Genomic DNA, 55,570 nt, shown 5'->3' with positions numbered 1-55,570 from the left:
CTCGGCCGCCAAGGCTGGCATGCACGGCTTCACCATGGCCCTGGCCCAGGAACTGGCCAACAAGGGCGTGACCGTGAACACGGTGAGCCCGGGCTACATCGGCACCGACATGGTCAAGGCCATCCGCCCTGACGTGCTCGACAAGATCGTGGGCACCATTCCCGTCAAGCGCCTGGGCGAGCCCAGCGAAATCGCCTCCATCATCGCCTGGCTGGCGTCGGACGAAGGGGGTTACTCCACCGGCGCTGACTTCTCGGTCAACGGTGGCCTGCACATGGGCTGATGCACATGGGCTGAAGAAAGCCTTGCTTTCAGTCGACCCCGCCCCCTGGCGGGGTTTTTTTTCGTCTTTTTTGAACAATCACGCCGACGAACGGGAACCATGAGGGGATGATCGATTCCGATGGGGAGGCTTTACAGCCCATTTACCGCGCCGCCAGGATGTCTGCCACGGCGGCATCCTGCCCACCACCACCCCAATGAGGACCTTCTGCCCATGCCCCACAGTGTTTCCCTGATCAGCACGATTGCCGTGGGCCTGGGCCTGTCCCTGATCCTGGGCTTCGTCGCCGTGCGCCTGCGCCTGCCTGCCCTGGTGGGTTACCTGGTCACGGGCATGATCGTGGGGCCCTTCACCCCGGGCTTCGTGGCTGATGCCGAAATCGCTTCGCAGCTCGCCGAGATCGGCATCATGCTGCTGATGTTCGGCGTGGGCCTGCATTTCTCCTTTGCCGACCTGATGGCGGTGCGCCGCCTGGCCCTGCCTGGGGCCGTGGTCCAGATGACGGTGGCCACCTTGATGGGCATGGGGCTGGCCTGGGCCTGGGGCTGGGCCTTGGGGCCGGCCCTGATGCTGGGGCTGGCCTTGTCGGTGGCCAGCACGGTGGTCTTGCTGCGAGCCCTGGAGTCCTTTGGGCTGACCGATTCCTTCACCGGGCGGGTGGCGATCGGCTGGCTGGTGGTGGAAGACCTGGCCATGGTGCTGGTGCTGGTGCTGCTGCCGCCCCTGGCGGGCGTGCTGGGCGGGCCGGCCCAGGCGGAAGCCGCCGCCGGCAGTGCCTCCTTGCTGGGCACCTTGGGGCTCACGTTGCTGCGCGTCGGTGCTTTTGTGGCGGTGATGCTGGTGCTGGGGCGCCGCCTCTTCCCCTGGTTGCTCAAGCAGGTGCACCGCACCGGCTCGCGCGAGCTCTTCACGCTGTGCGTGGTGGCGGGTGCCGTCAGCATTGCCTATGCCTCCGCGGCGCTGTTCGGCGTGTCGTTTGCGCTGGGCGCCTTTTTTGCCGGCATGGTGATGCGCGAGTCCGAGTTCAGCCACCAGGCCGCGGAAGAATCCCTGCCGCTGCGGGATGCCTTTGCCGTGTTGTTCTTTGTCTCGGTCGGCATGTTGTTTGACCCCCAGGTGCTGATCGACCGCCCGCTGCAGGTGCTGGGGGTGGTGTTGGTGATCATGCTGGGCAAGACGGTGGCCGCCGCCTTGCTGGTGGTGGCCCTGGGTCAAACCTTGAGCACGGCTTTGCGCATCGCGGCCAGCCTGGCGCAGATCGGTGAGTTCTCGTTCATCCTGGTGGGCCTGGGGCGCACGCTGGGCCTGCTGCCCGCCGAGGGCCAGAGCCTGGTGGTGGCGGGGGCGTTGATCTCGATTGCACTGAACCCGCTGTTGTTCGGTGCTTCCGGGCCGTTGTGCGCCTGGCTGTGTCGGCATTCGGCCCTGGCGCGTCGGTTGGAGTCGGCCGGCTAGCCACCTCCACAGGTTCGTCGCGCAGCCTCTTCTTCCAACGCGACCCGGCTCGCTGGCCGGCGGGTTCTTTGTGAGTAGATGCTTACCCCTGAAACCCTTTGTGGCATGCCTTTGCGCCTTTGTGACACCGCGGCGTCTGTTGTGGAATCCCACAATGCCGACGTGTTTCACGGGCTATACAATCGCGCCCACTTCCGAGCAGGCCGGGGCGTTCCTCGGGCTTTTTTGATATGACCGCAAACCAAAACAAACTTCAAACCAGCGCAGTCACCAGCCCCGCCAAGCGGCCGCTGTACAAGTCTCTTTATGTGCAAGTTCTGGTCGCTGTGACCATCGGGGTCTTGCTGGGGCACTTCAACCCCGGCTTGGGCGCCGACATGAAGCCCCTGGGTGACGGCTTCATCAAGCTCATCAAGATGATCATCGCCCCCATCATCTTCTGCACCGTGGTGGTGGGCATTGCCGGCATGGAAGACATGAAGAAGGTCGGCAAGACCGGTGGCCTGGCGCTGATGTATTTCGAGATCGTCAGTTCGCTGGCCCTGGTGGTCGGTCTGGTTGTCGTGAACGTGCTGGCCCCGGGTGAGGGCATGCACGTCGACCCCAGCACGCTCGACACCAAGGGCATCGCGGCCTACACCGGCCCGGGCAAGATGCAGGGCACGGTCGACTTCCTGCTCAACGTGATCCCCAATTCGGTGGTGGATGCGTTTGCCAAGGGCGAGATCCTGCAGGTGCTGCTGTTTGCGGTGCTGTTCGGCTTTGCCCTGCACAAGTTCGGCGGTCGCGGCACCCTGGTGTTCGACTTCATCGAAAAGACCTCGCATGTGCTGTTCGACATCGTGGGCATCATCATGAAGGTGGCTCCGATCGGCGCCTTTGGCGCCATGGCCTTCACCATCGGCAAGTACGGCATCGGTTCGCTGTTCAGCCTGGGCAAGCTGATGGGCTCGTTCTACCTGACCTGCCTGATCTTCATCTTCCTGGTGCTGGGCACCATCGCCCGCGTGCACGGCTTCAGCGTCTGGAAGTTCATCAAGTACATCAAGGAAGAACTGCTGATCGTGCTGGGCACCTCGTCCTCCGAGTCGGTGCTGCCTCGCATGATGGAAAAGATGGAAAACCTCGGTGCCCGCAAGTCGGTGGTGGGCCTGGTCATCCCCACGGGCTACTCGTTCAACCTGGACGGCACCTCGATCTACCTCACCATGGCCGCCGTCTTCATCGCGCAGGCCACCGACACCCCCATGACCCTGGTGCAGCAGCTGACCCTGCTGGCCGTGCTGCTGCTGACCTCCAAGGGCGCCGCCGGTGTGACCGGCAGCGGCTTCATCGTGCTGGCGGCCACGCTGTCGGCCGTAGGCCATGTGCCGGTGGCCGGCCTGGCGCTGATCCTGGGCATCGACCGTTTCATGTCCGAGGCCCGTGCCCTGACCAACCTGGTGGGCAACGGTGTGGCGACCCTGGTGGTGGCCCGCTGGACCGGCGACCTCGACATGCAGCGCCTGCAGGCCGGCCTGAACAACGAGACCTGGCAGGAGGCCGACGCCCCCGAGGTCTTGCTCGATCAGAAGCAGGAAAAGTTCGGCGGCCATTGAGCGCCAGCTCTCAGCTCTGAAAAGCCAGCCTGCGGGCTGGCTTTTTTGTGGGCGCCGCAACCCCATGTCCGTGTCCATTAGCATCCCCACCATGTGTGCCCACTACCAGGCCCTGCGCGACCCTGCCGCGTGGCGCAAGAACTTTGATGTGACCCTGCCCGACGGCGGGCGTGAGGATGTCTGGCCCAGCTACCCGGCGGCCTTCATCCGCCATCCCCAGCCCCTGCAGGCCAGTGGGCCGTCGCCAGACCCGGCACAGGCTGAGGCAAGGGCCGAAGCCCTGATCGGGCGTTTCGGCCTGGTGCCCCACTGGGCCAAGGACGAGACGGTGGGGCGCCACACCTACAACGCGCGCAGCGAGACCGTGGCCAGCAAGCCCAGCTTTCGCGATGCCTGGCGCCTGGGGCGCCGTTGTGTGGTGCCGGCCGAGGCCATCTACGAGCCCGATTGGCGCAGCGGGCGGGGCGTACCCACCCGCATCCGGCGCAGCGACGGGCAGCCGCTGGCCCTGGCGGGGGTGTGGACGGGCTGGCGCAGCCCGACGGGCGAGGTGCTGCGCAGCTTCAGCCTGTTGACCGTGAATGCCGATCACCACGCCTTCATGCGCCAGTTCCACAAGCCCGATGAAGAAAAACGCATGGTGGTGGTGTTGCCGCCACACGCCCTGCAGCGCTGGCTGCAGGCCCCGCTGGCCGAGGCCACGGCATGGATTCAGGCCTGCGCGGCCGATGTGCTGTGCGTGGACGAATCCAGCCAGCCCCCGGCTCCGTCAGGCGGGCAGGGCGGCACGGACGAGGGGCTCAGCCTGCAACTGCCCCTGGCCTAAGCTCAGCCGTCCGCGCTGCACAAAGCGGCTGTAGTCCATTTCGGGCAGCAACAGCCCGCCGGTGGTCCAGACGATGTGCGTGGCGCGGGGCAGGTGGGCCCGCAGGCCGCGCTCGGCCAGCCAGGCCTGGCCGGTTGGCGAGCCCAGCAGTTGCCCCGGCCCGCTGAAGCCCGCGGCCGCCGAGGGCTCGATGCGCAGATCGGCATGGTCCAGGGCCAGCACCAGGTGTTCGAACAAGGTCGCATCCGCCACGGTGAACACGCCCGACAGGCGCTGGCGCATCAAGCCGGCGGCCAGCAGCGAGGCCCGGGGCACGGCCAGGCCATCGGCCTCGGTCTGGTTGCTCAGGCCGGCGTCGTACACCGAGGGGTGGGTGCCGGGGGGCGCCATCATCTGCAGCAGGAAGCAGGGCGACTGCACCGGTTCGGCAAAGAAGCAATGCACATGGGGGCCCAGCAGCTCGCGCAGCCCGAAGGCGATGCCCGCCGGGGCGCCGCCCACGCCACAGGGCAGGTAGACGAACAAGGGGTGTTCGGCATCGACCCGGCGCCCCTGCTGCTGCAGTTGATCACGCAGGTGCAGGGCGGCGGCGCTGTAGCCCAGCAACAGCGACTCCGAGCGTTCGTCGTCCACAAAATGGCACATTGGGTTGCCGGCGGCCTGGGCCCGCCCGGCGGCCACGGCTTTTTCATAGTCGCCCAGGTGCTCCACCACCTCGACCCCGCGCTGGCGCAGGCGGTCTTTCTTCCAGGCCTTGGCATCGGCCGACATGTGCACCACAGCCTTGAAGCCCAGGGCCGAGGCCATCACGCCGATGCTCAGGCCCAGGTTGCCAGTGCTGCCCACGGCCACCTGGTGCTGCGCGAACAGGGCGCGTGCCGCACTCTGCCCCAGCACCCGGTAATCGCTGCCGGCCTCGATCAGGCCGGCTTGCAGCGCCAGCGCCTCGGCATGCTGCAAGACCTCGTGAAAGCCCCCGCGGGCCTTGATCGAGCCCGCCACCGGCAGGTTGTGGTCTGTCTTGACCCACAAGGCCCCCAGCTCAGGCGAGAGGCCCAGCGCGCTTTGCAGGCGGGGGGCTGGCAACAGGGCGGATTCGATGGCGCCGTCGCTGCCTCGCAGCTCCGGAAACAGGTCGCCCAGCAGGCCGGCAAAGCGCTGCAGACGCGCGGCAGCGGCCTGGGTGTCGGCCAGGCCCAGGCCTGGCGGGCCATCGGCCGGCGGGCTGCCGGGGCTGGGGCTGGGGCTTGGGGTGGGCAGTTCGGGGTTGAGCCACAGGGTGGGCCGGGCCTGACGGATCGGGCCCTCAAGGGTCGCGGGGGAAGCTGGCAAGGTCATGAAGGGGCGCTGGCCACACGGGGTGGCCCTGCCTGAAAAGCCGCGCCGCAACAGCGGCCCGGCGGGGGAGAAATCGGTTTCAAACCCGGCATTCTTCACCCGCCGGCCGTTCGACGCAAGCAGCACCAGCCTGGGGCAGCCTGAGCCGAAACGGTGAGGGTGGGCCAGGCCGCGCCAGCCGGCGCTTTGCGCCCGTTGGGGCCCGTCAAGGTGCATGGGCGGGCACCAGGGCAGGGCGTGAGCTGGGCAGCGCTGCCGGGGCATTCGGCTGGCATGCTGTTTGCAATGGAACATCCGCCTCGGTTATCAAAACCTGTATAGACAGCATATTGGTGCAAATCCCGATGAGGGGCACCGAGTTGGTGATGGACACTGCGGCAAGCGCCGACGGCATGGTCTGGCTGGCGTTTGCGTTCATGTGACGTGCCTTGTTGTATAGACAGGAGGGGTGTTCAGAGGGTCTGAGCACTCGGCGCGGCGCCAGGGGCGCCTTGTGCAAACGGGGTTTCAATCCTTACAGGAGCATCAAAAATGGGTCGTTCAATGTTCAAGGTGGCATCGTTGATGGCTGCCGCAGGGCTGGTGGCAGCGGTGGCCGCACCGGTGCAGGCACAGGAAACCAAGATCGCCCTGGGCATGTCGGGCTGGACGGGCTTTGCGCCCCTGACCCTGGCGGACAAGGCCGGCATCTTCAAGCAGCACGGCCTGGAGGTCGATCTGAAGATGATTCCCCAGAAGGACCGGCATCTGGCCCTGGCTTCCAAGGCCATCCAGTGTGCGGCCACCACGGTCGAGACCCATGTGGCCTGGAACGCCAACGGCGTGCCCATCGTGCAGATCTTCCAGATGGACAAGTCTTATGGCGCCGACGGCCTGGCCGTGCGCAACGACATCAAGGGCTTTGCCGAACTCAAGGGCAAGACCATCGGCGTCGATGCCCCGGGCACCGCCCCGTACTTCGGCCTGGCCTGGATGCTGAGCAAGAACGGCATGAGCCTGAAAGACGTCAAGGTCACCACGCTGGCGCCGCAGGCCGCGGCCCAGGCCTTCGTGGCCGGGCAGAACGATGCCGCCATGACCTACGAACCCTATCTCTCGACCGTGCGCTCCAACCCCACGGCCGGCAAGATCCTGGCCACCACGCTCGACTACCCGATGGTGATGGACACCGTGGGCTGCGACCCGGCGTGGCTCAAGGCCAACCCCAAGGCCGCCCAGGCCCTGACCGACTCGTACTTTGCCGCGCTGGAGATGATCAAGAACGACCCGGCCAAGTCGAACGACATCATGGGCTCGGCCGTCAAGCAGACGGGTGAGCAATTCGCCAAGTCGTCGGCCTATCTGCGCTGGCAGGACAAGGCGGCCAACCAGAAGTTCTTTGCCGGCGAGCTGACCAGCTTCATGAAGGATGCCACCACCATCCTGCTGGAGGCCGGCATCATCCGCAAGGCGCCCGAGAACCTGGCCGTCACCTTTGACGCGAGCTTCATCAAATAAGCCATGAGCCGTTCGCAAGCCATGCCTTCCGCCCTGGCCAGCCCCACGGCCACGGCGCCCCGCCGGCGCAGCCACTGGGCGCCGCTCGAACCCGTCAGCCTGCGCGCGCGCTGGCTGCTGGGGCTGGGCTTCTTTGTGGTGTTCGTGCTCGTGTGGGCCGGCTTCACCCTGGGCGGTTTTGTCTCGCCCACCTTTTTGGCCAGCCCGGTCACGATGGCCCAGGAGGCCTGGCTGCTCTTCACCGAGTACGGCTTCCACAAGGACATCGGCATGACGGTGTGGCGCGTGCTGGGCGGCTTTGTGCTGGCCGCGGTGATTGCCGTGCCGCTGGGCATCGCCATGGGCGCCTACAAGGGGGTCGAGGCCTTTTTCGAGCCCTTTGTCTCGTTCTGTCGCTACCTGCCGGCCTCGGCCTTCATCCCGCTGCTGATCCTGTGGGCCGGCATCGGCGAGCTGCAGAAGGTGCTGGTGATCTTCATCGGCTCGTTCTTCCAGATCGTGCTGATGGTGGCCGTGATCGTGGGCGGGGCCCGGAAAGACCTGGTCGAAGCCGCCTACACCCTGGGCGCCAGTGGACGAGGTATCGTGCGGCGCGTGCTGATCCCGGGGGCGGCCCCCGAGATCGCCGAAACCCTGCGCCTGGTGCTGGGCTGGGCCTGGACTTATGTCATCGTGGCCGAGCTGATCGGCTCCTCGTCGGGCATCGGGCACATGATCACCGACAGCCAGGCCTTGCTCAACACCGGGCAGATCATCTTCGGCATCATCGTCATCGGCCTGATCGGCCTGGTGTCCGACTTCGCTTTCAAGGCCCTGAACCGGCGCCTGTTTGTGTGGAGCTTCTTCAAATGAGCCAGTTGTCCATCCAGGGCGTCTCGCGCGTCTTCGAGTCCAGCCGCGGCCAGCGCACCCAGGCCTTGCTGCCGGTCGATTTCGAGGTGCGCGACAACGACTTCGTCACCATCCTGGGCCCCTCGGGCTGCGGCAAGAGCACCTTGCTGCGCATCGTGGCCGGCCTGGACCACCCCAGCACCGGCCGCGTGCTGCTTGACGGCCAGCCCGTGCAGGGCCCGGGTGCCGACCGGGGCATGGTGTTCCAGAGCTACACGCTGTTCCCGTGGCTGACCATCGAGCAGAACGTGCGCTTCGGCCTGCGCGAGCGCGGCATGAGCGAGGCAGCGCAGAAGGAGCGTGCCGATTTCTTCATCGCCCGCGTCGGCCTGCGCGGCTTCGAGCAGCATTTTCCCAAGCAGCTCTCGGGCGGCATGCAGCAGCGCACCGCGATTGCCCGCGCCCTGGCCAACGACCCCAAGATCCTGCTGCTCGACGAGCCCTTCGGTGCCCTCGACAACCAGACCCGGGTGCTGATGCAGGAGCTGCTGCTGGGCATCTGGGAGGCCTCGCGCAAGACCGTGCTCTTTGTCACCCACGACATCGACGAGGCCATCTTCATGGCCAACCGGGTGGCCGTGTTCAGCGCCCGGCCCGGGCGCATCAAGACCGAGCTGGCGGTGGATTTCCCGCACCCGCGCCACTACACGATCAAGACCAGCCCCGAGTTCATGGCCCTCAAGGCCCGCCTGACCGAAGAGATCCGGGCCGAGTCCATGGCCGCGGCCGAGCACTGAGGCTCAGCGCCCACGGTCCTGGCCCACTACGATAGCGCCCCATGTCACCCACGCCCGCCAGCCGCCGCAAGGCTTCGTCCCATCTGCCGTCCCCCTCGGTGGCCGCCGTGCCGCTGACTGCGTCCACCTCGCCCATGCCGCCGGCGCTGGCGCTGTACCAGCAGATCAAGGACCACATCTCGCGCAAGATCCAGGACGGCTCCTGGCCGCCGGGCCACCGCCTGCCGTCCGAGCACGAGCTGGTGGCCCAGTTCGGCATCTCGCGCATGACCGTCAACCGCGCCTTGCGCGAGCTGACCGAGCAGGGCAGGGTGGTGCGTGTAGCCGGGGTGGGCAGTTTCGTGGCCGAGGAAAAGCCCCAATCCACGCTGCTGCAGATCGCCAACCTGGCCAGCGAGATCCGCCAGCGTGGTCACGACTACCGCTGCGAGGTGCTGGTGGTGGAGCGCATCTCCGCCTCGCTGGAGGTGGCAGCCTCCCTTGACCTGCGCCTGGGCGATTCGGTCTTTCACTCGGTTTGCGTGCACCTGGAAGACGGCGTGCCCGTGCAGCTGGAAGACCGCTACGTCAACCCCCGCGTGGTGCCCGACTTCGGCGCGCAGGATTTCAGCCTGCAGCAGCCCTCCGAGTACCTGGTGCGCAACGTGCCCTTCGACCAGGTCGAGCACGTGGTGGACGCCGTGCTGCCCACGGCTGAGCAGGCCGAGCGCCTGGCCATGGTGCCGACCCAGCCCTGCCTGCTGCTGACCCGCCGCACCTGGACGCGCGGCGTGCCGGTGACGGTGGTGCGCTGCCTGCACCCGGCCTCGCGCTACCGCCTGGGCAGCCGTTTCAGGGCCGACGGCAACCCCGTCTTCGGCTGAGCCGGTTGCGCTTTGCAGACGGCCTTGTTTTCGTTTATGGCAACTTGTATAGACAGGATGGTCAACATGACATCAAACACAGCACCCACCCCGGCACCCACCTCTGCATCCACCGCCGCCGAGCTGCTGCTGGAGCCCGGCCAGGTGAGCCTGGCCCAGTGGCGCCGCATCGCGGCCGGCGGCCTGACGCTGCGCCTGCACGAATCGGCGCGCGCCGGCCTGCTGGCGGCCCAGCGCTGTGTGCAGCGCATCGTCGATGAAGACCAGGTGGTCTACGGCATCAACACCGGCTTTGGCAAGCTGGCCAGCACGCGCATTGCCCACGAACGCCTGGCCGAGCTGCAGCGCAACCTGGTGCTGTCGCACAGCGTGGGCACGGGTGAGCCCCTGCCTGCGCCGGTGGTGCGCATGGTGCTGGCCTCCAAGGCGGTCAGCCTGGCGCGGGGGCACTCCGGCGTGCGGCCCGAACTGGTGGACGCGCTGCTGGCGCTGGCCAATGCCGATCTGTTGCCGGTGATCCCGGCCAAGGGCTCGGTGGGCGCCTCGGGCGACCTGGCCCCGCTGGCCCACCTGGCCTGCGTGCTGATCGGTGAGGGCGAGGTGCTGCTGCCCGAGGGCGGGCGCCTGGGCGGTGCCCAGGCCCTGGCGCGCATCGGCCTGCAACCCTTTGTGCTGGGCCCCAAAGAGGGTCTGGCGCTGCTCAACGGCACCCAGGTGTCCACGGCGCTGGCCTTGGCCGGCCTGTTTGGCGCCGAAGAGGTGTTGGCCGCCGGCCTGGCGGCGGGGGCCCTGTCGCTGGAGGCCATCAAGGGCTCGGTCAAGCCGCTGGATGCGCGCATCCATGCCGCCCGGGGTCAGCCCGGGCAGATCGCGGTGGCTGCGGCCCTGCGCGAGTTGCTGGAGGGCAGCGACATCGTGCATTCGCACGAGCACTGCGGCCGGGTGCAAGACCCGTATTCGATCCGCTGCGTGCCCCAGGTGATGGGCGCCTGCCTGGACAACCTGCAACATGCCGCCCGCGTGCTGCAGACCGAGGCCAATGCCGCCTCGGACAACCCGCTGGTGTTCGACAACGGCGATGTGATCTCGGGCGGCAACTTCCACGCCGAGCCGGTGGCCTTTGCGGCCGACATCATCGCGCTGGCGGTGGCCGAGATCGGCGCCATCTCGGAGCGCCGCATGGCCTTGCTGCTGGACACCGGCCTGTCGGGCCTGCCGGCCTTTCTGATCCGCGACAGCGGCGTCAATTCGGGCTTCATGATCGCCCAGGTCACGGCCGCGGCGCTGGCCTCGGAAAACAAGTCGCTGGCCCACCCGGCCAGTGTCGACAGCCTGCCCACCTCGGCCAACCAGGAAGACCATGTCTCCATGGCCACCTTCGGCGCGCGCCGTCTGGCCGAGATGGTGAACAACACCGCGGTGGTGGTGGGCATCGAGGCCATGGCCGCCGCCCAGGGGCTGGATTTCCAGCGCCCGCTGAAGAGCTCGCCCGCGGTGGAGGGCCTGATGGCCGGCATCCGCCAGCGCGTGGCCTTTCTGGAGCAAGACCGCTTTCTGGCCCCCGACATCGAAGCCATGCGCGGGTGGGCCCGCCAGACCGATTGGCCGGCCTGCCTGAAGCGCGTCTGGCCCAGCGAGCAGGCCACCGCCCTCTGAGCCGATCCCATCCTTCTTTCTGTGCACCGTCTTTTCTGGAGTGTTGACCATGAATGCCAATGACAAACTCATCGCCGCCACCGCAGCCCCGGCCGCCGACCCCCGCCACGACCCCAGCCGGGTGATCCGCGCCCCGCGCGGCACCGAGAAAAGCTGCAAGAGCTGGCTCACCGAGGCGGCCTACCGCATGATCCAGAACAACCTGGACGCCGAGGTGGCCGAGCGCCCGCAAGACCTGGTGGTCTATGGCGGCATCGGCCGGGCCGCCCGCGACTGGGCCTGTTACGACGCCATCCTGGAGAGCCTGCGCCAGCTCAACGACGACGAGAGCCTGCTGATCCAGTCGGGCAAGCCCGTGGGCGTGTTCAAGACCCACGAGAACGCCCCGCGGGTGTTGCTGGCCAACTCCAACCTGGTGCCCAAATGGGCCAACTGGGAGCACTTCAGCGAGCTCGACCGCAAGGGCCTGTTCATGTACGGCCAGATGACGGCCGGCAGCTGGATCTACATCGGCACCCAGGGCATCGTGCAAGGCACCTACGAGACCTTTGCCGAGGCAGGCCGCCAGCACCACGGCGGCAGCCTCAAGGGCCAGTGGATCGTCACTGCCGGCCTGGGCGGCATGGGTGGGGCCCAGCCCCTGGCCGCCACCTTTGCCGGGGCGGTGTCGCTGAACATCGAATGCCAGCAGGCCAGCATCGACTTCCGCCTGCGCACCCGCTACCTCGACAAGCAGGCGCGCGATCTGGACCACGCCCTCGAACTGATCGCCCAGCACACGGCCGCCGGCGAGGCGGTGTCCATCGGCCTGCTGGGCAATGCCGCCGAGGTGCTGCCCGAACTGGTGCGCCGGGCGCAGGCCGGTGGCCCCAGGCCCGGCCTGGTGACCGACCAGACCTCGGCCCACGACCTGGTCAACGGCTACCTGCCGGCCGGCTGGAGCGTGGCCCAGTGGCGTGCCGCGCAGCAGGACCCGGCCCAGCATGCCGCCCTCAAGAAGGCGGCCGCCCAGTCGTGTGCCCGCCATGTGCAGGCCATGCTCGATTTCCAGGCCCTGGGCGTGCCGGTGGTCGATTACGGCAACAACATCCGCCAGGTGGCCTTCGATGAGGGCGTGCAGAACGCCTTCGACTTCCCGGGCTTTGTGCCGGCCTACATCCGCCCGCTGTTCTGCGAGGGCAAGGGCCCGTTCCGCTGGGTGGCCCTGTCGGGCGACCCGGAAGACATCTACAAGACCGACGCCAAGATCAAGGAGCTGTTCCCCGAGAACACCCATGTGCACCGCTGGCTCGACATGGCCCGCGAGCGCATCAGCTTCCAGGGCCTGCCGGCGCGCATCTGCTGGCTGGGGCTGGGCGAGCGCCACAAGGCGGCGCTGGCCTTCAACGAGATGGTGCGCACGGGCGAGCTCAAGGCGCCCATCGTGATCGGCCGCGACCACCTGGACACCGGTTCGGTGGCCAGCCCCAACCGCGAAACCGAAAGCATGAAGGACGGCACCGACGCCGTCAGCGACTGGCCGCTGCTGAACGCGCTGCTCAACACGGCGGGGGGCGCCACCTGGGTCAGCCTGCACCACGGCGGGGGCGTGGGCATGGGGTATTCGCAGCATTCGGGCGTGGTCATCGTGGCCGATGGCAGCGCGGCCGCCGACCAGCGCCTGGCCCGCGTGCTCTGGAACGACCCGGCCACCGGGGTGATGCGCCATGCCGACGCCGGCTACGAAAGCGCCCAGGCCTGCGCCCAGCGCAACGGCCTGAACCTGCCCATGCTTCAAGGTTGAGTGAAGGGCTGAGGCACTGGAGGAGGCGGGTACTTCAAAAGCTGGCCCCATTCCCACAGCCTGGGAATGGGGGCTTGGCGCTCAAGTCATGGCGCCAGATACTGCAAGGCAATCAACGCTTCAGCGCTCACCTCATTCCCATGACCGCCGGATCTGACACCACCCCCGCCACCGACCGCGCCCTGCAGGTGCTGTCGGTGCTGGCGCAGCACCGCGAGCCCATGAGCGCGCTGGAGCTGAGCGCCGCCACGGGGCTGGCCAAGAGCACGCTGTACCGCCAGATCGCCACCTTGCGGCGCTGGGGTTTTGTCATGGAGGTGGACGGGCGCTACGGCCCGGGCCCCGCCAGCGTCGAGCTGGCCTGCGGCTTTGACGCCAACTCGCGCCTGGTGCAGTGCGCCCGGGCCGATCTGCAGGCCCTGGCCCGCCTCAGCAGCGAGAGCGTGGCCCTGGTGGCGGTGCTCAATGAGCGTGCGGTGTGCCTCGAAATGGTGGACAGCGTGCAGTCGCTGCGCTGCTCCTTCGACAAGGGGCGCAGCGTGCCGCTGCGCGACGGGGCCAGCGCCAAGTGCCTGCTGGCCCACCTGCCCGAGGCCCAGCGCGAAGCGGCCCTGGAGCGGTTGAACCTCGGCGCCACCGAGCAAGCGGCCCGGCGCAGTGAGCTGGCGCTCATCCGCGAGCGCGGCCATGCCATCACCGCCGGCGAAGTCGATGCCGGTGTCTGGGGCGTGAGTGCGCCCCTGCTCGATGGCCAGCGTCAGCTGCACGGTGCCATCACCCTGATGGCACCGACCTTGCGTATCGATGGCCGCGAGGCCGCCTTTGTGCACATGACCCTGGTCACCGCAGCGCGCATTGCCCGCGCGCTGCAGGGCCCGTGAAACGGCACCTTGAAGGCCCGCTTGCGCTGAATCTCCCCGTTGTCTTCCCTTTTGTCTCCCCCCGTTGCATCCCTCCAACCTGACAGGACCTGCCCCATGAACTTCCGCCGCCAACTCCTCCTCGCCACCCTGGCCCTCAGCAGCTTTGCCGGCCTGCACGGCGCCGCCAGCGCCCAGTCTGATGTGCTGCACGTGGCCACCGACGCCACCTTCCCGCCCATGGAGTACGTGGACAACGGCAAGCGCACCGGCTTCGATGTCGAGCTGGTGGAGGCGGTGGCCGCCGCCATGGGCAAGAAGGTCGAGTGGGTGGACATCGACTTCAAGGGCCTGATCCCCGGCCTGATCTCCAAGCGCTTCGACATGGCCGTGTCGGCCATCTACATCACCGACGAGCGCAAGAAGGTGGTCGATTTCAGCGAACCCTACTTTGCCGGTGGCCTGGTCACCATGGTCAAGGCGGGCAGCGCGATGAAGGCCCCCATCGACCTCAACGGCAAGAAGGTGTCGGTGCAGGTGGGCACCAAGTCGGTGGCCTTTGTGAAGCAGGCCTTCCCGCAGGTGCAGCTGGTCGAGGTCGAGAAGAACCAGGAGATGTTCAACCTGGTGGACATCGGCCGCGCCGACGCCCTGGTCACCGGCAAGCCCGCGGCCTTCCAGTACATGCGCACCCGCCCGGGTCTGCAGGTGCTGGAGCCCCAGCTGACCACCGAGGAGTACGGCATGGCCCTGCGCAAGGACACGCCGGAGCTGACCCGTGCCGTCAACGCCGCGCTGGCCAAGCTCAAGGCCGACGGCAGCCATGCGCGCCTGGTGGCCAAGTGGTTTCCGGCCGGCAAATGAGGGGCTGAGCGCTCCCTGACTGAAGGCACTCCACCCCATGGACTTCGATTTCTCCCCCGTCTGGGCCGGCTGGCGCGATCTGCTCAACGGCGCAGCCGTCACGGTGCAGATCACCGCCTGTGCCCTGCTGCTGGGCTGCGTGCTGGGCCTGCTGGCCGGCCTGGGCCGCCTGCGACGCGGCAACCCGCTGGTCTACGGCCTGTGCACGGCCTATGTGGCGCTGATCCGCGGCACGCCGCTGCTGGTGCAGCTGTTCATCCTGTTCTTCGGCCTGCCGCATTTCGGGCTGCTGCTGCCGGCCTTTGTGTGCGGCGTGCTGGGCATGGGCATCTACTCGGGCGCCTATGTGTCGGAGATCGTGCGCGGGGCCATCCAGTCGGTGGACCGTGGCCAGATGGAGGCTGCCCGCTCCATGGGCATGTCCTACAGCCAGGCCATGCGCAGCGTGATCCTGCCGCAGGCCGTGGTGCGCATGATCCCGCCCCTGGGCAATGAGTTCATTGCCCTGATCAAGAACTCGGCCCTGGTGTCGCTGTTGACCATCCACGACGTGATGCACGAGGGGCAGAAGATCATCAGCGTGTCGTACCGGTCGCTGGAGGTGTATCTCGCGATCGCGGCGGTGTATTTCGTGCTCACGGGGCTGACCACCCTGGCCCTGCGGCACATCGAACAGCGCCTGCGCGCCGGAGGCATGGTGCAATGAGCCAGACCCTGCAACAGACACCGGCCCAGACCCAGGGCCAAGAACCCATCCTTCGCATCCGCGGCCTGGGCAAGCGCTACGGCGACCACGTGGTGCTGAAAGGCATCGACTTCGAGGTGCAGCCCTCGCAGGTGGTGGTGGTGATCGGGCCCAGCGGCTCGGGCAAGAGCACCTTTTTGCGCTGCTGCAACGGGCTGGAGCAGCCCGAGCAGGGCAGCGTCGAGATCGTGGGCCACACCCTGGTGCGTGAGGGCCAGATGCTGGCCGAGCGCGAGCTGAATGCCCTGCGCACCGAGGTGGGCATGGTGTTCCAGTCGTTCAACCTGTTCCCGCACCTGTCGGTGCTGGGCAACGTCACCCTGGGCCCGCGCATGCTGCGCGGCCTGAGCGCCTCCCAGGCCGAGGCCGAGGCGCGTGAGCTGCTGCAGAAGGTGGGCCTGTCGGCCAAGGCCGACGCCATGCCGGCCAGCCTGTCGGGCGGCCAGAAACAGCGCGTGGCGATTGCCCGTGCCCTGGCCATGCGACCCAAGGTGATGCTGTTCGACGAGCCCACCTCGGCCCTCGACCCCGAGCTGGTGGGCGAGGTGCTGCAGGTCATGAAGCTGCTGGCCAGCGAAGGCATGACCATGATGGTGGTCACCCACGAGATGGGCTTTGCCCGCGAGGTGGCCGATGTGGTGGTGGTCATGGATGGCGGCGGCATCGTCGAGGCCGGCGACCCGGCCACCGTGTTCGGGGCCCCGCGGCAGGAACGCACCCGGCAGTTTTTGCATGCCGTGCTGAGCCGCTCATGAACCCAGACGCCTCTTCAGATCTGCATCGCTTCGACCGCCGCTCGCTCCAGGCCATGCCCTGGAAGAACGGCGGCGGCGTGACGCGTGAGATCGTCTGCCAGCCGCCGGGCGCGGGGCTGGACGCCTTTGACTGGCGGGTCAGCATTGCCCACATCGCCAGCGACGGGCCGTTCTCCCGCTTCGAAGGGGTGGACCGCGTGATCACGCTGCTCGAAGGGGCTGGCGTGCAGCTCAGCTCGAGCGATGGCGCCGTGGCGCACCGCCTGGCCACACCGTGGCAGCCCTTTGCCTTTGCCGGCGAGGTCGCCATCGACAGCCGCCTGCTGGGCGGCCCCTGCGACGATTTCAATGTGATGACGCGGCGCGAGCGCTGCCGGGCCTCGGTCAGCGTGTTGTACGGTGATGTGGGGCAGGCCTTGCCCTCGTCGCCGGCCGGCCTGCTGATGAGCCTGCAGGGAGCTTGGCAGCTGTGTGGCGCTGAAACCGTGGCGCTGGCACCCGACCAGGGCCTGTGGTGGGAGGCTGGGGCAGGGCGCTTCGGCCCCTGGCGGCTGACGGCCGACGGGCCGCAGGCCGCGCTGATCGCGGTGTTGATACAGGAGGTTTGACCATGCGGGGTTCTGTGCACGCCAGTGCCGATGGTTTGTGGTTCAACCTGCGGGTGGCGCCCGGTGCGCTGACGGTCGACAGCCCGCCCGACAGCGATGCCCTGCTGGTGCAGGGGGGGCAGATCGCCTGGGTCGGGCGTCTGGCCGACGCGGTGCTGCCGCCCGCCACGCCCCGGCACGACGCCGGGGGCTGCTGGCTCACGCCCGGCCTGATCGACTGCCACACCCACCTGGTGTACGGCGGCCAGCGGGCGAATGAATTCGCGCTGCGCTTGGCCGGTGCCAGCTACGAAGAGGTGGCCCGCGCCGGCGGCGGTATCGTCTCCAGCGTGCGGGCCACCCGCGAGGCCAGCGAGGACGAGCTGCTGGCCAGTGCCAGCGCCCGCCTGCAAAGCCTGCTGGCCGAAGGCGTCTGTGCCATCGAGATCAAATCAGGCTATGGCCTGAGCCTGGCGCACGAGCGCAAGCAGTTGCGTGTGGCGCGGCGCCTGGGCGAGCTGCATGGCCTCACCGTGCGCACCACCTTTTTGGGTGCCCACGCGCTGCCGCCCGAGTACGCGGGGCGCAGCGCCGACTACGTTGACCTGGTGTGCCGCGAGATGCTGCCCGCCCTGGCGGCCGAGGGCCTGGTGGATGCGGTGGATGTGTTCTGCGAGCGCATCGCGTTCTCGCTGGCCGAGACCGAGCAGGTGTTTCAGGCCGCGCAGGCCCTGGGCCTGCCGGTGAAGCTGCATGCCGAGCAACTGTCCGACATGGGCGGGGCGGCGCTGGCGGCGCGCTATGGCGCGCTGTCGTGCGACCACATCGAGCACCTGTCGGCCGAAGGCATCGCCGCCATGCGCCGTTCGGGCACGGTGGCCGTGCTGCTGCCCGGAGCCTTCTACACCTTGCGCGACACCCAGGTGCCGCCCATCCAGGCCTTGCGCGAGGCCGGCGTGCCCATGGCCGTGTCCACCGACCACAACCCGGGCACCTCGCCGGCCCTGAGCCTGCTGCTGATGGTCAACATGGCCTGCACGCTGTTTCGCCTGACCGTGCCCGAGGCCCTGGCCGGGGTGACCCGCCACGCCGCCCAGGCGCTGGGCCTGCAGGACAGCCACGGCCAGCTCGGGCCGGGGCGCCCCGCCAACTGGGTGCTGTGGCCCGTGGGCGAGGTGGCCGAGTTGGCCTACTGGCTGGGCCAGCGCCCCCGGCCCACCGTGGTGCGCCAGGGGCGCATCACGCAGACCCCCTGATTTGACTTGAGAGAGCCTGCATGAGCGCCACCACCTTGTTTGCCCCCCACGCCCTGCTGCCCGAGGGCTGGGCGCGCGATGTCTTGCTGCAGTGGGATGCGGCCGGTGTGCTGCAGCAGGTGCAGGCCGGTGTGGCCGCACCGGCCGGTGCGGCCCAGGCTGCGGGCCCCGTGATCCCGGGCCTGCCCAATCTGCATTCGCATGCCTTCCAGCGCGGCTTTGCCGGCCTCACCGAGCAGCGCAGCAGCCCGGGGCAGGGGGGCGAGGCCGACAGTTTCTGGAGCTGGCGCACCCTGATGTACCGCTTTGCGGGCAGCCTGACGCCAGAGCGGCTGGAGGCCATCGCCACCTGGCTGTACCTCGAAATGCTGGAGGCCGGCTACACCTCGGTGTGCGAGTTCCACTACGTGCATCACCAGGCCGACGGCCAGCCCTATGCCGACGACGCCACGCTGGCGCGCTGCCTGTTGCGGGCGGCGCAGCGCACGGGCATGGGCATGACGCTGCTGCCCGTGCTGTACCAGACCGGCGGTTTTGGCGGGCAGGCGCCGCACGGCGGGCAGCGGCGCTTTCTGCGCAGCACCGACAACCTGCTGCGGATGTTGCACACCTTGCAGGGCGAGCTGAACCGCGGCCTGCATGGCTCTGATGCCCGGCTGGGCCTGGCCCCGCACTCGCTGCGCGCCGTGCCCCCCGACAGCCTGCGCGAGGCCGTGGCCGGCCTGACGGCGCTCGACCCCGCCGCCCCCATCCACATCCACATTGCCGAGCAGACCCGCGAGGTGGACGATTGCCTGGCCTGGAGCGCGCGCCGCCCGGTCGAATGGCTGCTGGAGCATGCACCGGTGGACCGGCGCTGGTGCCTGGTGCACGCCACCCACATGACCGAGGCCGAATACCGGGCCGCAGCGGCCAGCGGCGCGGTGGCCGGCCTGTGCCCCAGCACCGAGGCCAATCTGGGCGATGGCCTGTTCGACCTGCCTCTGTGGCGCGACGCCGGCGGCGCCTGGGGCGTGGGCTCGGACAGCCATGCCTGCGTGAATGCGGCCGAAGAGCTGATGCTGCTGGAGTACGGCCAGCGCCTGCAGCGGCATGAGCGCAATGTGCTGGCCAGTGCCCGCCAGCCCGGGGTGGCCACGGCCATGACCCTGCAGGCGGTGGCCGGTGGCGCCCAGGCCTGCGCCCGCGCGGTGGCCGGCCTGGCGCCGGGCCAGCGCGCCGACTGGGTCGAGCTGGACCCGCAGCACCTGGCCCTGGCGGGTTTGCCCGCACCCGACATGCTGTCGGCCCATGTCTTCGGCAGCCACCGCAGCTCGGCCGTGGCCGAGGTGCGGGTGGGCGGCGTGCCCCGCGTGCAGGCCGGTCGCCACGCCTTGCATGACGAGGCGGCACGGGCCTTTGTGCAGGCCCGCCGCGAACTGCTTGAAAGTACCTGACATTCCCTTTCCGAGGCCCTCCCCATGACCGCTTTCACCACCGACCAACCCGCCTTCCGCCTGCACCAGGGGCAGCGCCCGCTGCTGATCTCCATGCCCCATGTGGGCACCTATGTGCCGCCCGCACTGGCCCAGCGGCTGACGGCCGAAGCCCGGCAGGTGCCCGACACCGACTGGCATCTGGAGCAGCTGTATGGCTTTGCCCGCGCGCTGGGGGCCTCGATCCTGGTGGCCACCCATTCGCGCTATGTGATCGATCTGAATCGCCGATCCGACGGCGCCAGCCTCTACCCGGGCCAGAGCGTGACCGGCTTGTGCCCGGTCGACACCTTTGACGACACCCCGCTGTACGCCGATGGTCAGGGCCCTGATGAAGCCGAGATCGCGCAGCGCCGCGAGGCCGTGTGGGCGCCGTACCACGCCTGTTTGCAGGCCGAGCTGCAGCGTTTGCGTGCAGCGCACGGCGTGGCCATGTTGTGGGACGCGCACTCGATCCGCTCGGTGCTGCCACGCTTCTTCGAAGGCAAGCTGCCCGACCTGAACCTGGGCACCGCCGACGGCGCCAGCTGCGACCCGGCGCTGGCGCAGCGCCTGCTGGCCATCGCCCAGGCCGCGCCGGGGCACACGGCGGTGCTCAACGGGCGCTTCAAGGGCGGGCACATCACGCGCCATCACGGCCAGCCGGCCCAGAACATCCATGCGGTGCAACTGGAAATGACCCAGTGCAGCTACATGCAAGAGTCATTGCCTTTTGACTACCTGCCCGAGGTGGCAGCCCGCATCCAGCCCACCGTGCAGCAATTGATTGAAGCCATGTTGGCCTTTGCCGAGGCCGCCTGATCCGGTTGTTCGGGCAGAGCATGGGGTAACCCAGGTGCTTGATGGGCTGGTGCGAGCTGGGGCATGATCCACGCCGCTTGTACCCCTCCAGGAGACCCCATGTTCGAAGGCATTCTGATCACCAAGGACGACGCCGGCTACCGCGCCCAGTTGCAATCCATCGACGAGGCGCAACTGCCCGAGGGCGATGTGACCGTGCAGGTGGCGTGGTCCACCCTCAATTACAAGGATGGCCTGGCCATCACCGGCCAATCGCCGGTGGTGCGGCGCTTTCCCATGGTGCCCGGCATCGATTTCGCGGGCACCGTGACCGCCAGCAGCCATGCCAGCTGGAAAGTGGGCGATCAAGTGGTGCTCAATGGCTGGGGCGTGGGCGAAACCCACTGGGGTGGCCTGGCCGGTGTGGCCCGGGTCAAGGGCGACTGGCTGGTGCGCCTGCCCGAGGCCTTCAGCGCCCGCCAGGCGATGGCCATCGGCACCGCGGGCTACACCGCCATGCTGTGCGTGATGGCCCTGGAGCGCCACGGCATCCAGCCGGGCGACGGTGACATCCTGGTCACCGGGGCCAATGGCGGCGTGGGCAGTGTGGCGCTGGCCTTGCTGGCCCGGCTGGGCTACCGCGCCGTGGCCTCGACCGGCCGGCCGCAAGAGGCCGAGCATTTGAAATCCATCGGTGCGGCCGAGGTCATCGACCGGGCCGAGCTGGCCGCGCCCGGCAAAGCGCTGGGCAAGGAGCGCTGGGCTGGTGTGGTGGATGCCGTGGGCAGCCACACCCTGGCCAATGCCTGCGCCGGCACCCGCTATGGCGGTGCGGTGGCGGCCTGCGGCTTGGCCGGGGGCATGGATTTCCCGGCCACCGTGGCGCCCTTCATCCTGCGTGGGATCACCTTGTATGGCATCGACAGCGTGATGGCTCCGCTGGCGCTGCGCCAGCAGGCCTGGGCGCGGCTGGCCCGCGATCTGGACCCGGCCTTGCTGGAGGCCTTCACCCGCGAAATCCCCTTGGCCCAGGCCCCCGCCGTGGCGGCGGATCTGCTGGCCGGGCAGGTGCGCGGGCGTGTGGTGGTGCGTGTAACGGCTTGATGCCAGAACCGGGGCGGTGATCCTGGCTTTTCACGGTAGTCGGGCGGATACAGGGAACAGACGGGCTTTTCTTCCGCTTTTCCGTTCATCATTTCTTATCCGGCGTGTTACGAAATGTGTTGATATGAAACACAAATGAACTTAAGATGGCGGCATGTAAAAGGCACACCCGTGCGAAAGCCGGGGTCGCAAAGCCACCGGTCTAAGCCCTCAGGGGTATGACAGCGGGGTTGCCAAGCCCCTGTGGCTTCTTCTGCGAAGCCCACCTGGATCCCCAGGTTTCAGAAGCCGGCAACCCTCCCGCCCGGTGTCTTCGCCCCCCTTCTTTTGAGGGCTGTGCCTCCCGTCCAACTGACCGGAGAGTGCCGTGGCCTCATTGATCTCATTCCAAAATTTGCGTTCTGCGCCTGCCACCTGTGGCCTGGCGTTGAGCGCCATGACGCTGTTGCTGGCCGCTTGTGGTGGCGGTGATGGCGGCACGATGGCCAGCCCCTCAGTCAGTGCCACCACCACGCTGTCGGCCGAAGTCGATACCCTGCCGGATTCGGTGGCCTCACAGACCGTGCTGCCCAGCTTCCACCTGGCACCGGTGCAACTGCAGGCGCCGGACGATGTGGATGCCTCCGGCTCGGGCGCTTCGGCCCAGTTGGCACCGCGCGTGCAGTGGGTGCCCGCCGAGCTGGCCGGCCTGAGCAGCCGCCGACTGACGCCCGAGGCCATGACCCAGGCCAAGGCCTTGGGGGTTTCCGCCAACGTGCAGTCTGATGATTCGACCGCCAAGGCGGGCTCCGCGGTGGTCACCTACTCGCCGGCACAGATCCGGGCTGCGTATGGCCTGCCGGCCACCCCGGCCCCGGGTGCCAGCCTGACGGCTGCGCAAGCCGCCCAGTTGGGCGCTGGTCAGACGATCTACATCGTCGACGCCATGCACAACCCGAACGTGGCCGCCGAGCTGGCCGCCTTCAACAGCAAGTTCGGTCTGCCCACCTGCACCACCAAGGCCATCGCCACCAACGCCACACTGCCGCTGGCCGCACCGTCGAGCGCGGCTTGCGAGCTGTCGGTGGTGTACAGCAACACCAGTGGCGCCATGACGGCGACGGCACCGGCCTACGATTCGGGCTGGGCGACCGAGATTTCTCTGGACGTTCAATGGGCTCACGCGATTGCGCCGCTGGCCCGTCTGGTGCTGATCGAAGCCCCGGATTCCAGCGTGAACAGCCTGCTGGCGGCCGTGGGCCTGGCCAACAAGATGGGCCCGGGCGTGGTGTCGATGAGTTTTGGCGCCAACGAAGGCAACTGGACCGCCTCGGCCGACAGTTACTTCAGCACCGCCAACATGACTTACCTGGCGGCGGCGGGTGACTCGGGTGCTGGCGTGAGCTGGCCGGCCGTGTCGCCCAAGGTGCTGGCCGTCGGCGGCACCTCGCTGACCTACAGCGGCACCGGCAGCCGCAGCGAAGTGGTGTGGAGCGGCTCGGGTGGTGGCACCAGCGCCTACACGGCCCTGCCCAGCTACCAGACCAGCGCCGTGCCTGGCCTGGGCACGGTGGCGCGTCGCACCGTGTCGGATGTGGCCATGAATGCCAACCCCAACACGGGCCAGTATGTGGCGGTGATCGCTGCGGGCAGCAGCACCACCCAATGGGTCAGCGCCGGTGGCACCAGCATGTCGACCCCGCAATGGGCGGCGCTGGTCGCGGTGGCCAACGCCTTGCGCGCTCAGTCCTCCAAGGCTGTTCTGGGCGCTCCGCACGCGGTGTTGTATGGTCAGATCTCGGTGAATGCCAGCAGCTATGCCGGCGCCTTCCTGGATGTGACCTCGGGCAACAACGGCACTTGCGCCACCTGCAGCGCACACGCCGGCTTTGACACCCCCACCGGCCTGGGCACGCCCAATGGCAGCAACCTGCTCAGTGTGCTCAGTGGCGCCACGGTGACCAACCCGCCCGTGGTGGCTTCGGCCAGCATCAGCGGCCAAGTGGGCACGGCCCTGTCGTTCACCGTGTCCGCTTCGGCCCCCAATGCCGTGACCTATAGCCTGACGGGCGCTCCGTCCGGCATGACCATCTCCACCGCTGGTGTGGTCAGCTGGCCCACCCCGGTGGCAGGCACCTACGCCGTGACCGTGGTGGCCAAGGACAGCAAGACCGGCCTCAGCGGCCAGGGCGTGTACACCGTGACCGTTGCCAAGCCGGTGGCCCCCACCGTGACCGCTGCCACCATCAACGGCACGCCGGGCACGGCCCTGACCTTTACCGTGAACGCCACTGGCGCCAATGCCCTGAGCTACAGCCTGAGCGGTGCGCCCACCGGCATGAGCGTGAACGCCAGCACGGGGGTGGTGAGCTGGGCCAGCCCGGTGCTGGGCACGTACAGCGTGACGGCGATCGCCAAGGACAGCAAGACCGGCCTGACCGGCCAGGCGGTGTACACGGTGAAGATCGCTGCCGCCACCACCACGACCACGGGCTTGTCGGTCAAGGCGCCCGCCATCACCGGCGTGGCAGGCAAGGCCGTCAGCGGCACGATCACGATCACGGATTCGGGCGTGAGCTGGGTCTCGGTGTCGATCTCCGGTGCGCCGCTGGGCATGTCGTTCTCGATGACGGGCCTCACCGTGACCGCCAACTGGGCCAGCCCGGTGACCGGCAGCTACACGTTGACGGTGGTGGTCAAGGATTCGGCTGGCCGCACGGTTCAGGTGCAGATGCCGGTGACCATCACGGCCAAGTAAGCACACAGATCGCTGTGCAGCAAGACCGGCGCCTGGGGAAACCCAGGCGCCATTTTTTTGGGCTCAGCGGCAGCTCAGATCCATCGGCTGCCCCTCCCAGCCGCTTTGGCGCACCGGGCCCTGGCCAGGGCAGCTGTAGCTGAGGACCAGGAACTTGCGCTGGTTGGGTGCGGGGTCGCCACACAGGCCGTTGTTCACCGTGAGCACCGGGATGGCCTGGTTGGCCAGGGCCCGGGCGATGCCGGCGCGGGCATCGCAGGCCCGCTCGGCCGTGCCATAGCGGGCCTCGTGCAGGGTGATGGGGGCTGCGGGGGCGGGGTATGAGCCCGGCCAGTTCGGGGCGGCGCCCGTCTGCCAGGGGGCCTGGCGAGCGGCGGCCAGGCCATCGGCATAGCCCTGGTCGTAGCCGCGCCGGTAGGCCTCGCTCTGGGCCTGGGCCGGCGGGGCGAGCAAGAGCAGGCTCAGTCCGGCGAAGAGCAGGGCCCCTGGCAAGGAGCGGCGTGGGCGCAAAAGCATGGCAATCTTTCAGGCCCGCCAGGAGGATGGAGGATCAGCGGGCTTGCAAGCTCAATGCGCGGCGCGCAGGGCGGGTTGACGCCCGACCTGTATCAAGTTGTGAGCCACGTGGGGTTTAGACGCCCAGGTACTGATCGAGCAGGGCCGGGTTGGTGCGCAGTTGCTCGGAACCGCCTTCGAAGGCGACCTGGCCTTTCACCAGGATCACATTGCGGTTGCTGATCTGGGTGACGTGCTTCCAGTTCTTGTCGACGATCACGCTGCTGATGCCGCTTTCGCGGATCAGGCCGCAGATGCGCCAGATCTCGCGCGCGATCAGGGGCGCCAGACCTTCGGTGGCTTCGTCGAGGATCAGCACATCGGGGTTGGTCATGAGGGCGCGGCCGATGGTGAGCATCTGCTGTTCGCCGCCCGAGAGTTGCTGGCCGCCGTGGTGGAGGCGTTCGGTCAGGCGCGGGAAGGTTTCCAGCACGCGCTCGTAGGTCCAGTCGCGCTGGCCTCGGGTGCCGGCGCGGGCCGCCATCTGCAGGTTCTCTCGCACGCTGAGGTTGCCGAAGATGCCGCGCCCTTCGGGCACGTAGGCGATGCCCAGGCGTGACACCTCGTAGGGCGAACGGCCGGTCATGGCGCGGCCGGTGATGTTCACCTGGCCCGAGCGCGGCTTGACCAGGCCCATGATGCTTTTCAGCAGGGTGCTCTTGCCCATGCCGTTGCGGCCCATCAGGCCGATGGTCTCGCCACGCGCCACCGTGAAGCTGAGGTCGCGCAGGATGTGGCTGGCGCCGTAGTAGGTGTTGAGGCCCTGGGCCTGGATCAGCAGTTCGGTGGAGGGGCTCATTCGTCGGCTCCGAGGTAGGCGGACTGCACCAGCGGGTCGGCGCGCACCTCGGCCGGGCTGCCACTGGCGATGCGCTGGCCGTTGACCATCACGGTCAGGCGGTCGGCCAGGGTGAAGACGGCGTCCATGTCGTGCTCGACCAGCATCATGGCGTGGCCGGGCTTGAGGCGCAGCAGCAATTCGACGATGCGTTCGGCCTCGGCCACGCCCATGCCGGCCAGGGGTTCATCGAGCAGCAGCACCTGCGGCTCGGTGGCCAGGGTCATGGCGATCTCAAGCTGGCGCTGCTCGCCATGGCTGGCGGCGCCGGCGATGGCCTGGCGGCGGGGCTGCAGGCCGGCCAGCTCCAGGGCCCGCTCGGCGCGCTCGTTGATGGCGCTGATGCTGTCGGCCCGCTTCAGCCAGCGCCAGGGCTGGGGGCTGCGCGACTGGGCGGCCAGGCGGATGTTGTCCCACACGCTCAAGGGGGCAAAGATGTTGGTCTTCTGGTAGCTGCGGCCCAGGCCCTGGCGCGAGATGCGTTCGGCCGACCAGCCTGTCACGTCCTGACCGCCCAGGGTGATGCGACCGTCGCTGGGGGGCAGGTCGCCCGAGAGCAGGTTGGTCAGGGTTGACTTGCCGGCCCCGTTGGGCCCGATCACGGCATGGATGCAGTTGCGCCAAAGGTCGAGTTCGACCTGGTTGACGGCGGCCAGGCCGCCGAAGCGGCGGGTCAGGCCGCGCGCACTCATCAGCACTTCGGGGTGGGGTGTGGCATTCACGCTTGCTCTCCAGAGGTGCCTTTGCTGCGGCGCTGGGTGAGGCCCAGCAGACCCCGCGGCGCGAACACGATCAGCGCCACGATGAACAGGCCCATCCACAGTTGCCAGTGCTTGCCGGTGTCAAAGCCGCCGATGGCGGGCAGGTCCTTGAACAGGTCCAGCAGCAGTTCGAAGGTGAAGGCCCCGACGATGGCACCGGCAAAATTGCCCATGCCCCCCAGGATGACCATCATGATGGCGTGCGCGCTCATGTGAAAACCCATCAGCTCGGGGTTCACATAGCCGCTCTGGGCGCCCCACAGGTAGCCTGCCAGGCCGGCCAGTGCGCCTGCCAGGGTGAAGGCCGCCAGCTTGTAGCCAAAGGTGCCAAAGCCCATGGCACGCATGCGGTGCTCATTGATGCGGATGCCGGCCAGGGCCCGACCGAAGGGGCTCCAGAGCAGGCGACGCAGAAAGGCATAGACGGCCACCAGAAAGAACAGCGTGAAGTAGTAGAAGCTCAGCTTGTTCTCGAGGTCGAAGGGCAGCCAGCCCGCGATGGCGGCATCGGGCTTGAAGTTGATGTACAGGCCATCCGAGCCGCCCAGCACCTTGTTGTCGAAGAACAGGTAGAACACCATCTGCGCAAAGGCCATGGTGACCATGATGAAGTAGATGCCATGGGTGCGCACCACAAAGAAGCCGATCACCAGGGCCGCCAGCGCCGAGGCCGCCACGGCCACCGGCAGCGTCCACCACAGGCTGGCGGGCTCTGCTGCGGGGGTGATGAAGGCCAGGGCATAGCCGGCCAGCCCGAAATAGGCCGCATGCCCCAGGCTGACCAGGCCGGTCACGCCCTGCAGCAGGTCCAGGCTCATGGCGAAGATGGCCAGGATCATCATGCGTGCCACCATCTGCACGTAGAAGTCGCTGCCCACGAAGGGGAAACTCAGCAGGGCCAGCAGGCCCAGGGCCAGCGCGGCCTGCAGGCCGCGGGGCAGGGTTTCGAGACGGGCACGGGGGGCAGACATCAGCGGGGCTCCGGGCGAGTGGCAGAAGGTAGGGCAGAGGGTGGGGCAGGGCGGTTCAGGTGGGGAGGCCAGGGCTTCATTGCTTGAACAGCCCTTCGGGCTTCCACAGCAGCACCGCCGCCATCAGCATGTAGACCAGCATGCCCGAGACCTGGGGCAGCAGCACCTTGCCAAAGGTGTCCACCAGGCCCACCAGCAGGGCCGCGATCAGGGCGCCACGCACCGAACCGATGCCACCGATGACCACCACCACAAAGCACATGATCAGCACCTGTGAGCCCATGTTGGGGTAGACGCTGGCGATGGGCGCGGCGATCATGCCGGCCACGGCGGCCAGGCCCACGCCCAGCGCAAACACGATGGCATGGATCAGCCGGATGTTGATGCCCAGCGACTCGGCCATGTCGCGGTTGAAGGCTCCGGCCCGGATCTTCATGCCCAGCCGCGTGCGCGAGATCAGCAGGTACAGGCCCAGCGCCAGCAGCAGGCACAGGCCCGACATGAACAGGCGGTAGGCCGGGTAGGAGAGGGTGTCGGTCAACGGCAGCGACCAGTTGAGCGCCTGAGGGATGTCCACCCCGTGCACGTCATCGCCCCACAGCAGCGAGCGCAGTTCTTCAAACACATAGATCAGGCCGAAGGTCAGCAACACCTGGTCCAGGTGGTCACGCTGGTAGAAGTGGCGAAACAGCAGCCATTCGAGCGCCAGGCCCAGCGCCACCGACAGCAGAGCCCCGAGCACGATGGCCAGCGGCAGGCTGCCGACCTGGGCGCTGAGCCACCAAGCCAGGTAGGCCCCCAGCATGTAGAAGCTGCCGTGGGCCAGATTGACCACGCCCATGATGCCGAAGATGAGGGTCAGGCCGGCTGCCAGCATGAACAGCAGCAGACCGTACTGCACGCTGTTGAGCAACTGGATCAGAAGGTTGGCAAGGTCCATGGCAGGGCGGTGGAGTGAGGGTGGAATCAGGTGTGGCGGCGCGACATCAGCAGCAGGCCACCCATCAGGGTGAACAGGCCGCCCGAGACGCGGTTGAACCACTGCATGCGGCTGCTCGAGCGCAGGGCCGGCGCCAGCCGGGCCACGCCCAGGGCGCAGCCCGAGAGCACGGTGAATTCAAAGCTCACGAAGGTGCCGGCCAGCAGGCTGAATTGCGGCAGAAAGCTGGCGGTCGGGTTGATGAACTGCGGAAAGAAGGCCGTGAAGAACAGAATGGCCTTGGGGTTGCTGCCGCCCACCATCAGGCCTTGCAGGTAGAGACGGGCATAGGATTGCGGGCGGCGTTGGCCGTCCGGGTCGGTGGCCTGGGGGGCAAACACGGTGGCGCGGCTGCGAAAGGTCTTGATGCCCAGCCAGATCAGGTAGGCCGCGCCCACGCTCTTGAGGACCAGGAAAGCGGTTTCCGAAGCCGCCAGCAGGGCCCCCAGGCCCAGTGCCGAGAGCAGCATCACGCCGAACACGGCAGTGACACTGCCGGCCACCGAGGCCAGGGCGCGGCGCGGGCCATGCTGCAGCGAGTTGGTCATGCACATGAGCATCGTAGGGCCGGGCGACAACACAAGCAGGGCGACAGCGGCAAGGTAGAGCAAAAAGGTGCTGAGGGTCATGGTGATGGGTGGAACAAGAATGAGGCAAGCACGGGTCGTGGCCCCAGGGGGCAGGCGCACGAAGGACTGGCCGGCGCTCCAATCAGAGCGCTGGTCACGTCATTCTTGCAAATACCGCGCCCCTGTGGGCAGGCCGCCTCTGCCGGATCAACCCAGCCGGCAACCCGCGCCGCTGTCGGCCAGGGCCTTGGCCGCCACACCGAGCACCTTGTTCTCGCCCTTTTCGACCACCCGCAGATAGATGTCCTGCACCGGGTTGTGGGCCCGGCTCATGGTCCACTTGCCCCGCGGGCTGTCGATCACCGCCGATTCGAGCGCCTTGTACAGCGCCGGCTTGCTGCCGCTCAGGTCGCCCTTGACGGCATTGGCGCCCTGCACCAGCAGCAGGCCGGTGTCGTAGCCCTGAACGGCATACACGTCGGGCTGCATCTTGAAGGTCTTGGCGTAGTCGAGGCGGAACTGCTTGTTGCGCGGCGTGTCCAGCGAATCGCTGTAGTGCATGGTGGTGATCACGCCATCGGCAGCGGGGCCGGCGGCCTCGATCACACCTTCGGTCAGGAAGCCTGACCCGTACAACGGGATCTTGCCCTTCAGACCTGCCGCGGCGTAGTCGCGCATGAACTTGGCGGCGCCGCCACCGGCAAAGAAGCAGGCCACGGCGTCGGGCTTGAGGGCCGCGATCTCGGTCAGCAGGGCCTGGAACTCGACGTTGGGGAAGGGCAGGCCCAGCTCCTTGACGATGGTGCCGCCGGCCTTGGTGTAGCTCTCCTTGAAGCCCTCGTAGGCCTCGTCACCGGCGGCGTACTTCCAGGTGATCCAGACCGCCTTCTTGTGGCCGCGTGCCACCATGGCGGCACCCAGTGCCTGGGTGGGTTGGGCGTTGGTGAAGCTGGTGCGGAACACGTTCGGGGCACACAGGGCCCGGGTGGCCGCGTGCACGCCGGCGTTGGGGATCAGGCTGAGCACGCCGCTGTCACGCGCCACTTTCTGGATGCCCATCTGCACGCCCGAGTGCACGGTACCGATCAGCACATCCACCTTGTCGCGCTGGACCAGCTTGTTGGCGTTCTCGATGCCCTTGGCGGGCTCCGACTCATCGTCGACCTTGAAGTACTCGATCTCACGCCCACCGAGCTTGCCACCTTGCTCATTGATGGCCATGCGCACGCCGTTTTCAATGGCCACGCCCAGTTGGGCATAGGTGCCGGTGTAGGGCAGCATGAAACCCACGCGCAGCTTGCCGGTTTGGGCTCGGGCCAGTTCGGGCAGCCACAGGCCGCTGGACGCTGCACCCACCAGGGCTGCGCTGCGGCTGAGGATCAGTCGGCGTGAGGTCATGTGTTGTCTCCTGTTGTCGGTTTTGAAATCATCGGGCGCACCGTCGGTGCAAGGCGTTTGCTGAACCCAAAGCCACGGGCATTGTTCGAGTGGCCGTGGTCGACATTCAGTCGGCAGGCGCGCTTGGACATTCGCGGGTGGCTCGCTTGGAGCGACTGCAATCAAAGCGATTCACCGTGTGGCTTGGTGCTCATCTGCTGGGTATGCAGTAAAGTGCCTGTGCATCTTGTGCACGCAGTATATTGCCAACGATCGAGATCAAGACATTTTTTCTGCCCGTGAAAACCCTGCCCGCATCGGCCTCACGCCTGGCTCTTTGGGGGCTGTGGGGGGCGATGTCATCCGGCAGCAGGCTGTCGCGTTGTAGAGGGGTCTTTACAGGAGTTCTCTCATGCAAGTCCCTCTGTGCGAGCCCATGCGCCAAGCCCTTGGCATCTGGCCGTTTGATGAACGCGACCGCAAGCGTCAGCCCGCCTGACCAGAAGCAGGGGGCCACAACCGGCCTGGACCTCGCGTTGCCGGGGTTGGTCTGGAGCATCGTCCCCAAAAGAAACCCGGCCAGAGGGCCGGGTGGAACCCCTTGCGGGGCCTGCGCAGGGAGTCGGACGCAGGAATCAGGCTTGCAGCGGTGTGACAGCGGTGTTTCGCATCCGACATTAGACGCTGGGCCCGCTTTTTTCCAGAAAAGCTTGGCAAAGACCATGATCCAGGCGCAGGAGGTGAGGCCTGGCAGGCATGCCGGGGTTCACGCCCACGAGTGCTTCCGCAGCAGGGCGTAAATGTGTCAATGCGTAAATCCAACCTGAGCGCTGCTGGCTATCGCCGCAGAGGCTCTTTTGTCGTGAAAAAACCAGCAGGGCGAAGGGATGCCGATGAAACAGGTATTTTCAAAGCGCGTCTTCAAGGGCTGTTGAAGTAACAACGAGAAACATTTGAACCCTATTTTTCAGCACGTTGCCCTTAGTATCGCGCCCTGTTGATGGTTCTTCGGGTCGGTTCACGAATGCCGCGTGATCTGTCTTCCGGCCAGCAGACGCCCCCGATGGCCTCGCCGTCTCGGTGTGATTTTTCAGGAATGACGCGCGTGAAACTCGAAACCTTCGTGCCCATTGCCATGGGTTTGCTTCCAGACGATGGCCTGCGCTATGAGGTGTTCCTCAACAGCCGCATCCGTATCCATCGCCCTGAGGCCCCGCGCACCATGGTGATGCACCTCATGATCTACGTGGTTCAGGCCCTGGAGCGGGCTGATTCAGACTTGATCCAATTGGCCGCGCGCAATTTCGGGACGATATACCGCGAAGCTTTGAGGCAGTGGGCTTCTGATCCAGAGGCCCAAGAGCCATTTCGCTACCTGATCGATACCGAAATATTTACACTTTGATATTCTTTTATTGCCATATCAAAGGGTCAAGAAGTGCTCGAGCTGGCTTTGGGGTTGCTTGATAAATATCAGCGGCACTGATTTATTTATTTCTTCAGTTATTTTTGTATCTGGTTACTTTTGTTGCTCACATTTGTTGGAATGTATCGGCATCGCTCTCTAGCATGAATCCCTTTCAGGAGATTCCATGGCGATTCAACCCAACTTCTTTGGCAAACGTGATCCTGACGGCCTGGCTTCCCGGACTCAGCCCGGTTCGTCTGCTCAGCCTGGCGCGGGCATCACACCATCGCAGGCCGCCAAGCCTGCGGCCCCCAGCCCTGTCTCGCCACCTGTTCCGGTGGAGGCGATGGTCAAGCCGGCCCCTGGCGAAGGAGGCAGTCGCCTCACCGTGGGGCCCAATATCAAGCTCAAGGGTGTGGAGATCACCGATTGCGACACCCTGGTGGTGGATGGCATGGTGGAGGCCACCATGGACTCGCGCTTGATGCAGATCTCGGAGCAGGGCTCCTTCCGAGGGGCGGCAGATATCGATCTGGCCGAGATCAAGGGGCGATTCGAGGGCAGCCTCAATGTGCGGGGCAAACTGATCATCCACGCCACGGGGCAAGTCAGTGGAAAGATCCGTTATGCCAAGCTGATTGTTGAAGATGGTGGGCAGCTGAGTGGGGATATCGAGTGCGGATTGGGGACTTCGCCCACCGCGGCACGAGCGGGCGCTGATAAGACCTTGCCCGCCCAGATCGCAGACGCTGTTCCGAAATCGGTTTTGGTGGTCTGAAGATCGGCTGCGACGTGTTACACGATTGGGATTGGCGCCACTGTTGCCGCCCGCCCGTGGCGGGGGTGCTTTGCTTTTGCCCATGAAAAATGGGCTGCAGTTCTATGACTGCAGCCCATTTAAGGATGAGTGGTCGGGGCGGTGGGATTCGAACTCACGACCCTCTGCTCCCAAAGCAGATGCGCTACCAGGCTGCGCTACGCCCCGACTGACGTGATTGTAGCCTGACTTTTGGGGTGATTTGATCTCTTTGAGACAAGAATCCAAACACCAGCAGCTGCCATTCTGTACTTTCACGGACAAACTGCAAGTTTTTGTGGGCCGACGACAGGGTTTCAGCTGTGCAGGCGGACGACCAGGGGCACGATCAGCAAGGCCACGATGTTGATGATCTTGATCAAGGGGTTGACGGCCGGGCCGGCGGTGTCTTTGTAAGGGTCACCCACGGTGTCGCCGGTGACGGCTGCCTTGTGGGCATCCGACCCTTTGCCGCCATGGTGGCCGTCTTCGATGTATTTCTTGGCGTTGTCCCAGGCACCGCCGCCGGTGCACATCGAAATGGCCACAAACAAGCCTGTGACGATGGTGCCCATGAGCAGCCCGCCCAAGGCCTTGGGCCCCAGGATCAGGCCGACCAACACGGGCGTGACCACGGGCAGCAGCGATGGGATCATCATTTCGCGGATGGCTGCCGTGGTCAGCATGTCCACGGCACGTCCATATTCGGGGCGACCCGAGCCGTCCATGATGCCTTTGATCTCCCTGAACTGGCGTCGCACCTCCTCGACCACGGCACCTGCGGCACGGCCCACCGCCTCCATGGCCATGGCGCCAAACAGGTAGGGGATCATCCCGCCGATGAACAGGCCCACAATCACCAGCGGGTCGGACAGGTCAAAGCTGATGTTCTGACCGTAGCTCTGCAGCTTGTGGGTGTAGTCGGCAAACAGAACCAGTGAGGCCAGGCCGGCCGAGCCGATGGCATAGCCCTTGGTGACGGCCTTGGTGGTGTTGCCCACTGCATCGAGCGGATCGGTGACGTCGCGGACAGAGGAGGGCAGTTCTGCCATTTCGGCAATGCCGCCTGCGTTGTCGGTGATGGGGCCGTAGGCATCGAGTGCGACCACGATGCCCGCCATGCTGAGCATCGAGGTGGCGGCGACCGCAATGCCGAACAGGCCGGCCAACCCATATGCCGCCAGGATGGCTGCGCAGACAAAGATCACCGGCCAGGCGGTGGAGCGCATGGAGACCCCGATGCCCGCGATGATGTTGGTGGCATGCCCCGTGGTGGAGGCCTGGGCCACATGCTGCACGGGCGGGTATTGGGTGCCGGTGTAGTACTCGGTGACCCAGACGAGCGCCGCGGTCAGCACGAGGCCGACGGCGCAGGCGCCGAACAGACGCATCTGGCTGCCGGTGGCCGTGATGGCATCGTCGGACACCAGCCAGGTGGTCACGCCGTAGAAGGCCACCAGCGACAGCACCCCAGCCACCGCCAGGCCCTTGTACAAGGCGGGCATGACGTTCTTCATGCCGGGCGAGGCCTTCACGAAGAAGCAGCCGATGATCGACGCGATGATGGACACGGCGCCCAGTGCCAGTGGATAGAGCACGGCATTGATGGTGCCGTGCGTCACCATCAGGGCGCCGAGCATCATGGTGGCGATCAGGGTGACCGCGTAGGTTTCGAACAGGTCGGCCGCCATGCCGGCACAGTCACCCACGTTGTCGCCCACGTTGTCGGCGATCACCGCGGGGTTGCGCGGGTCATCTTCAGGTATGCCGGCTTCCACCTTGCCCACCAGATCGGCCCCCACGTCAGCGCCTTTGGTGAAGATGCCGCCGCCAAGCCTTGCAAAGATGGAGATCAAGGACGAGCCAAAGGCAAAGCCGATCAGTGGGTTCAACTGCTGGGCTAGCGGGGTGTCAGGCGATGCACCGGCCAGCAGGTAGACGTAAAAACCAGTCACCCCGAGCAGCCCCAGGCCCACCACCAGCATTCCGGTGATGGCGCCTCCGCGAAAGGCCACATCCAGCGCGGGCCCGATGCCGTGCGTGGCGGCCTGGGCCGTGCGAACGTTGGCACGCACGGAGATGTTCATGCCGATGAAGCCGCAAGCGCCGGACAGCACGGCACCGATCACGAAACCGATGGCCGAGGCCGGATCGAGAAACAGGCCGATGAGCACAGCCAGAACCAGCCCAACCAGGGCGATGGTCTTGTATTGACGGGCCAGGTAGGCGGCCGCGCCCGACTGGATGGCGGCCGCGATCTCCTGCATGCGTGCGTTGCCGGCGTCCTTGGCCAGAATCCAGCTTCGCGCCCAGAAGCCATAAGCCACGGCGATGGCACCGCAAGCCAGCGCCAGGATCAGCGCAGGATGGTTTGTCATGCTGTTCTCCTTGGTAAATGTGCTTGGAAGAGACACAACGCACCGGGAGTGTCTCCGCTGCGTTGCTTCCTCGCAGTACCCAGGGGCAGCGATTGGCCAACGCTTCAATATACGGCGGAAACCGAAAAACGCCTGCTGCGCTGCATCACGCAAGGCTCGCGAAAGTAAAATCGGTCCTAATCCGGCCGGCCAACGGCCCGATAACGGCCCTATAACGGCCCGATCCGTTCGATCAACCCTAACCAAGACCGACACAACATGGCTCTCGACAAAGTCAAACCAGGCGACAAGGCCCCCGACGCATTCAACGTGGTCATCGAAATCCCGATGAACGCGGATCCGATCAAGTACGAAGTGGACAAGGAGTCTGGCGCGATCTTCGTGGACCGCTTCATGGGCACCGCCATGCACTACCCGACCAACTACGGCTACGTGCCGCAGACCATCAGCGGCGATGGCGATCCGGTGGACGTGCTGGTGATCACCCCCTTCCCGCTGATCCCGGGTGTGGTGGTGACCTGCCGCCCCATCGGCATCCTGAAGATGGAAGACGAAGGCGGCGTGGATGGCAAGGTCCTGGCAGTGCCCACCGACAAGATCCTGCCGATCTACACCCACTGGCAAAAGCCGGAAGACATCAACCCGCTGCGCCTGAAGCAGATTGCTCATTTCTTCGAGCACTACAAGGACCTGGAACCCGGCAAGTGGGTCAAGGTGCTGGGCTGGGAAGGCGTTGACGCGGCCAAGCAGGAAATCCTGGACGGCATGGCCAACTTCGCCAAGCAGGCCTGAGTCCTCTGAACCCGCTGCGGTAGCGACCTTGGGGTCGTTGCCAAAAAATGCCCGTCACCGGTGGTGACGGGCATTTTTGTTGGTGGGCTTGTTTGTGCCGAGCAGGCACTTGGATGTGCGGGTTTCCATGTGTAAAAAAATCAGCTTTTTTGGATTCAATATCCAATTGTTTCGAGGAAAATTTGAAAGCCTGAATTGATAAAAATTGACAATCAGGCGGAGGTCGTAGGTGGAAACGATCAAGGTTCGATCACTTGACCGCGTGAGGAGCGTATGGGTTTCAACAATTGGCGTATCGGTTACAAGCTGGGCGCATCGTTTTTCGTGCTGGTGCTGAGCACTTTGCTTTTGGGGGCGGTGGCATTGACGCAGCTCTCACACATCAACTCGAACACCCAGGACATCGCGGGCAACTGGCTGCCCAGCATCGAGTCGCTGGGCGACATGCGCATCGCGCTCAACCGCATGCGTCGAGCCGAAGGGCGCATGGCCTCTGCATCCTCTCCGCATGATCTGGAGGTGCAGACCAAGAACGCCACCGAGTTGAAGGCTTTGTTTTCCAAGCACGAGTCTCGCTACGGCGCGATGGTCACGCCCGGGCGTGAGACCGAGCTTTTCAACCAGTACAAGGTGCAGCGCGATGCCTTCTGGGCCACCCAGACACGGCTGAGCAATTTTGCCAACACGGGCAACATGGCGGCCACGGTTCAGTATTACGAAGGTGAGTCGGAGACCGCGTTTGCGGCCATGGTCGAGGCCATCGACAAGCTGGCGCAACTCAACGGTGAGGGGGCACGCACTGCCAGTGCCGATGCGGAGGCCTCGTTTTCTGCTTCGCGGGCCTTGTTGATCGCGGTGCTGGTCTTCGTTGTGGTGGCCGCTTCGGTGCTGGGTTGGGTGATCACGCGTTTGATCACGGCGCCGCTGGCCGAAGCTGTCCAGGCTGCCAAGCAGATTTCTGCGGGCAATCTGGCGTTTGCCATCGCGGCCAAGGGCCGGGACGAGGTGGGCGATTTGTTGCATGCACTGGAGGACATGCGCGAATCTTTGTCGCAGGTGGTTTCGGGGGTCCGGCGTGGCGCCGACGGCGTTGCCAACGCCAGCATGGAGATTGCCCAGGGCAACAACGACCTGTCAGCCCGGACCGAACAACAGGCTTCGGCCCTGGAAGAAACCGCGGCCTCGATGGAGGAACTGGGCTCCACGGTTCGCCAGAATGCCGACAATGCGCGCGCAGCCAACCAGCTGGCGCTGAATGCCTCCACGGTGGCAACCCAGGGGGGCGAGGTGGTGGCCGAGGTGGTGGACACCATGAAGGGCATCAATGAAAGCTCACGCAAGATCTCCGACATCATCGGGGTGATCGACGGGATTGCTTTCCAGACCAACATCCTGGCGCTCAACGCGGCAGTCGAGGCTGCCCGTGCTGGCGAGCAAGGCCGGGGTTTTGCGGTGGTAGCCGGTGAGGTGCGCAGCCTGGCCCAGCGCAGTGCTGAAGCCGCCAAGGAGATCAAGAGCCTGATCAGTGCCAGCGTCGAGCGGGTGGAGCAGGGAACGGCCTTGGTTGACCGCGCGGGCACCACCATGAGCGAGGTGGTGGGCTCGATCCGCCGGGTGACCGACATCATGGGCGAGATCAGTTCCGCCAGCTCAGAGCAGAGTGCCGGGGTGTCGCAGGTGAGTGAGGCGGTGACCCAGATGGATCAGGCCACGCAGCAGAATGCCGCGTTGGTGGAGCAATCCGCAGCGGCGGCCGGTGCCTTGACCTCGCAGGCCCAGGAGCTGGTTCGCGCCGTGGCGGTGTTCAAGCTGGTCGGCGACGGCCATGCCAGTGCGCCTGCGGCGCCCAGCATGCCGGTGGCCGCGCCCTTGCGCCACGCCACAGCACCCAAGGCCGTCGCTGCCCCACACCCGACACCAGCTCCCAAGCGGGTGGCGCAGGCCAAGCCGGCCGCATCGACACCCAGCCTGCGGGCGCCTGGTGGCAGCGCGCCTGCTGCCCCCGCCAAGGCAGGGTCAGACGATGACTGGGAAACCTTCTGATCTGACGGGCCAGTCGTTTCTGGCCGGCCGTATTGGCTTTAGGGTGCCTTGAAGGGGGTGTGTTTCTGCAGGTCCTGCATGTAGTTCTCCATGCCGGCCCCCTCGCGCTGAAGAAAGTCTTGCACCGCTTCTGCGAAGGCCGGGTGCGCCAGCCAGTGGGTGCTCTGGGTATCGGTGGGTAGCAAGGCCCTGGCCATCTTGTGCTCCCCTTGGGCGCCGCCCTCGAAGCAGTCAAAGCCGTTTTCGATGCACCACTGCAGCGGTTGGTAGTAGCAAGCCTCGAAGTGCAGGCAATCGACGCGCTCCAGTGCCCCCCAATAGCGCCCGTAGGCCGTCCGCTTGCCCTGTTCCTCGTCCTGCAGGGCAATCAGGCTGGCGGCCATCGGCTGTCCCTGGCGTTGTGCAATGAACATCAACCAACTTTCCGCTTGGTGCTCGGCTTGCTGCTTGAAGAATTCGGGTGTCAGATAAGGCGGGTTGCCGTGCTCCAGGTAGGTGCGCTCGTAACAGCGGTAAAAGAAAGCCCAATCGCTGGGGCTGATGGCGGCGCCTCTTGCTGATCTGAAGGTCACGCCCTCAGCGTGAACCTTGCGCCGCTCCTGTCGGATCTTTTTCCGTTTTTCCTGGCTGAGCTGGGCCAGGAAGTGGTCGAAGTCGCGGTAGCCCTGGTTGGACCAGTGAAACTGCAGGGTGTGCCGGGTCATCAGACCCAGCGCTTGGCTGGTTTGTACATCCTCTTGACTGCCAAAGAGCAGGTGCAATGAGGACAGCCTCATCTTCTGGCAATGCGCCAAGGCTGTTTCAAGCAGTTGCTGGCGCCACTCTGGGCTGCTGGCCATCAGCCGGGTGCCTGGCACCGGCGTGAATGGCACGGCCAGCACGGCCTTGGGGTAGTAGGCCAGACCGTGCTGCTGGTAGGCGTTGGCCCATGACCAGTCAAAGACATATTCGCCATACGAGTGGGTCTTGAGGTAGACCACACAGGCCGCTTGCAGTGTTGGGCCTTGCCATAACGTGATCACCTGAGGTGACCAGCCGGTGCGGGGTGAGGCGCTGCCGCTGCGTTCGAGTGCAAGCAGGTATTCATGCCGCATGAAGGGTGTGGCATGGGCTTGTTGCGCCAGCAATTGATTCCAAGGGGTTTGGGGCATCTCCACCAGCGAGTCCATGACCCGGATGAGATAATCTTTCTCATTCAGGGGCATGGCCCCGCTGGCCCCGGGCGTTGGCTCAAGCCCCCGGCTGCCGGTCTGGTTGTCACGCTCTGCCATCACCGCCACCTTTGTTCTCATGACTCTTCAAATCTGCGTCGTTCAGCTCAATTTCGTCGTCGGTGACATGCCCGGCAATGCGCGCAAGATCATCGAAGCAGCCCAGCAGGCCTATGCGCAGGGGGCTAGGCTGGTGTTGACGCCTGAGTTGTCCATCTGCGGGTACGCCGCCGAAGACTTGTACCTGCGGCCCGCCTTCATGGCCGCTTGCGATGATGCCGTGAAACAAGTGGCCCAGGCTCTGGCCGGGTTAAAGGGTTTGTGTGTGGTGGTCGGTCACCCCGCGGGGGATCATGAGCGGGCCCGCTCCGTGTCCGTGTCGCACCGCTTCAATGCGGCCAGCGTGCTCAGCGAGGGGCAGGTGCTGGCCACCTATGCCAAGCGTGAGTTGCCCAACTACCAGGTGTTTGATGAGCGGCGGTATTTCACACCGGGCGATCGGCCCTGTGTGTTCGAGGTGCAAGGCGTGCGTGTGGGGCTGCTCATTTGCGAGGACGCCTGGTTTGACGCGCCGGCCCGCACCAGCCTGGAAGCCGGCGCTGAGGTTCTGGCGGTGATCAACGCTTCGCCTTTCCACGTGGGTAAGTCGGTCGAACGCATGGCCCGCATGGCTGAATGTGCGCGTGCCGTGAAATTGCCGCTGGTCTATGCCCATTTGGTGGGCGGGCAGGATGAAGTGGTGTTCGATGGCTCCTCCTTTGCCTTGCAGGCCGATGGTTCGCGCATGGCCCAGGCGCCGAGTTTCCGGGAGAGCCTGCTGAGCTTGACACTGCAGCGCGACGGCGTTGATCTGGTTTGGCAGGCGCCGGCTGAGCCTCTTGCGCCGATGCCCTCCGACCTGGAGGAGCTGTGGGAGGCGCTGGTCACAGGCGTGCGCGACTACATCGGCAAGAACCGGTTCCCAGGGGTGCTGCTGGGGCTGTCGGGCGGCATTGATTCGGCGCTGGTCCTGGCCATCGCCGTGGATGCGCTGGGGCCCGACAAGGTGCGTGCGGTGATGATGCCCTCACCCTACACGGCCGACATCTCCTGGATTGATGCGCGCGACATGGCCAAGCGGCTTGGTGTTCGCTACGACGAGATCTCGATCGTGCCGGAATTCGAGGCGTTCAAGGCCTCTCTGAAGGCCGAGTTTGCCGGGCTGGCTGAAGACACCACCGAGGAGAACATCCAGGCGCGCATCCGTGGTACCTTGCTGATGGCGCTGTCCAACAAGTTTGGCTCCATTGTGCTGACCACGGGCAACAAGAGCGAGATGGCCACGGGCTACTGCACACTGTATGGCGACATGGCGGGCGGTTTTGCGGTGATCAAGGACGTGGCCAAGACGCTGGTGTTCGAGTTGGCCCGCTGGCGCAATGCGCACGACCCCTATGGCACCGGGCTCGATCCGATTCCTGAGCGCATCATCACCCGTCCGCCCAGTGCGGAGTTGCGGCCTGACCAGAAGGATCAGGACAGCCTGCCCCCTTACGAGGTGCTGGACGCGATCATCGAGCGCTACATGGAAAACGATGAGTCCATCGACAGTCTGGTCGCCGCGGGGTTTGAGCGGGCCGATGTCGAGCGCGTGACCCGCCTGATCAAGATCAATGAGTACAAGCGACGCCAGTCGCCCGTGGGCATTCGCGTGACCCATCGCAGTTTCGGCAAGGATTGGCGTTACCCTATCACCAGTCACTTCAGGGCATGAGCTCTGTTGGCCTGGGCGGGCTCAGGCGACGAATCCACAAAACATGAACACAGGAGAACCCATGAAACAAATCACAGCCATCATCAAGCCCTTCAAGTTGGAAGAGGTGCGTGAAGCTTTGGCCGAGTGCGGCGTGACCGGCCTGACCGTGACCGAGGTGAAGGGCTTTGGGCGCCAGAAGGGCCATACCGAGCTTTACCGCGGTGCTGAGTATGTGGTGGATTTCCTGCCCAAGGTCAAAATCGAAGTGGTCGTCAAGGGTGACGATGTCGAGCGCTGCGTGGATGCCATCGTCCGCGTGGCCCGTACCGGCAAGATCGGTGACGGCAAGATCTTCATCACCGCGGTGGAGCGCGTCGTGCGCATCCGCACGGGCGAGCAGGATGAATCTGCTGTCTGAGTGAAATGACCATCCAGGTGTTGCGGAAAGCTCCCTGGATTTCTCTCGATTCGGCCCGGTGCTCCCGGGCCGTTTTCATGGGCGCATGCGTTTGGCGGCCTCAGATCTGCTTGGCCAGATCGTCGCGCTGCTGGCTCAGGCCCGCCGTTTCGACCAGCTTGGGCAGCAGTGTGTTCAGGTCGCCGCTGGTTTCGATGAGGGACATCTGCCACTCACTCATGAAGCCGTGGCGGACACCACTGCCCAGAAATGAGAGCATCTCGTCGTAGTAGCCATCCAGGTTCAGAATGCCGATCGGTTTGTTGTGGTAGCCCAGTTGGCGCCAGGTCCAGACCTCAAACAGCTCCTCAAAAGTGCCAATGCCTCCGGGCAGAGCCAGAAAAGCGTCTGCACGTTCGGCCATCATGGCCTTGCGCTGGTGCATGTTGTCCACGATGTGGAGTTCATCACAGCGCTTGTTGGCAAACTCCAGTTCCACCAGCGATGTCGGAATCACCCCGACGACCCGGCCGCCCGCATCTTGCGTGGCATTGGCGACTTGGCCCATGAGCCCGTTGTTACCCCCGCCGTACACCAATTGCCCCCCACGGCTGCCGATCCAATGGCCTACGGCCTGGGCGCAGGCAGCAAATTCGGGTGTTTGTCCCATGCGGGAGCCGCAGTAGACGGCAAGTGAGAATGCAGGTGTCATGGCGAAAAATGTTTCCAGAGGGCTGCGCCCCAGATGGTGATGCAGGTCAGCAGGCTGAGCAGAACGGCGGCACTGCCCATGTCCTTGGCACGCTTGGAGAGGTGATTCCACTCGGGTCCGATGCGGTCCATGGCCGTTTCAATGCCGGTGTTGAGCAGTTCGACCACCAGCACGGCGATCACGCTGCCGGCCAGCAAGGCCGATTGCACCCAATTCTCACCCAGCCAGCAAGCCGTTGGGACGAGTACGGTGGCGACGATCGCCTCTTGCCGGAACGCGGTTTCGGTCCAGCCAGCACGCAAGCCTTCGAGCGAATACCCGGTGGCATGCCAGATCCGGTTGAGCCCGCGCCGCGCCTTTTGTGGATTGCTCGAATCGTTGGGGGAGGGCGAGTGGGATTGCCCGGAGGAACTCGGTGGTGAAGACATCTGGCTATTGTGCGTCTGACCAATGCCCAGTCTGATGACAAGCTGCTTTCAGCGGCTCATGGGCTGGGAGTGAATCAGCCGGGTTCCAGCCAGCACATCGTGCCAGAACTGGCCTTGGGGCTGGAACCGGCTGAATATGGCCCAGACGGCCACCCAGCCGCCCATGATCACGGCGGTCTCGGCACCACTCAATCCGAGGGCTGCTGAGGCGCCCAGTGGGGGCAAGAACCAGATCCAGCTGAGGGTATAGCGCAGCAGGGCGCGGGCCTGGCTAAGGGGCTGGCCGTGCTGGTCCACCACACGGATGTTCCAGGTTTTCATGGCCAAGGTTTGGCCCTTGGCCCAAAACCAGGCGAAATAGATGCCAAAGACCACGAACAGGAAGGCCTGCAGGCCGTGTCGGTTGTCCATCGCGTTGCGCGTCTGGCTGAGCGTGCTAAACAGGTAACCCGAAATGAAGACCACACCAAACATCAACATGCCCTCATACAGCCAGCAGGCCATGCGGCGCTTCAGGCTTGGCGCCTGGAGTTTGGAGGGGGGGGCAGAACTTGCTTGCGCGGTGGAGCCTATGGTGGGCATTGTGCAGTTGCTTGGGTTCAACGCCCCGTACTGCTGGTCGCGGTAGCGCCAGAAGCTGTGGGGAGCAAGGTGTGCATGTCCACATGGTGCGGGCCAGTTTCGATTTTGCCTGTGCTTCGCACGGTGGATCTTGAAACAGGGATCATGGCCAGTTTTTTGGCGGGTACGGGCTTCACTGGCGTTGCGGCACCCATCGGATGAACCGGGGCCTGAATCGCCAGTTCCTTGCGCTCTTCGTCTGTCAATGCTTGGTAAGCCTCCCACTGGGCTCGTTTTTCTTCTGGCGCGAGCTTTTTGGTTTGCGCAAAGTTCAGACGGGCCTGGACGCGCTCCTGCACAGTCAGGCCAACCCATTCAGCCATGCGGCTGTGCAACTTCTCTTGCTCTTCAGCGGAAAGGCTTTTGAAGTTGTGGGAGAGAGCGATCCATTTGCGCTTGTGAGCTTCGCTCATGCTGTCCCAGCGCGCCGACAGGGGCTCCAGTGCTTCTTGCTGTGCCCGCGTCAGATCCACCCACATGGGGCGCTGATTCAGCACGGGTCGCTTGGGGGCTGGTTTGACGGGGGTGGCCTTGTGCTTTTCAGCATCGACAGGCAGAGGACTCGAGGACGCCCCCAATGGGGGTGTATTGAGTTCTGGATGGGGTTCTTCGTTTGCGCCAGAGGAAGCTTCGTTGGCATGAACAGATGCAGTCGAGGCACCCAAGGCAAGAATGCATGCCGATACGACCGCGAATTGGCGGACGATGGAAAAAGAGTGCCGTGGCGCCTGGAGCATACAAACAGAGGTCAATGTTCTTCGCTGGCCCGCGTCTTCAGGAATTGGGCGAAACCGGGGTCCGCGTAAGCTTGTGGGGGCAAGTCATCGGTCAGCAGTGCAGTATCAACTTCTGCCAGTTCGTTGGCGTGATCCTCATCCTGCACCACCTGAATGACAAAAAGGCCTGCGACAAGCGCAATCAGAGGCAGGGCTGCGGCCAGACGTCCCCAGATACCAAAGCTTTCACCCCCGAAATTCAGTGTGGCGACGCCATTGCCTGCGCTCATCACGGCGGGGGCGGTGGTGCGCACGGCGACCACCTTGCGCTTGGCAAGGGCTTGCATCCGAGCCGCGCGCAGGCGCTCCGAGATGTCATAAGGCAGGTCTTGGGATGCCGCGTCCAGGCGTTTTGCAACCTTCTGGCCGAAGAGATCTTCTGCCGCCATTTGAGAAAGGTTGTATTGAAGCGTCTTGTTCATGGTTGTAGTCCCTTTGCCTTCAAGGCCCTTCCCAGGGCCTGAACGGCTCTGGAGCAATGTGTCTTGACGCTGCCTTCGGAGCAGCCCATGGCGGCTGCCGTCTCGGCAACATCCATTTCCTCCCAGTAACGCATCAGGAACGCTTCTCGTTGACGAGCGGGCAGCTCCTGAATCTCTTTTTCGATCGCATGCAAAATTTGAGCCCGACGGGTCGTGTCTTCTGCACTTTCAGTCTGCTCAGAGGGGTCGCTGCCTCTAAAAGTTTCCAGCAGATCAAAATCACCTTCATCGCCTGCGCCCTCGAAGTCGCTCAGGCTCGAAAAAAGTGCGTTGCGTGTTTTTTGGCGACGAAACCAGTCCAGCGTGCAATTGGAAAGAATGCGCTGGAAGAGCATCGGTAGCTCATTGGGCGGCTTGTCGCCGTAATGTTCGGCGAGCTTGAGCATGGCATCCTGAACGATGTCCAGCGCCGCTTCTTCATTGCGGACGTGGTAGAGAGAGCGCTTGAAGGCTCGCTTCTCGACCTCCCTGAGGAAATCCGACAGTTCTTGTTCGGTGGCCAAGTGGGCTCTGACGTGTGCAGCTTTGCGGGGTTGATGCGCGTTGGCGGCAGGATCATCGCCAAGGCAGGCGCGAATTATCGCATTGACAGGCTGAAATTTTTGGCGATGTGCGCGAATTGAAGGACCTGGATGCGATAATGCGCGAGCAAATTAACGGCAAACGGGTCACCGTCCGGCACAAGAATCAGTGTGCCCATGGCTGTGGTCCTAAGTCCTGACGCGGCTCCACAAGAGCTCGGGAAGGGGCACCCAAGGTTTTTCGTCAGAGAAATTCACAAAGGTTGATCATGGAAATCTCAAAGGCCGAACTGGCCTCCGCTGCTGCTGCAGTGCCCTCGCAAGAGCTGATGGGCTCGGAAATTCTCATCAAAGGCCTTCAGGCTGAAGGCGTCAAGTACATCTGGGGTTACCCAGGCGGTGCGGTTCTCTACATCTACGACGCGCTTTACAAGCAAGATACGATTCAGCACGTTTTGGTGCGCCATGAGCAGGCCGCTGTCCATGCTGCCGACGGGTATGCACGTGCCACTGGCGACGTGGGCGTTGCTTTGGTAACGTCTGGCCCAGGTTTGACCAATGCGGTCACCGGTATTGCCACGGCCTACATGGACAGCATCCCGATGGTGATCATCAGCGGTCAGGTGCCCACACCGGCAATCGGTCTGGATGCCTTCCAGGAGTGCGATACCGTGGGCATCACACGCCCCATCGTCAAGCACAATTTCCTGGTGAAGGATCCCCGCGATCTGGCGTTGACCCTGAAGAAGGCTTTCCACATCGCACGCAGCGGCCGACCTGGCCCTGTGGTGGTGGATATCCCCAAGGACGTGTCCTTCAAAAAGGTGCCTTACACCGGCTACCCCGAGACCGTGGAGATGCGTTCGTACAACCCGGTGCGCAAAGGCCATGGCGGGCAGATCCGCAAGGCCCTGCAACTGCTGTTGACGGCCAAGCGCCCCTACATCTACACCGGTGGTGGTGTGTTGCTGGGCAATGCGACGCAGGAACTGCGCACCTTGGTCGAGTTGCTCGGCTACCCGGTGACCAATACCTTGATGGGCTTGGGCGCCTTCCCTGCGTCCGACCGCAAGTTCCTGGGCATGCTGGGCATGCACGGCACCATCGAGGCCAACAATGCGATGCAGAACTGTGATGTCCTGCTGGCGGTGGGGGCCCGGTTTGACGACCGCGTGATCGGCAATCCCAAGCACTTTGCCCAGAACGAGCGCAAGATCATCCACATTGACATCGATCCCTCCAGCATCTCCAAGCGGGTGAAGGTGGACATCCCCATCGTGGGCGATGTGAAGGATGTGCTGGGTGAATTGATCAGCATGATTCGCGAGGGCAGCCAGCGTCCTGATGCTTCTGCACTGGGGGCTTGGTGGGACACCATCGAGGGCTGGCGCAAGCGTGACTGCCTGAAATACGACCGAGGCAATGGTGAGGTCATCAAACCGCAGTATGTGGTTGAGACCCTCTGGAACATGACCCGCGACGCTGATACCTACATCACCTCCGATGTGGGCCAGCATCAGATGTGGGCCGCCCAGTACTACCGCTTTGATGAGCCGCGCCGTTGGATCAACTCTGGCGGTCTGGGGACCATGGGCGTGGGCATCCCCTATGCCATGGGCATCAAGCTGGCCAAGCCTGACAGCGAGGTGTTCTGCATCACGGGCGAAGGCTCCGTGCAGATGAACATCCAGGAGTTGTCCACCTGCCTGCAGTACAACACGCCGATCAAGATCTGCTCGCTGAACAACCGCTATCTCGGCATGGTGCGTCAGTGGCAGGAGATCGAGTACTCCGGGCGCTACAGCCACAGCTACATGGATGCGTTGCCGAACTTCGTGAAGTTGGCCGAGGCCTATGGTCATGTGGGCATGCTGATCGAGCGCCCCCAGGACGTCGAGCCTGCCCTGCGCGAGGCTCGCAAGCTCAAGGACCGTACCGTGTTCATGGACTTCCGTACCGACCCCACCGAGAACGTGTTCCCGATGGTGCAGGCTGGCAAGGGCATCACCGAGATGCTGCTGGGGTCTGAAGACCTCTGACATGCGGGCGCCGGTGCCGTCCTGACACCGGGCTCAATCTTTCGACGAATCTATTGACCGCCAAGCTGCACCATTACCGTGGTGTGGGGAGGGCGGCGAAAAGAGGAATCCTTTTCATGAAGCACATCATCGCTGTCCTGCTCGAAAACGAGGCAGGCGCTCTGTCCCGCGTGGTGGGCCTTTTTTCGGCCCGCGGCTACAACATCGAGTCGCTCACAGTGGCTCCGACCGAAGATCCCAGTCTGTCGCGCATGACGATCCAGACAACCGGTTCCGATGACGTCATTGAGCAGATCACCAAGCACTTGAATCGCCTGATCGAAGTGGTGAAGGTGGTGGATCTGACCGAGGGCGCCTACACAGAGCGTGAACTCATGATGGTGAAGGTCCGTGCCGTGGGCAAGGAGCGCGAAGAAATGAAGCGCATGGCCGACATCTTCCGCGGCCGCATCATCGACGTGACAGAGAAGAGCTACACCATCGAACTGACCGGTGATCTGTCCAAGAACGATGCGTTCCTGGACGCCATCGACCGCAGTGCCATTCTGGAGACCGTTCGCACGGGTGCCAGCGGCATTGGTCGTGGTGAGAGAATACTGCGCGTCTGATTTTCTGTTCGGTCGTGTTTCGACAGGCTCAACACGCACCGATCTTTATATGGCGATTGTTCCCGAGCGTTCGCCCCGAGCCTGTCACTGGGCGTTATCGCCAAACCTCATTCATTGGAGAACATCATGAAAGTTTTTTACGACAAGGACTGTGACCTGAGCCTGATCAAGGGCAAGACTGTTGCCATCATCGGCTACGGCTCGCAAGGTCACGCACACGCTCAAAACCTGAACGACAGCGGCGTGAAGGTTGTGGTCGGTCTGCGCAAGGGCGGCGCTTCGTGGGACAAGGTTGGCAAGGCTGGCCTGACCGTTCTGGAAGTCAACGACGCCGTCAAGTCTGCTGATGTGGTCATGATCCTGCTGCCCGACGAGCAGATCGCCGAGGTCTACACCAACAATGTGGCCCCCAACATCAAGCAAGGTGCCTCGCTGGCCTTCGCGCACGGTTTCAACGTGCATTACAACCAGGTGGTGCCCCGCGCCGATCTGGACGTGTGGATGGTGGCTCCGAAGGCCCCTGGTCATACGGTTCGCTCGACCTACGCCCAAGGCGGCGGCGTGCCCCACCTCGTGGCGGTGCACCAGGACAAGAGCGGCAAGGCCCGTGATCTGGCTCTGTCGTATGCCATGGCCAACGGTGGCGGCAAGGCCGGCATCATCGAAACCAACTTCAAGGAAGAGACCGAGACCGATCTCTTCGGCGAGCAGGCTGTTCTGTGCGGCGGCGCTGTCGAACTGATCAAGATGGGTTACGAAACCTTGGTCGAAGCTGGCTACGCTCCTGAAATGGCCTATTTCGAGTGCCTGCACGAACTCAAGCTGATCGTTGACCTGATCTATGAAGGCGGCATCGCCAACATGAACTACTCGATTTCGAACAACGCTGAGTTCGGCGAGTACGTGACCGGCCCCGAAGTGATCAACGAGCAGTCGCGCGCCGCCATGCGCAATGCCCTGAAGCGCATCCAAAACGGTGACTACGCCAAGATGTTCATCCAGGAAGGCCGCCTGAACTACCCGAGCATGACGGCTCGTCGTCGCAATACCGCTGACCATTCCATCGAAAAGGTGGGCGGTCAACTGCGCGCCATGATGCCTTGGATTGCCAAGAACAAGCTGGTTGACCAGACCCGCAACTGATGAAACCCGGTGTGGCCGCAAGGCCATAGCCTGGTGCAGACAAGGGCCACCCTCGGGTGGCCCTTGTTTTTTTCTTTGACAGGAGCCCTGTGGCTTAAACTTGGCTGACTAGGCTTGGTGTTTCGCCCGGCCCTGCAGGCAACTCTGAGCGGGTTGCTGCTTTATTGAATGGAGAACGATTCATGCACGATGGCAATGCGTCATCACCTGACGGCCTGGATGAGGTGGTGCTGCCAAAGCGCAGAAAAGGCATCTATGTGCTGCCGAACCTGTTCACGTTGGCAGCCTTGTTTGGCGGCTTTTATTCGATCGTGATGGCCATGAATGGTCGTTTCGATCAGGCCGCGGTGGGTGTTTTTTGTGCCATGGTGCTGGACAGCCTGGATGGCCGCGTGGCGCGCATGACCAACACCCAAAGTGCCTTTGGTGAGCAGATGGATTCGCTGGCTGACATGGTCTCTTTCGGCGCCGCGCCTGCCTTGATTGCCTATGAGTGGGCGCTCAAGGGCTTGGGGCGCTGGGGTTGGATCGCGGCCTTCGTCTACTGCGCCTGCGCGGCACTCAGACTGGCTCGTTTCAATGTCAATACCGGCGTTGTCGACAAGCGCTACTTCCAGGGCTTGCCTTCGCCTGCTGCCGCTGCCCTGGTGGCTGGGCTGATCTGGTTGGTGACTGAAGCGGGCATTCGAGCTGGTGAGTCCAGCTGGTTGACCTGGACCCAGGTGACCTGGATCACCTTTGCGCTGACTTTGTATGCCGGCCTCACCATGGTCACGAACGTGCCTTTCTACAGTTTCAAGGACGTGCATTTCAAGCGCAGTGTTCCGTTCGCTGTGATTGTGCTCATCGCGTTGGGGATTGCCGTCATCAACATTCACCCGCCCATCGTGTTGTTTGGCTTGTTCATCATCTATGGGTTCAGTGGATATGGCGTGTACATCTGGCGTCGAACCAAAGGCATGCAGACCAGCGTGATCAGTACAAGCACCGATGAGCCGGACGAACGCGGCTTGCACAAGTGAGTGGAGCCTGTGCTACATTTGGCCGCATGCGTGTTTCCCACTTGTTGCGTGTCGGTGTTGGTGCGGCTCTCAAGTTTGAGCTGTTCGCTTACATTGGCTTGTCGCTAGTGGCCCTTCTGCTAAGCAGGGCGGGCTGAGCGCGTACATCTGACACCAGGATTACCCCGAGCGGCCCGCCAGTTTCATCTGCTGCGGGCCTTTTCTTTTTTGGGCTCAAGATTCAACCTTTTCGGAGACCTTCATGACTGACAAGCTGATCATTTTCGACACCACTTTGCGTGATGGCGAGCAATCCCCTGGCGCCTCCATGACCAAGGACGAAAAGCTGCGCATTGCACGTCAGCTGGAGCGACTTCGAGTGGACGTGATCGAGGCCGGCTTTGCGGCCAGTTCCAATGGAGACTTCGAGGCCGTCCAGACCATCGCCAATGCGATCAAGGACTCGACCGTCTGTTCTCTGTCCCGTGCCAACGATCGAGATATTTCCCGAGCGGCCGAGGCGCTGCGCGGTGCCAACAGCTCGCGTATCCACACCTTCATTGCAACCTCTCCCTTGCACATGGAGAAGAAGCTGCGCATGACGCCGGATCAGGTCCTTGAACAGGCCAAGCAGGCCGTGCGTTTTGCCCGCAACCTGGTGGCCGATGTGGAGTTCAGCCCCGAAGACGGCTACCGCAGTGACATGGACTTTCTGTGCCGCGTGCTCGAGACCGTGATCAACGAAGGAGCGACGACCCTCAACATTCCCGACACGGTGGGCTACGCTGTGCCGGAGCTGTACGGAAACTTCATCAAGACCCTGCGCGAACGTGTGCCCAACTCCGACAAGGCCATCTGGTCGGTTCATTGCCACAACGATCTGGGCATGGCAGTGGCCAACTCTTTGGCCGGCGTCAAGATTGGTGGAGCCCGTCAGATCGAATGCACGATCAACGGTCTGGGTGAGCGGGCCGGCAATTGTTCACTTGAAGAGGTGGTGATGGCGGTGAAGACTCGCCGTGATTACTTCAATCTGGATTTGAACATTGACACCCAGCACATCGTTGCTGCCAGCCGAATGGTGAGCCAGACCACAGGTTTTGTGGTTCAGCCGAACAAGGCCGTGGTCGGTGCCAATGCTTTTGCACATGCTTCCGGCATTCACCAGGACGGCGTGCTCAAGGCGCGTGATACCTACGAGATCATGCGGGCCGAAGATGTGGGCTGGTCCGCCAACAAGATCGTTCTGGGCAAACTCAGTGGTCGCAATGCCTTCAAGCAACGTCTGCAGGAACTGGGCGTCAGCCTGGAAAGCGAGCAGGAGGTGAACGCCGCCTTCAGCCGCTTCAAGGAGTTGGCAGACCGCAAGAGCGAGATTTTTGATGAAGACATCCTGGCCTTGGTCAGTGATGAGAGCGTTGCGACCGAGAAGGAGCAGTACAGCTTGGTTTCCCTGTCGCAGCACAGCGAGACCGGTGAGCGTCCTCGTGCCAGCATTGTCTTCACTGTGGAAGGCAAGGAAGTGCGTGGCGATTCGGATGGCAACGGTCCGGTGGACGCTTCGCTCAAGGCCATCGAGTCGCATGTGAAAAGCGGCGCTGAAATGGTGCTGTATTCGGTCAATGCCATCAGCGGCTCGACCGAGAGCCAGGGCGAAGTCACTGTCCGTTTGCAAAACAGTGGCCGCGTGGTCAACGGTGTAGGTTCGGATCCCGACATCGTTGTGGCATCAGCCAAGGCCTACCTGAGTGCGCTGAACAAATTGCACAGTAAAGCTGACCGGGTTGCAGCACAGGGCTGAGCAGGCTCTTTATAATTACTGGAAAGCCTGAAAAACTTCGCGCAAGTGGTTGATCTTGTGCGAGTTTTTCTTTATTGTTGCCGTGCGTAAAATTTGTTTCCCGCACGGAGAGCCTGCATGATTTCTTCTTTGATCGCTCCCATGACCCGTTTCAACCGTTTGATGACTTTCTCGGCCTTGGTGTTGGCTGTTTCGGTGGGGGGAGTTCACGCTGCGGAGCGCAAGAAGGCACCTGTTGTCCGCTCTCACGCGATTCAAAAGGTCGCTCACGCACCGCGCTTGCACAAGGCGGTGCGCACGGCGGCCGTGGTGCCGGCCAAGGCTTCTTTTGGGCAAATGGCCGGTTTGCACGGGTCGTCGGATCCTTTGGCTCTGCGCTCCAGCGTGGCCTTGGTGGTGGATCAGGACACCCATGAAGTGCTCTTGAGCAAGAACGATCAGGCCGTGTTGCCCATTGCCTCCCTGACCAAGCTCATGACCGGCGTGATCGTGAGCGAAGCCCATTTGTCGATGGATGAGAACATCACCATCACCCAGGATGACGTGGACACGGAGAAGGGCAGCAGCTCCCGCCTGGCCGTGGGCTCGACGTTGAGCCGGGGTGAGATGCTGCACCTTGCCTTGATGTCCAGTGAAAACCGCGCTGCCCACGCACTTGGTCGTACCTTCCCTGGGGGCTTGTCTGCCTTTGTTTCGTTGATGAATGCCAAGGCCAAGTCTTTGGGGATGCTGGATACCAGCTATGTGGAGCCTACAGGGCTGTCCAGCAAGAACCAATCCAGCGCGCGTGATTTGGCCGTGTTGGTGAATGCCGCTCACACCGATCCCGTTCTGCGTGAGTTGACCACCTCGCCCGGCTATCAGGTTGAAGTCGGGCGCCGCACGCTGCAATACAACAACACCAACCGTTTGGTGAAAAACCCGGCTTGGGACATCGGCTTGCAAAAGACGGGCTACATCTCTGAAGCAGGGCAGTGCCTGGTGATGCAAGCCAAGGTGGCAGGGCGCAAGCTGATCATGGTGTTCCTGGACTCTGCTGGCAAACTCAGTCGGATTGCCGATGCAGAGCGTGTCAAGCGTTGGGTGGAAAGCAACCATCCCATGATTGCTGCGCGCAACGGTTGATCGAAACAGCGCTCTGCCGGCATGCGGTGGACATGCAAAAAAGCCCGGATGGTCTGTGTACCACCCGGGCTTTTTTTGAATCTGCGCCTCAGGATTCGCCTGGGTCGGGCCTCAGGCTGCGTTGGGGGCGCTAGGTTTGTTGTAGCCCAGGGCTTGTGAAATTTCCCCTGCTGTAGCCTCCAACTTCGGCAACCAGCCCTCGTCCAGGCGATCTGCCGGTGCGGAAATCGAGAGCCCGGCCACCAGGCGCCCTTGATCATCATGAATACCGGCGGCCATGCATCGCACACCCAGTTCAAGCTCCTCGTTGTCGCGGGCGATGCCGTACTGGCGGGCTTTGGACAGCTCGCGTTCCAGGATGGGGAGTTGTGTGATGCTGTTGCGCGTATGACCAGCCAGGCCCGTGCGTGTGGCATACGCTCTGACCTTCTGCGGTTCGTCCACGGCCAGAAACAGCTTGCCCACAGAGGTCAGGTGCAGGGGGGCCCGACCGCCGATGGCTCTGACCACCTGCATGCCTGATCTCTCGCTGTAGGCGCGTTCGACATAAACAATTTCGTCGCCTTGGCGAACGCTGAGGTTGACGGGCTGTTGAATCAGCTTGTGCAGTTCGCGCATCGGGGCGAGTGCTGCATCGCGCACGCTGAGTCGGGCCTTGACGAGGTTGCCGAGCTCCAGCAGTCGCATGCCCAGTCGGTAGTTGCCGGCTTCCGGTCGATCGACAAATCGCCCGGTTGCCAGGTCATTGAGAATCCGGTGGGTTGTGGAGGGGTGCAGGCCGGTTCTTTCGCTGATTTCCTTGAGCGAAATGGCCTCCTCACGAGAAGCGAGAACATCAATGAGGGCAAACATGCGCTCAATGACCTGGATGCTTGGGCTGGTCGGCTGGGTGGTATCTCGTTTTCGCATTGCTAACCATGTTTGTAGTTGTTCTTATTTTACTTGGTGAAATGGATGTCCGTTCAGCGCGCGGTGCTTCGAATCCAAGTCTGCTCCACCAAGACCTCGTGAGGCTGGTATTGAGCCTTGTAGTTCATTTTCGGGCTGGACTTGATCCAATAGCCCAGGTAGACATGGGGTAACGCGAGTGCTTTGGCTTGCTCTATCTGCCACATCACGTTGTAGGTGCCGAAGCTGCCACCGACGTCGGGGTCGTAAAAGGTGTAGACCGCTGACAGGCCATCGTCCAGCACATCCAGGATGCTGAGCATGCGAAGGGGGCCGGGTGTGTTGGCATCTGCGCCAGGCTCTCGAAACTCAACCAGACGAGAGTTCACCCGGCTCTGCAACAGGAACTGGGTGTATTGATCCACGCTGTCGTGGTCCATACCGCCACCAGCGTGTCGGCCGGCTTGGTAGCGTAGATAAAGTTGATAGTGCTCCGCTGAAAAATGCAGCTTCATCACCCGGACGTCCAAGTGCCCGTGAAGCTTGACGGCTCGGCGCTGACTGCGATTGGGTGTGAACTCCTGCACCAGAATCCTCAGCGGTTGGCATTCCCGGCATCCATCGCAATAGGGGCGGTAAGTGAACATGCCACTGCGCCGGAAGCCCGCGGATACCAAATCCGAATACAGGCTGGTTTGGATCAAATGGCCCGGCGTCGCAACCTGAGAGCGAGCCTGCCTTTCGGGCAGGTAGCTGCACGGGTAGGGGGCTGTTGCATAGAACTGCAGGGTTTGCAGGGGCAGGTCATTGAGCTGGGTCACGGGTCTTCACCTGAGGCGGCTGACACGATCCCAGTATACGGAATTAAATTCCCAGCTTGGTGCGGCCAGGCCAGTGACCTTTTCGAGCCAGTCGGCAAAGGTCTGGCGTTCAATCTCATGAGCACCCAGGGAAGCAAGGTGTCTTGTGTTTTGCTGGCAATCAATCCATTTGATGTCGTTCTCCAGGCAAAACCCTACCAGTGCAGCCAGGGCCAGCTTGGAGCCATCGGGTATGCGTGTGAACATGGATTCGCCAAACATCGCTCGTCCCAGGTTGACCCCGTAAAGACCTGCCTGAAGCTGGCCGTCAACCCAGGTTTCGACGCTGTGAGCGATGCCCATCCTGTGCAATTCGACGTACGCCTGGATCATGCCTTCGGTGATCCAGGTGCCTTGTTGTTGGGGGCGATGGCTTTGAGCGCAAGCGCGTATGACCGCCTCAAACTGGGTATCAAAACGGACTTCAAAGTTACCTTGTGCGCGCAGGTGGGTCAGGGTTTGCCGCAGGCTGCGCCGCATCCGAAAGTGGCTGGGTGGCAGCACCATCCGGGGATCTGGGCTCCACCAAAGAATGGGTTGGCCTTCGCTGAACCAGGGAAATATCCCGTGTCGGTAAGCCTGGACCAAGGTGGCAGGCCTCAAGTCCGCACCGGCTGCCAGCAAGCCGGGCAGGGGGTCGATAGGGCCCCAACTGCGTTCCACAGGTGGGAAGGGCTCACCAGGTGCAAGAAAGGGCAGTGGGGGCGGTGTGTGTGGCGTGTTCACGGAGCTCCGAAACGCGTCTGATCAGCGGGCGACACGGACTCAACCAGACCACCGGCGCCGCCAAGTGGGTTCAGCATGGTGTTGCAAGATGTCTTTGCTGGGCGTCCAGCAGTGCCTTGCGCAGCTGCACCCATTGCTGCTGGGCTGCGCTCAGTTCCTGTTGCTCTGCCAATTGCTCGAGTGCCTTGGCCAATTGGGCGCCATGTTCTTCGGCGAGCGTGTGCAGGACCGTCTTGAGGCTGTGCCCCATTCGACGCAGGGCAGGGAGGTCGTGGGCTTGGCTGGCCTGATCACCTGTTTCGATATCGATGCTGAATTGAGCAAGACAGGCCGTCCGGTACATCCGGAACAGTTGGGTGTCCCCATTGAAATGGGTCTCGATGGCATGACGTTCCAGGTCTTGCAGTGAGCCTGACGATGGGGTGATGGGGGCTTCACTCTGCATCGGCGCTTCAGATGTCGCCCGGCTGGACAGGCCTTCTTCAACGCAAGTCAGCAGGTCCAGGACAGAAATTGGCTTTGACAACATGCGCCAAACTCCCAGCGCCTGTAGTTGCGTTTTCACGCTGCCCGTGAGTCCTGCACTGAACACCACCACTCTGGTATGAGGCGCCATGTCGGGTTGCTCACGCAATTTTTCGAGCAAGGTGATCCCTGAATCACCGGGCAGCATCAGGTCGGTCAGGACCAAGTCAAATGGTGTCTGCTTCAGATAGGTGATGCCTTGCTTGACTGTGTCCGTGATCACCAATTCTGCGCCAATGTCTTCCAGCGCAAATTCGACGAAGCGTTGTATGGAGGCATCGTCCTCGATCAGCAAGATGCGCGGCATGCAATAGCCTTCAGACCGATGACTTGACTTGACTTGCACTGGCAGGCGGCACCTGAGCCAACAAGCCGGGCAATTCGGCGACGAGCCTCGGTTTATGGATCACGCGA

The 55,570-nt window shown here is 64.2% G+C and carries 53 protein-coding genes, 1 tRNA gene, 1 pseudogene and 1 riboswitch (2 of these 56 running past the window's edge); of the genes and pseudogenes, 32 read left to right on the top strand and 23 right to left on the bottom strand.

Translation table 11 applies throughout. The features are described 5' to 3' along the window. From phbB to F624_RS0116105, 4 genes and pseudogenes are all read left to right on the top strand, one after another. On the top strand, positions 1-283 hold the end of the coding sequence (gene phbB / locus F624_RS0116120) for an acetoacetyl-CoA reductase (protein ID WP_031255246.1). 455 nt of this gene lie to the left of the window's left edge; 283 of the gene's 738 nt are visible here — the last part of the coding sequence; its start codon lies off the left edge, out of view; its stop codon occupies positions 281-283. Between the two features lie 213 nt (positions 284-496). Next, a pseudogene (locus F624_RS0116115) lies at positions 497-1,726 on the top strand (cation:proton antiporter domain-containing protein); the annotation flags it as partial. 242 nt (positions 1,727-1,968) lie between these two features. Further along, complete coding sequence (locus tag F624_RS0116110; RefSeq protein ID WP_019575354.1) at positions 1,969-3,336, top strand: dicarboxylate/amino acid:cation symporter; 1,368 nt, start codon at positions 1,969-1,971, stop codon at positions 3,334-3,336. A 64-nt stretch (positions 3,337-3,400) separates the two neighbouring features. After that, complete coding sequence (locus F624_RS0116105; protein WP_019575353.1) at positions 3,401-4,162, top strand: SOS response-associated peptidase; 762 nt, start codon at positions 3,401-3,403, stop codon at positions 4,160-4,162. On the opposite strand, the gene F624_RS0116100 is transcribed toward F624_RS0116105, so the two are convergent. Together F624_RS0116100 and F624_RS34900 are read right to left on the bottom strand one after the other, a co-directional pair. Continuing rightward, positions 4,106-5,500, bottom strand: a complete 1,395-nt coding sequence (locus F624_RS0116100) for a D-serine ammonia-lyase (RefSeq protein WP_051107431.1) — start codon at positions 5,498-5,500, stop codon at positions 4,106-4,108. The genes F624_RS0116105 and F624_RS0116100 overlap by 57 nt on opposite strands. Before the next feature lie 205 nt (positions 5,501-5,705). After that, complete coding sequence (locus F624_RS34900) at positions 5,706-5,918, bottom strand: hypothetical protein (RefSeq protein ID WP_157443488.1); 213 nt, start codon at positions 5,916-5,918, stop codon at positions 5,706-5,708. Between the two features lie 113 nt (positions 5,919-6,031). On the opposite strand from F624_RS34900, the gene F624_RS0116090 reads away from it, so the two are divergent. The 16 genes from F624_RS0116090 to F624_RS0116015 all read left to right on the top strand — a co-directional run bounded on the left by F624_RS0116090 (position 6,032) and on the right by F624_RS0116015 (position 24,090). Continuing rightward, positions 6,032-6,997, top strand: coding sequence for an ABC transporter substrate-binding protein (locus tag F624_RS0116090; RefSeq protein WP_031255240.1), 966 nt, complete (start codon positions 6,032-6,034; stop codon positions 6,995-6,997). 3 nt (positions 6,998-7,000) lie between these two features. After that, positions 7,001-7,849 (top strand): ABC transporter permease, encoded by an 849-nt coding sequence (locus F624_RS0116085; protein WP_019575349.1) that lies wholly within the window; start codon positions 7,001-7,003, stop codon positions 7,847-7,849. Then, positions 7,846-8,625 carry an ABC transporter ATP-binding protein gene (locus tag F624_RS0116080; protein ID WP_019575348.1) on the top strand — a complete coding sequence of 260 codons (780 nt, stop codon included), beginning with the start codon at positions 7,846-7,848 and terminating at the stop codon, positions 8,623-8,625. Before F624_RS0116085 ends, F624_RS0116080 begins: the two co-directional genes overlap by 4 nt. Before the next feature lie 134 nt (positions 8,626-8,759). Then, on the top strand, positions 8,760-9,488 hold the full coding sequence (hutC, locus tag F624_RS0116075) for a histidine utilization transcriptional repressor HutC (RefSeq protein ID WP_245573656.1): 729 nt from the start codon (positions 8,760-8,762) through the stop codon (positions 9,486-9,488). Between the two features lie 57 nt (positions 9,489-9,545). Continuing rightward, a complete protein-coding gene (gene hutH, locus F624_RS0116070) occupies positions 9,546-11,144 on the top strand; it encodes a histidine ammonia-lyase (RefSeq protein ID WP_019575346.1) in 1,599 nt (532 codons plus the stop codon). A 49-nt stretch (positions 11,145-11,193) separates the two neighbouring features. After that, a complete protein-coding gene (gene hutU, locus F624_RS0116065; protein WP_019575345.1) occupies positions 11,194-12,927 on the top strand; it encodes a urocanate hydratase in 1,734 nt (577 codons plus the stop codon). Positions 12,928-13,067: 140 nt separating this feature from the next. Further along, positions 13,068-13,808 carry an IclR family transcriptional regulator gene (locus F624_RS0116060; protein ID WP_019575344.1) on the top strand — a complete coding sequence of 247 codons (741 nt, stop codon included), beginning with the start codon at positions 13,068-13,070 and terminating at the stop codon, positions 13,806-13,808. Between the two features lie 96 nt (positions 13,809-13,904). Beyond that, positions 13,905-14,651 (top strand): transporter substrate-binding domain-containing protein, encoded by a 747-nt coding sequence (locus tag F624_RS0116055; protein ID WP_019575343.1) that lies wholly within the window; start codon positions 13,905-13,907, stop codon positions 14,649-14,651. Between the two features lie 37 nt (positions 14,652-14,688). Then, complete coding sequence (locus F624_RS0116050; RefSeq protein ID WP_019575342.1) at positions 14,689-15,357, top strand: amino acid ABC transporter permease; 669 nt, start codon at positions 14,689-14,691, stop codon at positions 15,355-15,357. Further along, the gene (locus F624_RS0116045; RefSeq protein ID WP_019575341.1) at positions 15,354-16,151 is read left to right on the top strand and encodes an amino acid ABC transporter ATP-binding protein; all 798 of its coding nucleotides are present in this window, start codon (positions 15,354-15,356) and stop codon (positions 16,149-16,151) included. The genes F624_RS0116050 and F624_RS0116045 overlap by 4 nt, the downstream gene beginning before the upstream one ends. Next, the gene (locus F624_RS0116040; RefSeq protein WP_019575340.1) at positions 16,148-16,759 is read left to right on the top strand and encodes a HutD/Ves family protein; all 612 of its coding nucleotides are present in this window, start codon (positions 16,148-16,150) and stop codon (positions 16,757-16,759) included. The genes F624_RS0116045 and F624_RS0116040 overlap by 4 nt, the downstream gene beginning before the upstream one ends. A gap of 2 nt (positions 16,760-16,761) precedes the next feature. Then, on the top strand, positions 16,762-17,994 hold the full coding sequence (gene hutI, locus F624_RS0116035) for an imidazolonepropionase (RefSeq protein ID WP_019575339.1): 1,233 nt from the start codon (positions 16,762-16,764) through the stop codon (positions 17,992-17,994). Positions 17,995-18,014: 20 nt separating this feature from the next. Continuing rightward, the gene (locus F624_RS0116030; protein WP_019575338.1) at positions 18,015-19,430 is read left to right on the top strand and encodes a formimidoylglutamate deiminase; all 1,416 of its coding nucleotides are present in this window, start codon (positions 18,015-18,017) and stop codon (positions 19,428-19,430) included. A gap of 24 nt (positions 19,431-19,454) precedes the next feature. After that, complete coding sequence (hutG, locus tag F624_RS0116025) at positions 19,455-20,270, top strand: N-formylglutamate deformylase (RefSeq protein ID WP_019575337.1); 816 nt, start codon at positions 19,455-19,457, stop codon at positions 20,268-20,270. Positions 20,271-20,369: 99 nt separating this feature from the next. Next, complete coding sequence (acuI, locus tag F624_RS0116020; RefSeq protein ID WP_019575336.1) at positions 20,370-21,353, top strand: acrylyl-CoA reductase (NADPH); 984 nt, start codon at positions 20,370-20,372, stop codon at positions 21,351-21,353. A gap of 152 nt (positions 21,354-21,505) precedes the next feature. Beyond that, a riboswitch (cyclic di-GMP riboswitch) is annotated at positions 21,506-21,591 on the top strand. A gap of 198 nt (positions 21,592-21,789) precedes the next feature. Further along, positions 21,790-24,090 carry a putative Ig domain-containing protein gene (locus F624_RS0116015; protein WP_051107419.1) on the top strand — a complete coding sequence of 767 codons (2,301 nt, stop codon included), beginning with the start codon at positions 21,790-21,792 and terminating at the stop codon, positions 24,088-24,090. 63 nt (positions 24,091-24,153) lie between these two features. Here F624_RS0116015 and F624_RS0116010 read toward each other — a convergent pair whose 3' ends face one another. The 7 genes from F624_RS0116010 to F624_RS0115980 form a co-directional block, all read right to left on the bottom strand. Then, positions 24,154-24,606, bottom strand: a complete 453-nt coding sequence (locus F624_RS0116010; protein ID WP_031255236.1) for a hypothetical protein — start codon at positions 24,604-24,606, stop codon at positions 24,154-24,156. Between the two features lie 115 nt (positions 24,607-24,721). Beyond that, positions 24,722-25,444 carry an ABC transporter ATP-binding protein gene (locus F624_RS0116005; RefSeq protein WP_019575333.1) on the bottom strand — a complete coding sequence of 241 codons (723 nt, stop codon included), beginning with the start codon at positions 25,442-25,444 and terminating at the stop codon, positions 24,722-24,724. Next, on the bottom strand, positions 25,441-26,175 hold the full coding sequence (locus F624_RS0116000) for an ABC transporter ATP-binding protein (protein ID WP_031255234.1): 735 nt from the start codon (positions 26,173-26,175) through the stop codon (positions 25,441-25,443). Before F624_RS0116000 ends, F624_RS0116005 begins: the two co-directional genes overlap by 4 nt. A 26-nt stretch (positions 26,176-26,201) precedes the next feature. Next, entirely contained in the window at positions 26,202-27,215 is a 1,014-nt protein-coding gene (locus F624_RS0115995) for a branched-chain amino acid ABC transporter permease (protein WP_019575331.1), read from the bottom strand. Positions 27,216-27,291: 76 nt separating this feature from the next. Then, on the bottom strand, positions 27,292-28,155 hold the full coding sequence (locus F624_RS0115990; protein ID WP_019575330.1) for a branched-chain amino acid ABC transporter permease: 864 nt from the start codon (positions 28,153-28,155) through the stop codon (positions 27,292-27,294). Between the two features lie 26 nt (positions 28,156-28,181). Beyond that, positions 28,182-28,742 (bottom strand): LysE family translocator, encoded by a 561-nt coding sequence (locus tag F624_RS0115985; RefSeq protein ID WP_245573646.1) that lies wholly within the window; start codon positions 28,740-28,742, stop codon positions 28,182-28,184. A 228-nt stretch (positions 28,743-28,970) separates the two neighbouring features. After that, the gene (locus tag F624_RS0115980; RefSeq protein WP_019575328.1) at positions 28,971-30,161 is read right to left on the bottom strand and encodes an ABC transporter substrate-binding protein; all 1,191 of its coding nucleotides are present in this window, start codon (positions 30,159-30,161) and stop codon (positions 28,971-28,973) included. 1,084 nt (positions 30,162-31,245) lie between these two features. Between F624_RS0115980 and F624_RS0115975 the strand changes: the two genes are divergently transcribed. Continuing rightward, on the top strand, positions 31,246-31,545 hold the full coding sequence (locus tag F624_RS0115975) for a hypothetical protein (protein ID WP_157443487.1): 300 nt from the start codon (positions 31,246-31,248) through the stop codon (positions 31,543-31,545). 349 nt (positions 31,546-31,894) lie between these two features. Then, the gene (locus F624_RS0115970; protein WP_019575326.1) at positions 31,895-32,326 is read left to right on the top strand and encodes a polymer-forming cytoskeletal protein; all 432 of its coding nucleotides are present in this window, start codon (positions 31,895-31,897) and stop codon (positions 32,324-32,326) included. 130 nt (positions 32,327-32,456) lie between these two features. On the opposite strand, the gene F624_RS0115965 is transcribed toward F624_RS0115970, so the two are convergent. After that, positions 32,457-32,533 (bottom strand) — tRNA-Pro (locus F624_RS0115965). A gap of 128 nt (positions 32,534-32,661) precedes the next feature. Then, a complete protein-coding gene (locus F624_RS0115960; RefSeq protein ID WP_019575325.1) occupies positions 32,662-34,722 on the bottom strand; it encodes a sodium-translocating pyrophosphatase in 2,061 nt (686 codons plus the stop codon). A gap of 258 nt (positions 34,723-34,980) precedes the next feature. Between F624_RS0115960 and ppa the strand changes: the two genes are divergently transcribed. Together ppa and F624_RS0115950 are read left to right on the top strand one after the other, a co-directional pair. After that, on the top strand, positions 34,981-35,514 hold the full coding sequence (gene ppa / locus F624_RS0115955) for an inorganic diphosphatase (protein ID WP_019575324.1): 534 nt from the start codon (positions 34,981-34,983) through the stop codon (positions 35,512-35,514). Between the two features lie 273 nt (positions 35,515-35,787). Next, positions 35,788-37,557 carry a methyl-accepting chemotaxis protein gene (locus F624_RS0115950; RefSeq protein ID WP_019575323.1) on the top strand — a complete coding sequence of 590 codons (1,770 nt, stop codon included), beginning with the start codon at positions 35,788-35,790 and terminating at the stop codon, positions 37,555-37,557. 38 nt (positions 37,558-37,595) lie between these two features. On the opposite strand, the gene F624_RS0115945 is transcribed toward F624_RS0115950, so the two are convergent. After that, the gene (locus tag F624_RS0115945; protein ID WP_019575322.1) at positions 37,596-38,762 is read right to left on the bottom strand and encodes a GNAT family N-acetyltransferase; all 1,167 of its coding nucleotides are present in this window, start codon (positions 38,760-38,762) and stop codon (positions 37,596-37,598) included. A gap of 85 nt (positions 38,763-38,847) precedes the next feature. Between F624_RS0115945 and F624_RS0115940 the strand changes: the two genes are divergently transcribed. Both F624_RS0115940 and F624_RS0115935 read left to right on the top strand, forming a co-directional pair. Then, a complete protein-coding gene (locus tag F624_RS0115940; RefSeq protein WP_031255229.1) occupies positions 38,848-40,521 on the top strand; it encodes an NAD+ synthase in 1,674 nt (557 codons plus the stop codon). Between the two features lie 61 nt (positions 40,522-40,582). Further along, a complete protein-coding gene (locus tag F624_RS0115935; RefSeq protein WP_019575320.1) occupies positions 40,583-40,921 on the top strand; it encodes a P-II family nitrogen regulator in 339 nt (112 codons plus the stop codon). A 100-nt stretch (positions 40,922-41,021) separates the two neighbouring features. Here the strand turns inward: F624_RS0115935 and F624_RS0115930 are convergent, their stop codons facing one another. The 6 genes from F624_RS0115930 to F624_RS0115905 all read right to left on the bottom strand — a co-directional run bounded on the left by F624_RS0115930 (position 41,022) and on the right by F624_RS0115905 (position 44,422). Continuing rightward, positions 41,022-41,612 (bottom strand): LOG family protein, encoded by a 591-nt coding sequence (locus tag F624_RS0115930; protein WP_031255227.1) that lies wholly within the window; start codon positions 41,610-41,612, stop codon positions 41,022-41,024. Next, positions 41,609-42,040, bottom strand: a complete 432-nt coding sequence (locus F624_RS0115925) for a diacylglycerol kinase (protein ID WP_031255225.1) — start codon at positions 42,038-42,040, stop codon at positions 41,609-41,611. Before F624_RS0115925 ends, F624_RS0115930 begins: the two co-directional genes overlap by 4 nt. Before the next feature lie 48 nt (positions 42,041-42,088). Continuing rightward, complete coding sequence (locus F624_RS0115920; protein ID WP_084679535.1) at positions 42,089-42,622, bottom strand: RDD family protein; 534 nt, start codon at positions 42,620-42,622, stop codon at positions 42,089-42,091. 17 nt (positions 42,623-42,639) lie between these two features. Next, positions 42,640-43,140: a DUF3106 domain-containing protein gene (locus tag F624_RS32580; RefSeq protein WP_019575316.1), complete on the bottom strand. Its 501-nt coding sequence runs from the start codon at positions 43,138-43,140 to the stop codon at positions 42,640-42,642. A 269-nt stretch (positions 43,141-43,409) separates the two neighbouring features. Beyond that, entirely contained in the window at positions 43,410-43,859 is a 450-nt protein-coding gene (locus tag F624_RS0115910; protein WP_031255221.1) for a DUF3619 family protein, read from the bottom strand. Next, positions 43,856-44,422: an RNA polymerase sigma factor gene (locus F624_RS0115905; RefSeq protein WP_031255220.1), complete on the bottom strand. Its 567-nt coding sequence runs from the start codon at positions 44,420-44,422 to the stop codon at positions 43,856-43,858. The genes F624_RS0115910 and F624_RS0115905 overlap by 4 nt, the downstream gene beginning before the upstream one ends. 287 nt (positions 44,423-44,709) lie before the next feature. On the opposite strand from F624_RS0115905, the gene F624_RS0115895 reads away from it, so the two are divergent. The 6 genes from F624_RS0115895 to pbpG all read left to right on the top strand — a co-directional run bounded on the left by F624_RS0115895 (position 44,710) and on the right by pbpG (position 52,157). Further along, a complete protein-coding gene (locus tag F624_RS0115895) occupies positions 44,710-46,479 on the top strand; it encodes an acetolactate synthase 3 catalytic subunit (protein ID WP_019575312.1) in 1,770 nt (589 codons plus the stop codon). 116 nt (positions 46,480-46,595) lie between these two features. Further along, a complete protein-coding gene (gene ilvN, locus F624_RS0115890) occupies positions 46,596-47,087 on the top strand; it encodes an acetolactate synthase small subunit (RefSeq protein ID WP_019575311.1) in 492 nt (163 codons plus the stop codon). A gap of 126 nt (positions 47,088-47,213) precedes the next feature. Further along, positions 47,214-48,230: a ketol-acid reductoisomerase gene (gene ilvC, locus F624_RS0115885; protein ID WP_031255218.1), complete on the top strand. Its 1,017-nt coding sequence runs from the start codon at positions 47,214-47,216 to the stop codon at positions 48,228-48,230. Between the two features lie 182 nt (positions 48,231-48,412). Beyond that, a complete protein-coding gene (gene pssA, locus F624_RS0115880) occupies positions 48,413-49,252 on the top strand; it encodes a CDP-diacylglycerol--serine O-phosphatidyltransferase (protein WP_019575309.1) in 840 nt (279 codons plus the stop codon). Positions 49,253-49,493: 241 nt separating this feature from the next. Beyond that, the gene (locus tag F624_RS0115875; RefSeq protein ID WP_019575308.1) at positions 49,494-51,032 is read left to right on the top strand and encodes a 2-isopropylmalate synthase; all 1,539 of its coding nucleotides are present in this window, start codon (positions 49,494-49,496) and stop codon (positions 51,030-51,032) included. Positions 51,033-51,149: 117 nt separating this feature from the next. Next, positions 51,150-52,157 carry a D-alanyl-D-alanine endopeptidase gene (gene pbpG, locus F624_RS0115870; RefSeq protein WP_031255217.1) on the top strand — a complete coding sequence of 336 codons (1,008 nt, stop codon included), beginning with the start codon at positions 51,150-51,152 and terminating at the stop codon, positions 52,155-52,157. A gap of 111 nt (positions 52,158-52,268) precedes the next feature. Here pbpG and F624_RS0115865 read toward each other — a convergent pair whose 3' ends face one another. The 5 genes from F624_RS0115865 to F624_RS0115845 form a co-directional block, all read right to left on the bottom strand. Beyond that, positions 52,269-53,009, bottom strand: coding sequence for an IclR family transcriptional regulator (locus tag F624_RS0115865; protein ID WP_019575306.1), 741 nt, complete (start codon positions 53,007-53,009; stop codon positions 52,269-52,271). Positions 53,010-53,119: 110 nt separating this feature from the next. Next, complete coding sequence (locus F624_RS0115860; RefSeq protein ID WP_019575305.1) at positions 53,120-53,866, bottom strand: arginyltransferase; 747 nt, start codon at positions 53,864-53,866, stop codon at positions 53,120-53,122. A 6-nt stretch (positions 53,867-53,872) separates the two neighbouring features. Beyond that, entirely contained in the window at positions 53,873-54,568 is a 696-nt protein-coding gene (aat, locus tag F624_RS0115855; RefSeq protein ID WP_420536258.1) for a leucyl/phenylalanyl-tRNA--protein transferase, read from the bottom strand. A gap of 133 nt (positions 54,569-54,701) precedes the next feature. Continuing rightward, positions 54,702-55,463: an Hpt domain-containing response regulator gene (locus F624_RS0115850; protein ID WP_019575303.1), complete on the bottom strand. Its 762-nt coding sequence runs from the start codon at positions 55,461-55,463 to the stop codon at positions 54,702-54,704. A 10-nt stretch (positions 55,464-55,473) separates the two neighbouring features. Continuing rightward, positions 55,474-55,570 carry the 3' portion of a response regulator gene (locus F624_RS0115845; RefSeq protein ID WP_019575302.1) on the bottom strand. The gene runs 557 nt beyond the window's last position, so only the last 97 of its 654 coding nucleotides appear in the window; its start codon lies beyond the right edge, outside the window; its stop codon occupies positions 55,474-55,476.

This window comes from Curvibacter lanceolatus ATCC 14669, from assembly GCF_000381265.1.
Taxonomy (GTDB): domain Bacteria; phylum Pseudomonadota; class Gammaproteobacteria; order Burkholderiales; family Burkholderiaceae_C; genus Curvibacter; species Curvibacter lanceolatus.
This window is presented reverse-complemented; position numbering and strand designations above follow the sequence as displayed.

Excerpts from the sequence above, each read along its gene's own strand:
- F624_RS0116110 (WP_019575354.1), top strand. The coding sequence starts at position 1,969 with ATGACCGCAAACCAAAACAAACTTCAAACCAGCGCAGTCACCAGCCCC.
- F624_RS0116105 (WP_019575353.1), top strand. The coding sequence starts at position 3,401 with ATGTCCGTGTCCATTAGCATCCCCACCATGTGTGCCCACTACCAGGCC.
- F624_RS0116100 (WP_051107431.1), bottom strand. The coding sequence starts at position 5,500 with ATGACCTTGCCAGCTTCCCCCGCGACCCTTGAGGGCCCGATCCGTCAG.
- F624_RS34900 (WP_157443488.1), bottom strand. The coding sequence starts at position 5,918 with ATGAACGCAAACGCCAGCCAGACCATGCCGTCGGCGCTTGCCGCAGTG.
- F624_RS0116090 (WP_031255240.1), top strand. The coding sequence starts at position 6,032 with ATGGGTCGTTCAATGTTCAAGGTGGCATCGTTGATGGCTGCCGCAGGG.
- F624_RS0116085 (WP_019575349.1), top strand. The coding sequence starts at position 7,001 with ATGAGCCGTTCGCAAGCCATGCCTTCCGCCCTGGCCAGCCCCACGGCC.
- F624_RS0116080 (WP_019575348.1), top strand. The coding sequence starts at position 7,846 with ATGAGCCAGTTGTCCATCCAGGGCGTCTCGCGCGTCTTCGAGTCCAGC.
- hutC (WP_245573656.1), top strand. The coding sequence starts at position 8,760 with ATGCCGCCGGCGCTGGCGCTGTACCAGCAGATCAAGGACCACATCTCG.
- hutH (WP_019575346.1), top strand. The coding sequence starts at position 9,546 with ATGGTCAACATGACATCAAACACAGCACCCACCCCGGCACCCACCTCT.
- hutU (WP_019575345.1), top strand. The coding sequence starts at position 11,194 with ATGAATGCCAATGACAAACTCATCGCCGCCACCGCAGCCCCGGCCGCC.
- F624_RS0116060 (WP_019575344.1), top strand. The coding sequence starts at position 13,068 with ATGACCGCCGGATCTGACACCACCCCCGCCACCGACCGCGCCCTGCAG.
- F624_RS0116055 (WP_019575343.1), top strand. The coding sequence starts at position 13,905 with ATGAACTTCCGCCGCCAACTCCTCCTCGCCACCCTGGCCCTCAGCAGC.
- F624_RS0116050 (WP_019575342.1), top strand. The coding sequence starts at position 14,689 with ATGGACTTCGATTTCTCCCCCGTCTGGGCCGGCTGGCGCGATCTGCTC.
- F624_RS0116045 (WP_019575341.1), top strand. The coding sequence starts at position 15,354 with ATGAGCCAGACCCTGCAACAGACACCGGCCCAGACCCAGGGCCAAGAA.
- F624_RS0116040 (WP_019575340.1), top strand. The coding sequence starts at position 16,148 with ATGAACCCAGACGCCTCTTCAGATCTGCATCGCTTCGACCGCCGCTCG.
- hutI (WP_019575339.1), top strand. The coding sequence starts at position 16,762 with ATGCGGGGTTCTGTGCACGCCAGTGCCGATGGTTTGTGGTTCAACCTG.
- F624_RS0116030 (WP_019575338.1), top strand. The coding sequence starts at position 18,015 with ATGAGCGCCACCACCTTGTTTGCCCCCCACGCCCTGCTGCCCGAGGGC.
- hutG (WP_019575337.1), top strand. The coding sequence starts at position 19,455 with ATGACCGCTTTCACCACCGACCAACCCGCCTTCCGCCTGCACCAGGGG.
- acuI (WP_019575336.1), top strand. The coding sequence starts at position 20,370 with ATGTTCGAAGGCATTCTGATCACCAAGGACGACGCCGGCTACCGCGCC.
- F624_RS0116015 (WP_051107419.1), top strand. The coding sequence starts at position 21,790 with ATGACGCTGTTGCTGGCCGCTTGTGGTGGCGGTGATGGCGGCACGATG.
- F624_RS0116010 (WP_031255236.1), bottom strand. The coding sequence starts at position 24,606 with ATGCTTTTGCGCCCACGCCGCTCCTTGCCAGGGGCCCTGCTCTTCGCC.
- F624_RS0116005 (WP_019575333.1), bottom strand. The coding sequence starts at position 25,444 with ATGAGCCCCTCCACCGAACTGCTGATCCAGGCCCAGGGCCTCAACACC.
- F624_RS0116000 (WP_031255234.1), bottom strand. The coding sequence starts at position 26,175 with ATGAGTGCGCGCGGCCTGACCCGCCGCTTCGGCGGCCTGGCCGCCGTC.
- F624_RS0115995 (WP_019575331.1), bottom strand. The coding sequence starts at position 27,215 with ATGTCTGCCCCCCGTGCCCGTCTCGAAACCCTGCCCCGCGGCCTGCAG.
- F624_RS0115990 (WP_019575330.1), bottom strand. The coding sequence starts at position 28,155 with ATGGACCTTGCCAACCTTCTGATCCAGTTGCTCAACAGCGTGCAGTAC.
- F624_RS0115985 (WP_245573646.1), bottom strand. The coding sequence starts at position 28,742 with ATGACCAACTCGCTGCAGCATGGCCCGCGCCGCGCCCTGGCCTCGGTG.
- F624_RS0115980 (WP_019575328.1), bottom strand. The coding sequence starts at position 30,161 with ATGACCTCACGCCGACTGATCCTCAGCCGCAGCGCAGCCCTGGTGGGT.
- F624_RS0115970 (WP_019575326.1), top strand. The coding sequence starts at position 31,895 with ATGGTCAAGCCGGCCCCTGGCGAAGGAGGCAGTCGCCTCACCGTGGGG.
- F624_RS0115960 (WP_019575325.1), bottom strand. The coding sequence starts at position 34,722 with ATGACAAACCATCCTGCGCTGATCCTGGCGCTGGCTTGCGGTGCCATC.
- ppa (WP_019575324.1), top strand. The coding sequence starts at position 34,981 with ATGGCTCTCGACAAAGTCAAACCAGGCGACAAGGCCCCCGACGCATTC.
- F624_RS0115950 (WP_019575323.1), top strand. The coding sequence starts at position 35,788 with ATGGGTTTCAACAATTGGCGTATCGGTTACAAGCTGGGCGCATCGTTT.
- F624_RS0115945 (WP_019575322.1), bottom strand. The coding sequence starts at position 38,762 with ATGCCCCTGAATGAGAAAGATTATCTCATCCGGGTCATGGACTCGCTG.
- F624_RS0115940 (WP_031255229.1), top strand. The coding sequence starts at position 38,848 with ATGACTCTTCAAATCTGCGTCGTTCAGCTCAATTTCGTCGTCGGTGAC.
- F624_RS0115935 (WP_019575320.1), top strand. The coding sequence starts at position 40,583 with ATGAAACAAATCACAGCCATCATCAAGCCCTTCAAGTTGGAAGAGGTG.
- F624_RS0115930 (WP_031255227.1), bottom strand. The coding sequence starts at position 41,612 with ATGACACCTGCATTCTCACTTGCCGTCTACTGCGGCTCCCGCATGGGA.
- F624_RS0115925 (WP_031255225.1), bottom strand. The coding sequence starts at position 42,040 with ATGTCTTCACCACCGAGTTCCTCCGGGCAATCCCACTCGCCCTCCCCC.
- F624_RS0115920 (WP_084679535.1), bottom strand. The coding sequence starts at position 42,622 with ATGCCCACCATAGGCTCCACCGCGCAAGCAAGTTCTGCCCCCCCCTCC.
- F624_RS32580 (WP_019575316.1), bottom strand. The coding sequence starts at position 43,140 with ATGTGGGTGGATCTGACGCGGGCACAGCAAGAAGCACTGGAGCCCCTG.
- F624_RS0115910 (WP_031255221.1), bottom strand. The coding sequence starts at position 43,859 with ATGAACAAGACGCTTCAATACAACCTTTCTCAAATGGCGGCAGAAGAT.
- F624_RS0115895 (WP_019575312.1), top strand. The coding sequence starts at position 44,710 with ATGGAAATCTCAAAGGCCGAACTGGCCTCCGCTGCTGCTGCAGTGCCC.
- ilvN (WP_019575311.1), top strand. The coding sequence starts at position 46,596 with ATGAAGCACATCATCGCTGTCCTGCTCGAAAACGAGGCAGGCGCTCTG.
- ilvC (WP_031255218.1), top strand. The coding sequence starts at position 47,214 with ATGAAAGTTTTTTACGACAAGGACTGTGACCTGAGCCTGATCAAGGGC.
- pssA (WP_019575309.1), top strand. The coding sequence starts at position 48,413 with ATGCACGATGGCAATGCGTCATCACCTGACGGCCTGGATGAGGTGGTG.
- F624_RS0115875 (WP_019575308.1), top strand. The coding sequence starts at position 49,494 with ATGACTGACAAGCTGATCATTTTCGACACCACTTTGCGTGATGGCGAG.
- pbpG (WP_031255217.1), top strand. The coding sequence starts at position 51,150 with ATGATTTCTTCTTTGATCGCTCCCATGACCCGTTTCAACCGTTTGATG.
- F624_RS0115865 (WP_019575306.1), bottom strand. The coding sequence starts at position 53,009 with ATGTTTGCCCTCATTGATGTTCTCGCTTCTCGTGAGGAGGCCATTTCG.
- F624_RS0115850 (WP_019575303.1), bottom strand. The coding sequence starts at position 55,463 with ATGCCGCGCATCTTGCTGATCGAGGACGATGCCTCCATACAACGCTTC.